Source organism: Kocuria sp. CPCC 205231, assembly GCF_040980965.1.
Lineage (GTDB): Bacteria > Actinomycetota > Actinomycetes > Actinomycetales > Micrococcaceae > Kocuria > Kocuria rosea.
In genome coordinates this window covers 56121-113791 of sequence record NZ_JAVKPP010000009.1, presented here as the reverse complement: position 1 = coordinate 113791, position 57671 = coordinate 56121, and the positions used below count along the sequence as shown (strand labels likewise).

Annotated in this window: 49 protein-coding genes, 1 tRNA gene and 2 riboswitches (2 of these 52 cut by a window edge); of the genes, 31 read left to right on the top strand and 19 right to left on the bottom strand. The window is 72.5% G+C overall.

The window, feature by feature from the left end; genetic code table 11:
- A protein-coding gene (gene serC / locus RF640_RS11310; protein ID WP_109243244.1) for a phosphoserine transaminase crosses the window boundary here: on the bottom strand, window positions 1-919 show its 5' portion. 221 nt of this gene lie to the left of the window's left edge; the window shows 919 of its 1140 coding nt (coding positions 1-919); it begins with the start codon at window positions 917-919; its stop codon lies off the left edge, out of view.
- Window positions 920-1153: 234 nt separating this feature from the next.
- Between serC and RF640_RS11305 the strand changes: the two genes are divergently transcribed.
- The 4 genes from RF640_RS11305 to RF640_RS11290 all read left to right on the top strand — a co-directional run bounded on the left by RF640_RS11305 (window position 1154) and on the right by RF640_RS11290 (window position 4603).
- Entirely contained in the window at window positions 1154-1840 is a 687-nt protein-coding gene (locus tag RF640_RS11305) for a metal-dependent transcriptional regulator (RefSeq protein WP_109222516.1), read from the top strand.
- Between the two features lie 318 nt (window positions 1841-2158).
- Window positions 2159-2348: riboswitch (cyclic di-AMP (ydaO/yuaA leader) on the top strand.
- Between the two features lie 5 nt (window positions 2349-2353).
- Window positions 2354-3019, top strand: coding sequence for a C40 family peptidase (locus RF640_RS11300; RefSeq protein ID WP_368827881.1), 666 nt, complete (start codon window positions 2354-2356; stop codon window positions 3017-3019).
- A gap of 280 nt (window positions 3020-3299) precedes the next feature.
- Window positions 3300-4205, top strand: a complete 906-nt coding sequence (locus RF640_RS11295; RefSeq protein WP_368827879.1) for a C40 family peptidase — start codon at window positions 3300-3302, stop codon at window positions 4203-4205.
- Window positions 4206-4336: 131 nt separating this feature from the next.
- Window positions 4337-4603 (top strand): hypothetical protein, encoded by a 267-nt coding sequence (locus RF640_RS11290; protein WP_017832735.1) that lies wholly within the window; start codon window positions 4337-4339, stop codon window positions 4601-4603.
- On the opposite strand, the gene RF640_RS11285 is transcribed toward RF640_RS11290, so the two are convergent.
- The gene (locus tag RF640_RS11285) at window positions 4521-5912 is read right to left on the bottom strand and encodes a DUF4031 domain-containing protein (RefSeq protein WP_348651668.1); all 1392 of its coding nucleotides are present in this window, start codon (window positions 5910-5912) and stop codon (window positions 4521-4523) included. The genes RF640_RS11290 and RF640_RS11285 overlap by 83 nt on opposite strands.
- Window positions 5913-5974: 62 nt before the next feature.
- Here RF640_RS11285 and RF640_RS11280 point away from each other — a divergent pair.
- Window positions 5975-6047: transfer RNA gene (locus RF640_RS11280), tRNA-Arg, on the top strand.
- Window positions 6048-6142: 95 nt separating this feature from the next.
- On the opposite strand, the gene RF640_RS11275 is transcribed toward RF640_RS11280, so the two are convergent.
- Window positions 6143-6817 carry a hypothetical protein gene (locus tag RF640_RS11275; protein WP_017832733.1) on the bottom strand — a complete coding sequence of 225 codons (675 nt, stop codon included), beginning with the start codon at window positions 6815-6817 and terminating at the stop codon, window positions 6143-6145.
- A gap of 151 nt (window positions 6818-6968) precedes the next feature.
- On the opposite strand from RF640_RS11275, the gene RF640_RS11270 reads away from it, so the two are divergent.
- Both RF640_RS11270 and pcrA read left to right on the top strand, forming a co-directional pair.
- Complete coding sequence (locus tag RF640_RS11270; RefSeq protein ID WP_109222567.1) at window positions 6969-7697, top strand: integrase; 729 nt, start codon at window positions 6969-6971, stop codon at window positions 7695-7697.
- Window positions 7698-7752: 55 nt separating this feature from the next.
- Window positions 7753-10221, top strand: coding sequence for a DNA helicase PcrA (gene pcrA, locus RF640_RS11265; RefSeq protein ID WP_017832731.1), 2469 nt, complete (start codon window positions 7753-7755; stop codon window positions 10219-10221).
- Between the two features lie 181 nt (window positions 10222-10402).
- On the opposite strand, the gene RF640_RS11260 is transcribed toward pcrA, so the two are convergent.
- Together RF640_RS11260 and RF640_RS11255 are read right to left on the bottom strand one after the other, a co-directional pair.
- Window positions 10403-11851 (bottom strand): sugar porter family MFS transporter, encoded by a 1449-nt coding sequence (locus tag RF640_RS11260; protein ID WP_017832730.1) that lies wholly within the window; start codon window positions 11849-11851, stop codon window positions 10403-10405.
- A gap of 239 nt (window positions 11852-12090) precedes the next feature.
- A complete protein-coding gene (locus RF640_RS11255) occupies window positions 12091-12840 on the bottom strand; it encodes a hypothetical protein (RefSeq protein ID WP_035926927.1) in 750 nt (249 codons plus the stop codon).
- 262 nt (window positions 12841-13102) lie between these two features.
- Here RF640_RS11255 and sucC point away from each other — a divergent pair, with 262 nt between their 5' ends.
- Window positions 13103-14272 carry an ADP-forming succinate--CoA ligase subunit beta gene (sucC, locus tag RF640_RS11250; RefSeq protein WP_017832728.1) on the top strand — a complete coding sequence of 390 codons (1170 nt, stop codon included), beginning with the start codon at window positions 13103-13105 and terminating at the stop codon, window positions 14270-14272.
- Between the two features lie 39 nt (window positions 14273-14311).
- Complete coding sequence (gene sucD / locus RF640_RS11245) at window positions 14312-15229, top strand: succinate--CoA ligase subunit alpha (protein WP_031282624.1); 918 nt, start codon at window positions 14312-14314, stop codon at window positions 15227-15229.
- 98 nt (window positions 15230-15327) lie between these two features.
- Here sucD and RF640_RS11240 read toward each other — a convergent pair whose 3' ends face one another.
- Entirely contained in the window at window positions 15328-15720 is a 393-nt protein-coding gene (locus RF640_RS11240) for a tautomerase family protein (RefSeq protein ID WP_109222522.1), read from the bottom strand.
- Window positions 15721-15997: 277 nt separating this feature from the next.
- Here RF640_RS11240 and RF640_RS11235 point away from each other — a divergent pair, with 277 nt between their 5' ends.
- The 7 genes from RF640_RS11235 to RF640_RS11205 all read left to right on the top strand — a co-directional run bounded on the left by RF640_RS11235 (window position 15998) and on the right by RF640_RS11205 (window position 24463).
- Complete coding sequence (locus RF640_RS11235) at window positions 15998-16957, top strand: sugar phosphate isomerase/epimerase (RefSeq protein WP_017832725.1); 960 nt, start codon at window positions 15998-16000, stop codon at window positions 16955-16957.
- 34 nt (window positions 16958-16991) lie between these two features.
- On the top strand, window positions 16992-17918 hold the full coding sequence (locus tag RF640_RS11230; RefSeq protein WP_017832724.1) for a sugar phosphate isomerase/epimerase: 927 nt from the start codon (window positions 16992-16994) through the stop codon (window positions 17916-17918).
- Complete coding sequence (gene iolC, locus RF640_RS11225; RefSeq protein ID WP_017832723.1) at window positions 17915-18901, top strand: 5-dehydro-2-deoxygluconokinase; 987 nt, start codon at window positions 17915-17917, stop codon at window positions 18899-18901. Before RF640_RS11230 ends, iolC begins: the two co-directional genes overlap by 4 nt.
- Window positions 18898-19836, top strand: a complete 939-nt coding sequence (locus tag RF640_RS11220) for a hypothetical protein (protein WP_035926938.1) — start codon at window positions 18898-18900, stop codon at window positions 19834-19836. Before iolC ends, RF640_RS11220 begins: the two co-directional genes overlap by 4 nt.
- The gene (iolD, locus tag RF640_RS11215) at window positions 19833-21788 is read left to right on the top strand and encodes a 3D-(3,5/4)-trihydroxycyclohexane-1,2-dione acylhydrolase (decyclizing) (protein WP_176338002.1); all 1956 of its coding nucleotides are present in this window, start codon (window positions 19833-19835) and stop codon (window positions 21786-21788) included. The genes RF640_RS11220 and iolD overlap by 4 nt, the downstream gene beginning before the upstream one ends.
- 12 nt (window positions 21789-21800) lie before the next feature.
- Window positions 21801-23336, top strand: a complete 1536-nt coding sequence (locus tag RF640_RS11210) for a CoA-acylating methylmalonate-semialdehyde dehydrogenase (protein WP_368827873.1) — start codon at window positions 21801-21803, stop codon at window positions 23334-23336.
- 89 nt (window positions 23337-23425) lie between these two features.
- Complete coding sequence (locus RF640_RS11205; RefSeq protein ID WP_368827871.1) at window positions 23426-24463, top strand: Gfo/Idh/MocA family protein; 1038 nt, start codon at window positions 23426-23428, stop codon at window positions 24461-24463.
- Window positions 24464-24592: 129 nt separating this feature from the next.
- On the opposite strand, the gene RF640_RS11200 is transcribed toward RF640_RS11205, so the two are convergent.
- Window positions 24593-25597: a LacI family DNA-binding transcriptional regulator gene (locus RF640_RS11200; RefSeq protein ID WP_109222568.1), complete on the bottom strand. Its 1005-nt coding sequence runs from the start codon at window positions 25595-25597 to the stop codon at window positions 24593-24595.
- A gap of 195 nt (window positions 25598-25792) precedes the next feature.
- Here RF640_RS11200 and RF640_RS11195 point away from each other — a divergent pair, with 195 nt between their 5' ends.
- Entirely contained in the window at window positions 25793-26971 is a 1179-nt protein-coding gene (locus RF640_RS11195) for a Gfo/Idh/MocA family protein (protein WP_368827869.1), read from the top strand.
- Entirely contained in the window at window positions 26968-27975 is a 1008-nt protein-coding gene (locus RF640_RS11190; protein WP_368827867.1) for a sugar phosphate isomerase/epimerase family protein, read from the top strand. The genes RF640_RS11195 and RF640_RS11190 overlap by 4 nt, the downstream gene beginning before the upstream one ends.
- A 73-nt stretch (window positions 27976-28048) precedes the next feature.
- Here RF640_RS11190 and iolB read toward each other — a convergent pair whose 3' ends face one another.
- A complete protein-coding gene (gene iolB, locus RF640_RS11185; protein ID WP_109268826.1) occupies window positions 28049-28966 on the bottom strand; it encodes a 5-deoxy-glucuronate isomerase in 918 nt (305 codons plus the stop codon).
- Between the two features lie 65 nt (window positions 28967-29031).
- On the bottom strand, window positions 29032-29772 hold the full coding sequence (locus tag RF640_RS11180) for a GntR family transcriptional regulator (protein WP_035926954.1): 741 nt from the start codon (window positions 29770-29772) through the stop codon (window positions 29032-29034).
- A 278-nt stretch (window positions 29773-30050) separates the two neighbouring features.
- Here RF640_RS11180 and RF640_RS11175 point away from each other — a divergent pair, with 278 nt between their 5' ends.
- The 4 genes from RF640_RS11175 (at window position 30051) to RF640_RS11160 (ending at window position 34164) form a co-directional block, all read left to right on the top strand.
- Window positions 30051-30992, top strand: coding sequence for a substrate-binding domain-containing protein (locus RF640_RS11175; RefSeq protein ID WP_017832139.1), 942 nt, complete (start codon window positions 30051-30053; stop codon window positions 30990-30992).
- Between the two features lie 29 nt (window positions 30993-31021).
- The gene (locus RF640_RS11170) at window positions 31022-32122 is read left to right on the top strand and encodes an ABC transporter permease (protein WP_229587344.1); all 1101 of its coding nucleotides are present in this window, start codon (window positions 31022-31024) and stop codon (window positions 32120-32122) included.
- A 60-nt stretch (window positions 32123-32182) separates the two neighbouring features.
- Complete coding sequence (locus tag RF640_RS11165) at window positions 32183-33016, top strand: ATP-binding cassette domain-containing protein (RefSeq protein WP_217905830.1); 834 nt, start codon at window positions 32183-32185, stop codon at window positions 33014-33016.
- Between the two features lie 83 nt (window positions 33017-33099).
- Entirely contained in the window at window positions 33100-34164 is a 1065-nt protein-coding gene (locus tag RF640_RS11160; protein WP_017832142.1) for a Gfo/Idh/MocA family oxidoreductase, read from the top strand.
- Window positions 34165-34198: 34 nt separating this feature from the next.
- On the opposite strand, the gene purU is transcribed toward RF640_RS11160, so the two are convergent.
- The 5 genes from purU to RF640_RS11135 form a co-directional block, all read right to left on the bottom strand.
- Window positions 34199-35065 (bottom strand): formyltetrahydrofolate deformylase, encoded by an 867-nt coding sequence (gene purU / locus RF640_RS11155; protein WP_017832143.1) that lies wholly within the window; start codon window positions 35063-35065, stop codon window positions 34199-34201.
- Window positions 35066-35684: 619 nt separating this feature from the next.
- Window positions 35685-36830, bottom strand: coding sequence for a VIT1/CCC1 family protein (locus tag RF640_RS11150; protein WP_035926957.1), 1146 nt, complete (start codon window positions 36828-36830; stop codon window positions 35685-35687).
- Between the two features lie 252 nt (window positions 36831-37082).
- On the bottom strand, window positions 37083-38321 hold the full coding sequence (locus RF640_RS11145; RefSeq protein ID WP_035926960.1) for a benzoate/H(+) symporter BenE family transporter: 1239 nt from the start codon (window positions 38319-38321) through the stop codon (window positions 37083-37085).
- A 188-nt stretch (window positions 38322-38509) separates the two neighbouring features.
- Window positions 38510-39922, bottom strand: coding sequence for a hypothetical protein (locus RF640_RS11140; protein ID WP_035926964.1), 1413 nt, complete (start codon window positions 39920-39922; stop codon window positions 38510-38512).
- A 208-nt stretch (window positions 39923-40130) separates the two neighbouring features.
- A complete protein-coding gene (locus tag RF640_RS11135) occupies window positions 40131-43493 on the bottom strand; it encodes a DEAD/DEAH box helicase (protein ID WP_109222535.1) in 3363 nt (1120 codons plus the stop codon).
- Window positions 43494-43620: 127 nt separating this feature from the next.
- Between RF640_RS11135 and RF640_RS11130 the strand changes: the two genes are divergently transcribed.
- Entirely contained in the window at window positions 43621-46746 is a 3126-nt protein-coding gene (locus RF640_RS11130; RefSeq protein ID WP_368827863.1) for a hypothetical protein, read from the top strand.
- Between the two features lie 93 nt (window positions 46747-46839).
- On the opposite strand, the gene RF640_RS11125 is transcribed toward RF640_RS11130, so the two are convergent.
- From RF640_RS11125 to betT, 3 genes are all read right to left on the bottom strand, one after another.
- Complete coding sequence (locus RF640_RS11125) at window positions 46840-48426, bottom strand: GMC family oxidoreductase (protein WP_109222537.1); 1587 nt, start codon at window positions 48424-48426, stop codon at window positions 46840-46842.
- A 104-nt stretch (window positions 48427-48530) separates the two neighbouring features.
- Window positions 48531-50024, bottom strand: a complete 1494-nt coding sequence (locus RF640_RS11120) for an aldehyde dehydrogenase family protein (protein ID WP_109222538.1) — start codon at window positions 50022-50024, stop codon at window positions 48531-48533.
- Entirely contained in the window at window positions 50021-52162 is a 2142-nt protein-coding gene (gene betT, locus RF640_RS11115) for a choline BCCT transporter BetT (RefSeq protein ID WP_017832151.1), read from the bottom strand. Before betT ends, RF640_RS11120 begins: the two co-directional genes overlap by 4 nt.
- Window positions 52163-52338: 176 nt before the next feature.
- Here betT and RF640_RS11110 point away from each other — a divergent pair, with 176 nt between their 5' ends.
- The 5 genes from RF640_RS11110 to RF640_RS11090 all read left to right on the top strand — a co-directional run bounded on the left by RF640_RS11110 (window position 52339) and on the right by RF640_RS11090 (window position 54268).
- A complete protein-coding gene (locus RF640_RS11110; protein ID WP_109222540.1) occupies window positions 52339-52869 on the top strand; it encodes a TetR/AcrR family transcriptional regulator in 531 nt (176 codons plus the stop codon).
- A 3-nt stretch (window positions 52870-52872) separates the two neighbouring features.
- Window positions 52873-53220, top strand: a complete 348-nt coding sequence (locus RF640_RS11105; protein ID WP_109222541.1) for a multidrug efflux SMR transporter — start codon at window positions 52873-52875, stop codon at window positions 53218-53220.
- Window positions 53220-53543: a multidrug efflux SMR transporter gene (locus RF640_RS11100; protein ID WP_017832154.1), complete on the top strand. Its 324-nt coding sequence runs from the start codon at window positions 53220-53222 to the stop codon at window positions 53541-53543. The genes RF640_RS11105 and RF640_RS11100 overlap by 1 nt, the downstream gene beginning before the upstream one ends.
- 222 nt (window positions 53544-53765) lie before the next feature.
- Entirely contained in the window at window positions 53766-53972 is a 207-nt protein-coding gene (locus RF640_RS11095; protein WP_017832155.1) for a cold-shock protein, read from the top strand.
- A gap of 107 nt (window positions 53973-54079) precedes the next feature.
- Entirely contained in the window at window positions 54080-54268 is a 189-nt protein-coding gene (locus RF640_RS11090) for a hypothetical protein (RefSeq protein WP_017832156.1), read from the top strand.
- A gap of 102 nt (window positions 54269-54370) precedes the next feature.
- Here RF640_RS11090 and RF640_RS11085 read toward each other — a convergent pair whose 3' ends face one another.
- A complete protein-coding gene (locus RF640_RS11085; RefSeq protein WP_017832157.1) occupies window positions 54371-54667 on the bottom strand; it encodes a hypothetical protein in 297 nt (98 codons plus the stop codon).
- A gap of 417 nt (window positions 54668-55084) precedes the next feature.
- Window positions 55085-55210, top strand: a riboswitch (SAM riboswitch).
- Window positions 55211-55223: 13 nt separating this feature from the next.
- Between RF640_RS11085 and RF640_RS11080 the strand changes: the two genes are divergently transcribed.
- Together RF640_RS11080 and RF640_RS11075 are read left to right on the top strand one after the other, a co-directional pair.
- Complete coding sequence (locus RF640_RS11080) at window positions 55224-55451, top strand: hypothetical protein (protein WP_368827858.1); 228 nt, start codon at window positions 55224-55226, stop codon at window positions 55449-55451.
- Between the two features lie 11 nt (window positions 55452-55462).
- Window positions 55463-55846, top strand: a complete 384-nt coding sequence (locus RF640_RS11075) for a PIN domain-containing protein (protein ID WP_017832159.1) — start codon at window positions 55463-55465, stop codon at window positions 55844-55846.
- A gap of 3 nt (window positions 55847-55849) precedes the next feature.
- On the opposite strand, the gene RF640_RS11070 is transcribed toward RF640_RS11075, so the two are convergent.
- Entirely contained in the window at window positions 55850-57025 is a 1176-nt protein-coding gene (locus tag RF640_RS11070; protein WP_031282317.1) for a glycosyltransferase family 1 protein, read from the bottom strand.
- A gap of 115 nt (window positions 57026-57140) precedes the next feature.
- On the opposite strand from RF640_RS11070, the gene RF640_RS11065 reads away from it, so the two are divergent.
- Window positions 57141-57671: the 5' portion of a DUF6350 family protein gene (locus RF640_RS11065; protein WP_368827856.1), read on the top strand. Its footprint extends 1122 nt past the window's final position; only the first 531 of its 1653 coding nucleotides appear in the window; its start codon is at window positions 57141-57143; its stop codon lies beyond the right edge, outside the window.

The window sequence follows — 57671 nt, the reverse complement described above, 5'->3', positions numbered from 1 at the left end:
TGGAGCGGTCCTCGGGGCGTGCCACGAACGGGGACGCGAAGGACGAGGCCTCGGCCCACCCGTAGACCAGGTCCGAGGAGGCCTTCGTGCGGGCCGCGGCCCAGGTCATGCCGCCCTGGTCGTTGAGCCAGCGGACCTGCTCGTCGAGCATCACCAGCGTGGCCAGGGCCGGGGTGTTGTAGGTCTGGTTCTTCCGGGAGTTCTCCAGCGCCGTGGTCAGCCGCAGGAAGTCGGGGATCCACCGCCCGGAGGCGCCGATCCGCTCGATCCGCTCGATCGCCGCGGAGGAGAACGCGCCCAGCCACAGTCCGCCGTCCGAGCCGAAGTTCTTCTGCGGGGAGAAGTAGTAGACGTCCGCCGCGGCCACCTCCGCGGCCATCCCCCCGGCGGCCGAGGTCGCGTCCACCAGCACCAGCGCGTCGTCCGCGATCCCGGAGGGCCGGTGCACGGGCGCGGCGACACCGGTGGAGGTCTCGTTCTGGGGCCACGCGTAGACGTCCACGCCCTCCTCCGCCCGGGCCTCCGGGCGGGTGCCGGGGGCGGACTCCACGATCGAGGAGGGCTCCAGGAACGGGGCGCCGTCGGTGGCCTGGGCGAACTTCGCGCCGAACTCCCCGAACACCAGGTGCTGGGCCCTCCGCTCGACCAGCCCGAACGCGGCGGCGTCCCAGAACGCGGTGGCCCCGCCCAGGCCCAGGAGCACCTCGTGGCCGGAGGGCAGGCCGAGGAACTGCGCGAGGCCCTCCCGCACCGAGCCCACGAGCTCCTGCACCGGCGCCTGGCGGTGGGAGGTGCCGAGCAGGCCGGCCCCGGCGCGCGACACGGCCTCGACCTGTGCCGGGCGGATCTTGGAGGGGCCGGCGCCGAAGCGGCCGTCGGCGGGCAGCAGGTGCTGGGGGATGGTGACGTGTGCGGGCAACGGGCGCTCCCTCGTGGGTGACGTGCGGCGGGTGGTGCGCGACGGGCACGGCCGCCGCGGAGGCCGCTCGCGCCGTTCGCGACTCGGCCCATTCTGCCCCACCCGCGGACGGCGGGCCCCGCGGGCGCCTCCTCCCTCCGGGCGGCCGGAGGGCTCGCGCACTAAGCTCGTGCGGGAAGACCGGACCGGGCGGGATCCCCGGGCCGGGACGGCCGGACGAAGGATGACTGAGGCATGAGCGACCTGATCGACACCACGGAGATGTACCTGCGGACCGTCCTCGAGCTCGAGGAGGAGGGGATCACGCCGATGCGGGCGCGGATCGTCGAGCGCCTCGACCACTCCGGGCCCACGGTCTCGCAGACGGTGTCCAGGATGGAGCGGGACGGGCTGCTGACGGTGGGCCAGGACCGGTCGCTGCTGCTCACCCCTGCCGGCCGTGAGCGTGCGGTGCAGGTGATGCGCAAGCACCGGCTGGCGGAGCGGCTGCTCGCCGACGTCATCGGCCTGGACCTCGCCCAGGTGCACGACGAGGCGTGCCGGTGGGAGCACGTGATGAGCGAGCAGGTCGAGCGGCGGCTCGTGGACCTGCTGCACAGCCCCCGGTACTCGCCGTACGGCACGCCGATCCCCGGTCTGGCCGCCCTCGGGGTCGAGGAGAGCCCCGCAGCGGCGCACCCCTCCCTGCTCGACGCCGCCCGCCACGACCCGGACGGGTCGCACACCGTGGCGCTGCTGCCGGAGGTGGTCCAGGCGGACGCGGACCTCCTGGGCGTGCTGAGCGACGTGGGAGTGCTCACCGGGGCGGAGGTCATGGCCCGGGTGGACGGTCAGATCGTGCGCATCGAGGTGGCGGCCACGGGGCGGTCCGCGGAGATCGACCTGCGCACCGCCGCGGCCATCCGCGTCCTCGCTCCCTGAGGCGCCGCCGTCTCCCGGAGCGGGGCGGCGAACGGTTCTTCCCGGGTGTGGGGACGTTCACAAGCCACTTTCGGCCAGTCCGGCCCGAGCCGGACCCCGGAGGCGCGGCTTCCCTGGTGACAGGCGGATTCCCAGGGCGCTCGAAGACACTGCACAGCTCGTCACAGGTGCGAATTGATTCGACCTTTCCTCTCAATAGCTACTCATTGAGACCCGCGGCGTTGTCCGGCTGTTATCTGTCGTGATCAAAACGTGACACTTCCGTAATCTGTCATGTACTGTTCAACGCGTGCCGATCACTGGTCGGATCGGCGCCCTCGGAGCACATCGCCGAATTCTGCCGGTGCCCGTGGCCTCTACACAGAAACTGCTTGGCAGAAGCGGGGGAACCACTTTCGGTCCCGGTGATCCGGGTCCTTGGGGTTAAGTCGTCAGAGCGCGTGCGTTCTGCGGCCGGGTGTCTCCCACCCGAATCCGACAGCTCACCTCGTAGGCAAAGGGAGGAACTCAACCATGTCGCTTTTCACGCTGAACGCTGCCCGCCACCGTGCCGAGACCACCTCGCACGTCGTGCGCAACACCACCATCGCCGCCGCTGCCGGCGCCGCGATGATCGGCTCCGTCGCCCCGGCCCAGGCCTTCGCCCAGGCTCCCGTCGAGACCGGCGCGGCCTACTCGGCCCCGGCCTCCGCCTCGCTGGCCGAGTACTCCTCGTACACCTACCAGGCCCCGGTCGCCGCGCAGCCCGCCGCTCCCGCCTACGAGGCCCCGGCCCCGGCCCCGCAGCAGACCGCCGCCACCTCGAGCGTCACCCCGCAGTCCACCGCCACCAGCGAGATCGCCCCGGCCGCCGGCGGCGTCGTGGGCACCGCGATGTCCGCGCAGGGTGCGGGCTACGTCTACGGCGGCACCGCCTACGGCGCCTGGGACTGCTCCGGCTTCACCCAGTGGGTCTTCGCCCAGAACGGCATCGACCTGCCCCGGACCACCTGGTCCCAGTTCGCGGCGGGCACCCCCACCGCCACCCCGCAGCCCGGTGACCTCGTCTCGCAGAACGGCGGCGCCCACGTGGGCATCTACATCGGCGGCGGCAAGATGATCTCCGCCCTCAACCCGACCCAGGGCACCCAGGTCCACTCCGTCAACGCCATGCAGCTGGACGGCTACTACACCTTCTGATCCGGTCCGCCGCCCGCGACGACCCCGCTCGTCGCGGGCGGCACCCGATCACCCCCCCCCCCCCACGCCGCACGCCGAGAACCGCTCTCCCGGTTCCCGGCGGTGCCTGCTGTCCGACCGGACGGCGCCCCCCCTCCTCCGCTCGCCGGCCGTCGTTCCCGATCCCGGAACGCACCCCTGCCGGACACCGGCCCACCCCGCGCACTGCCCGGGGCGATCCGTGCTGTCACCCGCGCCCTCCGGCAGGCCCGGCTCCGAAAGAAAGTCGTCTGAACTCCTCATGACCCGTGATCTGACCTCCTCGAACGGCATCGGCTCGCTCTTCTCCGGCAAGGCCCGCACCGTGGCCGCCGTGGCCGCCTTCTCCGGGCTGGCCCTCGCCACCACCGTCTCCGTGCAGGCCGCTCCGGCCCAGGACGCCTCCGCCGACGCCCCGCTGTCCGCCGTGGCCGCGGCCACCCCCGCCGCGGCGCCCGCCGTGTCCCTCGAGCCCGTCGCCCACGTGCAGAAGGTCGAGTCCGACCGGAAGTCCGAGAAGAAGGTCGAGAAGAAGGCCGAGCGGCAGAAGGTCGAGACCCCGGTCGTCGCGGCTCCCGCCGTGGCCGCTCCGGCGCCGAAGGCCTCCGCCGCGCCCGCTCCGGTCGCCGCCCCGCAGCCGGCCGTGCAGGCGGCTCCGGCCCCGAAGCCCGCCGCCGCGCCCGCCCCGAAGCCGGCCCCGAAGCCCGCACCGGTCGCCGCCCCGAAGCCGGCCGTGCAGGCGGCTCCGGCCCCGAAGCCCGCCGCCGCGCCCGCCCCGAAGCCGGCCGTGCAGGCGGCTCCGGCCGCCCAGCGCACCGTCACCCCGCAGAGCTCGGCCTCCGGCAAGGGCGCGACCATCTCCTCCGCCGCCATGGGCCAGCTCGGCGTGGGCCAGGACTGCACCGCGCTCGTCACCAACGCGCTGCGCGCCACCGGCATCAACCACCACGGCTGGCCGGCCTCCTACCTGAGCCTCGGCACGCAGGTCTCCGCCGGCCAGGCGCAGCCGGGCGACCTCGTCTACTACGCCGACGGCGGCATGGGTGCGGCCCACATCGGCGTCTACATCGGTGGCGGCAAGGCCGTCCACGGCGGCTGGAACGGCGGCACGACCGTCATCGACAGCGTCAACGTGGGCTCCGGCCCCGTCTACGTCCGCGTGCGCTGACCGCACGCGAGAGCACCGCTTCGGGTGCGCGGTTCCTGGTCGGCCAGACGGGAACCGCGCACCCGCTGTCATCCCGGCGCCCACCGCGCCGGCCACCCCGGCGCCCCGGCGGCGGCCGATAGACTGGCCCCATGTCCACCGACTACAGCCGCAACGCCCGCACGAGCCTGGACCGCGAGTACGCCTACATGGCCTACGGCATGATCGGCGGCGCCGTGCCAGGCATCGTGGCCGGCTTCGTCGTCGCCGCGTTCGTGGGGCACGCCGCGATGTGGCTCTCGGTGTTCGGGGGCATCGGGATCGTGCTCGGCCTGATCACCGGGATCCTGCTCCACCGGAGGCGGCACGCTGCGGCCGTGACCGAGGACCGCCGGGAGCGCGGCGCAGCGCCGGAATGACGTGCTCCCGCAGCAGCGGGGCCAGGTCCGCGGGCAGCGCGCCGGGGGAGTCCTCGTCGACGGGCTGCCAGCGCAGCTCCTCGATCTCCGCGAGCGGCACCGGCCGCCCCGTGAGAGGTGCCGTGAACACGGTGCACCGCACCCACGTGCCCGCCTCGTTCGCGGCCGGCGCCACGAACACCCCGAGCGGGCGCAGCTGGGCGGCGTCCAGCCGCAGCCCGACCTCCTCCGCGGTCTCCCGCACGGCGGCGGCCGCCGGGGACTCGCCCGGGTCGAGCTTGCCGCCCACCAGCATGAAGCGCTCCGTGCCCCGCTTGCGCACCGTCAGCAGCGCCCCGTCGTCGTCCCGCAGGCACACGGCGGTGATGGTCAGCACCTCGGCGTCCGCCGGGGGAGCGTCCGGGGACACCTCGGCGGCCGCGCGCAGCCGGCCGATCTCCTCGTCGAGGTTGCGGGCCGCCGCCGGACCCCACCGGTCCTGCGCCGCGGCGGTCCGGAACAGCGGATACCGGCCCCGGAGGTCCTCCAGCACCTCCAGCCGGGCCCGGGCGAACTCCGGTCCGGGCACGTGCGCGTACTCCTTCCGCACGCCCGCCGCGTAGGCGGCGTACCCGTCCGGGTCCGCGCCGAGCACGGAGAGGTCGGCGTCCAGGAGCACCCGTCCGGCGGCGTCCCCCTCGGGGACCCGGTGCCCGAGGGTGAGCAGGACGAGCCGCTCGACCTCCGCCACGAGCGGCGCGGCGAAGCCGGCGGCGCCCAGCCGGGTGCGGGCCAGCTCCGCCGACTCCCGCTCGTCCGCCCCGGGGCGGCCCCGGTAGACGGCGTCGTGGAACCACGCGGCGAGGACCAGGGCGGCGGACCGGTCGGGATCGAGGTCGACGCCGGGCCGCAGCAGGTCGACGGCCTCGAGCACCGCCAGCAGGTGGGCGGGACCGTGGTAGTGCCGGTGCGGCTCGCTCCACCGGTCCACGAGCTCCTCGCCCAGCGCCGGGTGCCCCGGGAAGCGGGCGGCCCACCGCCGCAGCAGGACCCGGGCGATCCGGTCCGGGCGCGCCCGCGCCGGGACGCGCAGCCCGCTGCGCACGAGCAGGCGCGTGAGCTGCCGCCCGTCGACCGGCACCGCGCCCGCGGCCACCGCCCGCCGGTACAGGCTCTCCGGCACGTCGTAGTGGTCCCGGTCGAAGGCGCGCCGGGCCACGCCCAGCCGGTCCGCGAAGTCGTGCAGCTCCTCGTAGGAGGTGTCGGAGACCAGGTGCGAGAAGTGCGTCCCGTGGGCGGGCCAGAGCGGCGGATCGATGTAGACGGGCATGCGACCGATCCTAACGGGGCCGGTTAGCGGGGGTCCGGGGGACCCCCTAGACTGTTCGCGTCGCCCTCGTAGCTCAGGGGATAGAGCACGGCTCTCCTAAAGCCGGTGTCGTTGGTTCGAATCCAATCGGGGGCACGCACGGACGCCCCGGACCGCACGGTCCGGGGCGTCCTTCTGTCCGGAACGGAACCGGCGGGGCCGGGCGGCCTCCGCGCGACCGGGAGCCGGGCTCACCCCCGCTGTCCGGAACGCGGGTCCTGCCGCGGGGCGCCGGCGGTCCTCGACCGGCGCCGCAGGGCCTCCACGGCCACGGCCCCGGTCACGGCGAGCAGCAGCACGAGCAGCACCCAGCGGGCGATCACCAGCACGGACGCCGTGGTCACGGCGGCGCCGTCCCCGGGGTCCGCGAGAGCGGCGTCGATGGCCGCGTTGCCGGCCAGGGACACGGACGCGAAGCCGAGCACCACCGCCGAGCGCAGCCACCGCCGGGCTCGGGACTGCGTGTTGACCGCCACGAACAGCAGCCACGCCAGCCCCACGAACAGCGGCGCCAGCAGCCCGGAGGAGCCGTGCACCGCCTCGTACTGGGCGAGTCCCTCCTCGCCCAGCGCCGCGGCGAGCCGCTGGGCGTGCGCCTGGTCGAAACCGCCCGGCATCCACTCGGGCAGGGTCAGCCCGCCGGCCGCGGCGGCGCCGAACCGGGGGAGGACCCCGGCGTGCACCCAGAGCCACAGGAGCGCCGAGACGGACATGGCCACGCCCACCACGAGGCCCGAGCTCGACCTCGTGGGCTCGGGGCGGAGCTCACCGGGAGCCGCCTCGTGCAGGCGGGTGCCCCGGGCCGGTCCCGGGGGTGCCGCGGTGCCGCCGTGCTTGCGTGCCTTCTGTGCGCGTGTCAGTCCCATGCCCCCATTATCCGGCGCGCGCGCCCGCCGCCCAACGCCGGGACCGCGGGGTAGGCTGGGGCCACCCGCACCGGCCCTGACGGGCCGCACGGGGGGCGGACCGGCCGACGACGACCGGGCGCTCGACGAGGACGACACGGAGGTGCCGGTCATGGAACTGTCCATCGGACTCCCGGACGGCCTGCTCATGCGGCTGACCGAGGGCAACGTGCTGACGCTGTTCGAGAAGGACCACGAGACGGTGCGCCGCACGGTGGACTGCTCCGTCCTCGGAGGCGCCCCCATCGCCGACATGGTGTGGTCGCACAAGCTCTCGGCCGTGATCGTGGCGGTGCCCTCCCTGCACCGGCTCTTCCGCTGGGACCCGTACACCGACGTGCTGTACGAGTTCGCCGGCACGGGCGAGTCCGGGCGGCGGGACGGGAAGGCGGCGCAGGCGAAGTTCGCCGCGACCGTCTCCATCACCGAGGACGGCAACGGCACGCTGTGGCTCATCGACCGGGACTCCTCGTCCCTGCGCTGCATCGAGATCGACACCGACAAGCCCGACGGCTCCCCGCAGGTCTGCACCGTGGTCGGCCGGGCGGGCGCGGGGTTCGCGGACGGGCCCGCGGACGTGGCCCAGCTGGACCACCCCGAGGACCTGCAGATCCTCTACGACGGCTCCATCGTGATCGCCGACACCGGCAACGACGCCATCCGGCACCTCGACCCGGCCAGCCGGGAGCTCGACACCGTCTACGGCGGAGGGACCGAGGGCTCCGTCGAGTTCGACGACGACATCGAGCTGAAGCGGCCCGTCCGGGTCACGGTCGCCGACTCGGAGCTGTGGGTCGAGGACGACAACGGCCGGCACCGGCTCGAACTGCACTTCGTCTGAGGGCCGTTCCCCGGCCGGCCCGGCTGTCACCGGGCCTCGGTAGACTGGGTCCACGATGGACTACCTCTTCGACAACCCGCTCCTGCCCTCCGCCTCCGTGGCCCGCCCCGGCACCGACGCCCGTCCGAGGCGGGGCACCGTCTCCGCCGAGGCCCTGGTGGAGGGGCTCAACGACCCGCAGCGGGCAGCCGTGGAGCACTCCGGCTCACCGCTGCTGATCGTCGCCGGCGCCGGCTCCGGAAAGACCCGGGTGCTGACCCACCGGATCGCGCACCTGCTGGCCACCGGGCGCGCCCACCAGGGCGAGATCCTGGCGATCACGTTCACGAACAAGGCCGCCGCCGAGATGCGCGAGCGCGTGGTGGAGCTGGTGGGGGACTCCGCGAGGTCGATGTCGATCTCCACCTTCCACTCCTTCTGCGTGCGCGTGCTGCGGCGGGAGGCCGCCAGCGTGGGCCTGAAGTCGACCTTCTCCATCTACGACTCCGCCGACTCCCTGCGGCTGCTCACCCTCGTGGCCAAGCAGCACGACCTCGATCCGAAGCGCTTCGCCCCCAAGAGCATCCAGCACCGGATCTCCGCGCTGAAGAACGAGCTCGTCGACGACGAGACGTACCTGTCCCGGGTCTCCGAGACCGACCCCTTCGAGAGCGCCGTGGCCCAGGTCTACCGCGGCTACACGGAGCGGCTGCGCGCGGCCAACGCCATGGACTTCGACGACCTCATCGCCCAGACCGTGCACATGCTCCGGGCGTTCCCGCAGGTCGCCGAGTACTACCGGCGGCGGTACCGGCACGTGCTCATCGACGAGTACCAGGACACCAACCACGCGCAGTACGCGCTGGTCCGGGAGCTCGTCGGGACGGGGGCGGACGCCGGGACCGGGCCGGGGGCGAGCCCCGTGCCGCCCGCCGAGCTGACCGTCGTGGGGGACTCGGACCAGTCGATCTACGCGTTCCGCGGGGCCGACATCCGCAACATCGTCGACTTCGAGCAGGACTACCCCCAGGCCCGCACCATCCTGCTGGAGCAGAACTACCGGTCCACCCAGAACATCCTCACCGCGGCCAACGCGGTGATCGCCAAGAACAAGGGCCGCCGGGACAAGCGGCTGTGGACGGCCTCCGGCAGCGGCGAGAAGATCACCGGCTACGCCGCCGAGAACGAGCACGAGGAGGCCCGCTTCATCGCCGAGGAGATCGACCGTCTCCAGGACGAGGACGGGTACCGCCCCGGCGACGTCGCCGTGTTCTACCGCACCAACGCGCAGTCCCGCTCTCTCGAGGAGATCCTCATGCGCGTGGGCCTGCCCTACAAGGTGGTGGGCGGCACCCGCTTCTACGAGCGCAAGGAGATCAAGGACGCCCTGTCCTACCTGCGCGCGATCGTGAACCCGGACGACGACATCAACGTCCGCCGGATCGTCAACGAGCCCAAGCGCGGCATCGGCGACCGCGCGGAGGGCGCCGCCGCGGCCCTCGCCGAGCGCGAGCGGGTCTCCTTCATGGCCGCGCTGCGCCGCGCCGACGAGGCGCCCGGCATGGCCACCCGCTCCCTGAACGCGGTCAAGGCCTTCGTCCAGCTCATGGACGACCTCGCCTCGGTCGCCGAGGGCTCGGGGGCCGCCACGGTCCTCGAGGCCGTCCTGGAGCAGTCCGGATACCTCGCCGCGCTGCGCCAGTCGCAGGACCCCCAGGACGAGTCCCGGGTCGAGAACCTCGCGGAGCTCGTGGCCGTGGTCCGCGAGTTCGAGCGGGACCACCCCGAGGCCGGGCTGCCCGAGTTCCTCGAGCACGTCTCCCTCGTGGCCGACGCCGACCAGATCCCGAACCGGCCCGCCGCCGGCACCGAGGGCGGACCGAGCGCCGAACAGATCGCGGCGGAGGTCGCCGAGGCCCGCGCCCAGGGCGTGGTCACGCTCATGACCCTGCACACCGCCAAGGGCCTCGAGTTCCCCGTGGTCTTCCTGACCGGCATGGAGCACGGGCTGTTCCCGCACCAGCGCTCCCTCACGGACGAGAAGGAGATGGAGGAGGAGCGGCGGCTCGCCTACGTGGGGCTCACCCGGGCCCGCGAGCGCCTCTACCTCACCCGCTCCGAGTTCCGCTCCATGTGGGGGCAGTCCCAGTACAACCCGGCCAGCCCGTTCCTCGACGAGATCCCGGCGGAGCTCCTCGACTGGAAGCGCGAGGGGTCCTCGGCCCCGGCGTCCTGGGGTTCCTCGCTGCACGGCGGCTCCGGGCAGCGGGACCCGATGCGGGGCTCCTACTGGGGCGCCGCCGCGGCGTCGAACGCGGCCTTCGAGCGGATGGCACCGTCCCGGGCCACCACGGCCGGACGGGTCCAGCCCAACAAGGAGATTCCCAGTCTCGCGGTCGGCGACACCGTGGACCACACGGCGTTCGGGAAGGGCACCGTGGTGTCCCTCGAGGGCGCCGGCGACAAGACCGTGGCGAAGGTGCGCTTCGGGGCCGACGAGAAGCGGCTGCTGCTGCGCTACGCGCCGCTGACGAAGGTCGGCTGAGCCGACCCGGTTCCGCCCGCCCCCGCGGTGGTCGTACCGGTGGTCCCGCCTCCGGTCCCGTGCCGGAGCGGGGGCGGGACGTGCGAAGAGCCTCCGGCCGGAGCGTGGTCAGGGACCACGTCCGGCCGGAGGCTCTCCTCGGGTCAGGGCGTCCCCGCCGCTGACCTCTCGGGCTTGTTCCCTAGGAGGACTTCGCCTTCACCGTGTAGATCGCGCCGGTCGAGACGTCCTCCTCGAGCGCCTCGAGGGTGCGTCCCCGCGTCTCCGGGACCTGGGTGTAGACGAAGATCAGGGACAGCACGCCGAACCCGGCGAAGAGGAAGAACGTCCCGGTGATCCCGACCGCGTCGACCAGGGAGGGGAAGTAGAGCGCGAGGACGCCGTTGGCCACCCAGAGCATGAAGACGGACACGCCGATCCCGAAGCCGCGCATGTGCAGGGGGAACACCTCGGAGAGGTACACCCAGACCGCGACGTTGAGGAAGGTCTGCATGGAGCCGACGAAGGCCACCACGAGGGCCAGGATCACCCAGGGCCGCAGCGGGTTGTCCACCGTCATCGTCATCGCGGCGATCCCGATCAGCAGGTGGCACGTGGTGGTGAGGCTCAGACCGATCATGAAGGTCTTGCGCCGGTCGAGCCGGTCCATCATGTACAGCGCGATGAAGCCGCCGACCACGGCGATCACCCCGGGGGCGATGTTGGCGATGAGGGCCGCGCCGGCCTCGAAGCCCGATTCGATCAGCACGATCTGCCCGTAGTACATGATCGAGTTGATGCCGGTGAACTGCTGGACGATGCCGAGGCCGATGCCGACGAGCAGGATGCGGAGCAGGTGCTTGTTGGTCAGGATCGCGCCCAGCCCGATCCGGTTCTCGGCGCGCTCCTCCTCGGTGATGTGCTCGACCTCGCCGAGCTCGGCGATCGCACGGTCCTCGGAGCGCACCGTCTTGAGCACCTCGAGGGCCTCCGCGTGCCGGCCCTTCTCGACGAGCCAGCGCGGGGACTCCGGCATCCGGAGCATGCCGATGAACAGCGCCACGGCCGGCAGCGCGCAGATCGCGAACATGATCCGCCAGACGCCGGTGACGTCGCTGAAGACGTTGCCGATGATCGCGTTGATCACGAACGCGGAGAGCTGGCCGATCACGATGGCCACCTCGTTGCGTCCGGCGATCGAGCCGCGGATCTCGTACGGGGCCATCTCCGCGAGGAAGACGGGCACCACCGCCGAGGCGCCGCCCACCGCCAGGCCGAGCAGGACGCGCCCGAGCACGAGGATCTCGTAGTTGGGGGTGAGCACGACGACCAGGGTCCCGACGAAGAACAGGACGGCCAGCAGGAGGATGGTCTTCCGGCGTCCCCAGGCGTCCGAGAGTCGTCCGCCGGACAGTGCGCCGACGGCGGCGGCGAAGACGAGCGAGCTGGTGACCACGCCCTCGGTGAACGGGGTGAGGCCGAGCTCCTCCGACATCGGGCGGAGCGCGCCGTTGATCACGCCGGTGTCGTAGCCGAAGAGCAGGCCGCCGAAGCAGGCGACGACGGAGATGAGACCGAGGCGCTTGCGATGCGGCCCGGACGTGAGGGGAGGCAGCGTGGCTGCTGCTTCCCGGGGTGAGGAGGTGGCCATCGGGAGTTCCTTTGCTCGGACGCAACCGGTGCGCTCTGCACGGTGCTGACGGGTCGGACGGGTCACTCCGTGCGTGACGCACGTCTCAGTGGTCCTGATGTCATTATGTTAGGACATATGGCCGGGGTGGGGAACCCCGGCGGGCAGATTCTTGTGATCGCCGCAACATTTCTCCGCCACGGTCCTGCCCGGGTCGGAGCCGGAGGGGCGCACGGCGACAGGGGCCCCGGCCGACGCCGCTAGACGAACAGCAGCACCGCCACGGCCGCGGGGGCCGTCCAGCGCAGCGACCTGCCGGTGAGGTTGTGCACCACGCCCAGCAGCGTGCAGCAGACCACGGCCGTGGCGACGGAGGCCCAGCCGCCCAGGACCAGCCCGGGCAGGGCGAGCAGGAGCCCGAGGACGAGCCCGCCCACCGGGGCGACCCGTGCCCAGGGGGCCGGCCGGCGCAGCTCCGCGGCCCGCTGCACGCACGTCAGGACCAGTGCGAGGAGCAGGGCCCGCCCCACGTGGTAGGCGGCGAAGCCCACCATGCCGAGCCACGCGCCCGCGCCGTACTCCGCGTAGAGGTCCAGGTAGAGCTGGATCGGCTGCACGCGCCACTCGCCCACGAGGAAGACGGGCAGGATCACCCCGAGCAGGACGGCCAGCACGAAGACGACGAGGGCCGTGGTGGTCCGCCGGTGGTCGACCGCGGAGGAGGGGGCGGGGTCCGAGGGCGCAGGGACCGCGGGGTCCGCCGCCCGGTGGCGCAGCCACGCCACGAGGCCCCGCTGGATCGCGAGCCACGCCGCGCCGAGGGTCAGCCAGGTGACGACCTGCCAGCCCAGCGGGTAGACGTCGGGGATCCCGCCGGTGAAGGTGAGCACCGTGCCGTCGACCACGGCCTCCAGTCCGAGGGCCACGAACGCGAAGGTCGCGATCGAGACGAGGAAGCCGGCATCGGCAGGGGCGAACGCCCGGTTCTCGGGGGAGTCGACAGAGCTCATGGGGCCAGTCAATCAAGAATCGCCGGGCCGCACGCGCGCGCCCCCGGTTGTGGCCGCAGTTTCAGCATGCACTACAGTCTCGTACAGGGAGTGCACCGGTACGTCCCGCGCCCGGAACGGCTCCGCGGAACGGCCCGGACGCATCCTGCCGGCCCCGGCCGGGAGGATGCTGAGTGCTCCGTTCACCACCAGGTCGGAGGACGACCCGCACACTGCCCGGGTCGCCGCCGCCCACGACTTCGACGAAGAAGGGCATTCACCCGTGGACCTGTTCGAATACCAGGCACGCGACCTGTTCGAGAAGCACGGCGTCCCCGTGCTCCAGGGCATCGTCGCGACCACCCCCGAAGAAGCAAGGGCCGCCGCCGAGAAGATCGGCGGGGTCACCGTCGTGAAGGCGCAGGTCAAGGTCGGAGGCCGCGGCAAGGCCGGCGGCGTCAAGGTCGCCAAGACCGCCGACGAGGCCTACGAGTACGCCCAGCAGATCCTCGGCATGGACATCAAGGGCCACACCGTCCACCGCGTCATGATCGCCCAGGGCGCGGACATCGCGGAGGAGTACTACTTCTCGATCCTGCTGGACCGTGCCAACCGCTCCTACCTGGCCATGTGCTCCGTCGAGGGCGGCGTGGAGATCGAGCAGCTCGCCGTCGAGCGGCCCGAGGCCCTCGCCCGCGTCGAGGTCGTCCCGACCGAGGGCATCACCGAGGCCAAGGCCCAGGAGATCGTCCGCGAGGCGAAGTTCGACGACGAGACCGCCGCGAAGGTGGTCCCCGTGCTCGTGAAGCTGTGGGACGTCTTCAAGAAGGAGGACGCCACGCTCGTCGAGGTCAACCCGCTGGTGAAGACTGGCGACGGGCAGGTCATCGCTCTCGACGGCAAGGTCACCCTCGACGAGAACGCGGAGTTCCGCCAGCCGGAGCACGCCTCCCTCGCCGACAAGTCCAGCGCCGACCCCCTCGAGGAGAAGGCCAAGGAGCACGACCTCAACTACGTCAAGCTCGACGGCGAGGTCGGCATCATCGGCAACGGCGCGGGCCTGGTGATGTCCACCCTGGACGTCGTCGCCTACGCCGGCGAGAAGCACGGCAACGTCAAGCCGGCCAACTTCCTGGACATCGGCGGCGGGGCCTCGGCCGAGGTCATGGCCGCGGGCCTGGACGTGATCCTCAACGACCCGCAGGTGAAGTCCGTGTTCGTCAACGTCTTCGGCGGCATCACCGCGTGCGACGCCGTGGCCAACGGCATCGTGAAGGCCCTCGAGATCCTCGGGGACGAGGAGGACAAGCCGCTCGTGGTCCGCCTGGACGGCAACAACGTCGAGGAGGGCCGGCGCATCCTGGCCGGCGCCAACCACCCGCTCGTCACCCTCGCCGAGACCATGGACGAGGGCGCGGACAAGGCCGCCGAGCTCGCCCACGCCGCCAACTGATCCGCCGACCGGACGAACACTTCTAAGGAACGAACAGCAATGTCAATCTTTTTGAACAAGGACTCCAAGGTCATCGTTCAGGGCATCACCGGCGGCGAGGGCACCAAGCACACCGGCCGCATGCTCGCGGCGGGGACGCAGGTCATGGGCGGCGTCAACGCCCGCAAGGCCGGCACCACCGTGGCCCACCAGGACAAGGACGGCAACAGCGTCGAGCTGCCGGTCTTCGGCACCGTCGCCGAGGCCGTCGAGAAGACCGGCGCGGACGTGTCGATCGTCTTCGTGCCGCCGGCCTTCACGAAGGACGCTGTGATCGAGGCCATCGACGCCTCGGTCCCGCTGGTGGTCGTCATCACCGAGGGCATCCCGGTGCAGGACTCCGCCGAGTTCTGGGCCTACGCGAAGTCGAGGACCGGTGCGGACGGCAAGCAGACCACCCGCATCATCGGTCCGAACTGCCCCGGCATCATCACCCCGGGCGAGTCGCTCGTCGGCATCACCCCGGCGAACATCACCGGCAAGGGCAAGATCGGCCTGGTCTCCAAGTCCGGCACCCTGACCTACCAGATGATGTACGAGCTGCGCGACATCGGTTTCACCACCGCCATCGGCATCGGCGGCGACCCGGTCATCGGCACCACCCACATCGACGCCCTCGAGGCGTTCGAGGCGGACCCCGAGACCGAGGCCATCGTGATGATCGGCGAGATCGGCGGCGACGCCGAGGAGCGCGCCGCGGACTTCATCAAGGCGAACGTCTCCAAGCCGGTCGTCGGCTACGTCGCCGGCTTCACCGCTCCCGAGGGCAAGACCATGGGCCACGCCGGCGCCATCGTCTCCGGCTCCTCGGGCACGGCGCAGGCCAAGAAGGAGGCCCTCGAGGCCGCGGGCGTGAAGGTCGGCAAGACCCCGTCCGAGACCGCCCAGCTGATGCGGGAGATCTTCGAGACGAAGTGATCCGGCGGGCTCCGGCCCGTCGACCCAGCACCCGGGGAAGGCCCCGTCCGCGAACACCGTGGACGGGGCCTTTCCCGTGCGCCGAGCCGGCCGAGGAGTCAGAGCCGGCCTTCGAGGAACTGCGCGACGCCCTCGCCGAAGGACCAGTCCTCGCGGGTGTTCTCGGTGACGGAGACGATGAGGTCCTGCGGGTCCAGCCCGGTGCGGGCGCGGAGGCGGTCGGCCAGGGCCCGGTACATGGCCTGCTTCTGGGCCTCGCTGCGGCCCTGCTGGACCACCTGGACGATGACGAGGTCGTCGGTGCGGGTGAAGCCGAGGCCGGTGTCCTCGGCGATGATCTGGCCGGGCCGGTGCTCGGTGATGATCTGGTAGCGGTCGCGGGGCGGGGCCGCGAAGGTGTCGAGCATGACGTCCTGGACGGTGTCGGCGAGCTCGCGGAGCTGTTCGGGGGTTCGACGGTCTTCGGTGACGTCGATGCGCACGAGGGGCACGGGTGGGTCCTTCCGGTGGATGGCACGTGGTGGACGACTGTTCCACCGTGCTCGAAAGTATGTCAAGACATTACGACAAAGAAAAGACCTGATGGGCGTCCCTTGCCCCCTCCGGTGGCCCCGAATCGGGTCTCGGGGATCGCCGGGCGCGCAGTTAGACGGTATGTCTTTACAAACTGACCTGATGTCGTATTCTGGTTGTGATCCGGACCACTGATCGGCCGGGCGCACGGGATCCGCACCGTGACGCCGGTCCAGCACCAGAAAGCAGGGCACCATGGCGCAGCAGAGCGCGACCTCCACGACCGCCGGCGCGGCGGCACAGCAGCAGAACCCCGTCCTCATCGGCACCGCCCCCGACTCCTGGGGCGTGTGGTTCGCCGACGACCCGAAGCAGACCCCCTGGGAGCGCTTCCTCGACGAGGTCGCCGAGGCGGGCTACTCCTGGATCGAGCTGGGTCCCTACGGCTACCTGCCCACGGACCCCGCCCGGCTCGCCGACGAGCTCGCCCAGCGCAACCTGAAGGTCTCGGCGGGCACCGTCTTCACGGCGTTCCATCGCGGCGCCGGCCAGTGGCAGGAGGCGTGGGAGCCCGCGCGGAAGGTCGCCGAGCTGACCGCCGCGATGGGTGGCGAGCACATCGTGGTGATCCCGGCCATGTGGCGGGACGACGTGACGGGCCAGGCGCTCGAGAACGAGCACCTGAGCACCGAGCAGTGGAACGCGCTGTGCGAGGGCCACGACCGGCTGGGGAAGGTGCTGCGCGAGGACTTCGGTCTGCAGCAGCAGTTCCACTCCCACGCCGACTCCCACGTGTGCGGCCAGCCCGACATCGAGACCTTCCTGCAGCGCACCGACCCCGAGCTAGTCACCCTCTGCCTGGACACCGGCCACGCCGAGTACGGGGGAGCGTCCTCCGTGGACCTCATCCGCCGCTACCCCGAGCGGATCGGCTACCTGCACCTGAAGCAGATCGACCCCGTGGTCCTCGAACGCGTGCGCCGGGAGAACCTGACCTGGGCCGCGGCCAACCTCGCCGGTGTCATGGTCGAGCCGCCCGCCGGCCTGCCGGACCTCGCGGAGGTCATCGCGGAGGTGGAGAAGCTGGAGCGGCCGGTCTTCGGCATCGTCGAGCAGGACATGTACCCCGTCTCCTCCTTCGATGTCCCGCTGCCCATCGCCACCCGCACGCGCTCCTACCTGCTGGGCTGCGGCTCCCGCACCCGCGTCCGCTGACCCGTCCGCGCACCACAGACCTGGAGATCCGCCCATGAAGATCGCCCTCGATCCCACCCCGTTCCATTCCACCCACTCCCTGCTCGAGTTCCCGCAGCTCGCCGCGGACCTGGGCTACGACCACCTGCAGCTCACGCCGCACGCCGACTTCCTGCCCTTCTTCGGCCACCCCAAGGCCGACGACCGGCTCGTCGCGGACCTGCGGGCGGCCTGCCGTGCCGCCGGGGTGCAGATCGCCTCCGTGCTGCCCGTGCTGCGCTGGTCCTCCCCGGACCCCGACGCCCGTGAGGCCGCCGTGCGGTACTGGAAGCGCGCCGTCCGGATGACGGTGGACCTCGGGGTGCAGCAGATGAACACCGAGTTCTCCGGCCGGCCCGAGCTCTCCGAGGAGTCCGAGCGCGCGTTCTACCGCTCCATGGAGGAGCTCCTGCCGCTCGTCGAGGCGGAGGGCGTGCACATCGCGATCGACCCGCACCCCGACGACTTCGTGGAGCAGGGCCTGGCGGCGTGGCGGGTGATCCGGGGCGTGAACTCCCCGAACCTCGGCTTCGCCTACGTGGCCCCGCACACCTTCCACATGGAGGACGCACCCCTGGACATCATGGCCGCGGTGGGCGACCGCCTGCGCGTGGTGCACGTGGCGGACACGATGGACCACCACCGCTCGCACGGGCTGCGCTACATCACCAACCCTCCGGGCAACGCGGCCCGGGTGCACCAGCACCTGAAGATCGGGGACGGTGACGTCGACTGGGACGAGTTCTTCGGCGGGCTGGCCGCCAACGGCTTCCTCGACCGGGCGGACTCCGTGATGGTCTCCTCGGTCTTCGCCGAGGACGAGAGCGCGATGGAGGTCTCCCGCTACCAGCTGGCCCAGATGACCGAGCGCGCCGAGGCGGCCCGGAAGGCCGCCGCCCGCACCCCGCAGCACACCGAGCAGAGGACGGAGGCCCACGCGTGAGCTACGACGTCGTGACCCTGGGACGCATCAGCGTCGACATCTACCCCGACGACGTGGGCGTCGGACTCGAGGACGTGACCACGTTCCGCAAGTACCTCGGCGGTTCGCCCTCCAACGTGGCGGTCGCCGCGGCCCGCCACGGCGAGTCCACCGCGGTGATCACCCGCACCGGCGACGACCCGTTCGCCACCTTCCTGCACCGCGAGCTCACCCGCTACGGCGTGGACGACCGGTTCGTGAGCGCCGTGCCGGGGCTGCAGACCCCCGCCACGTTCTGCGCGATCCGCCCGCCCGAGGACTTCCCGCTGTACTTCTACGGACGCTTCCCCACGGCCCCGGACCTGCAGATCCGGCCCGAGGAGATCGACACCGAGGTCGTGGCCGACACGCGGATCCTGTGGTCCACCGTCACGGGCCTGTGCCAGGAGCCGTCCCGGGCGGCCCACTTCGCCGCCCACGAGGCCCGTCCCCGTGAGCAGCTGCGGGCCGACCAGCACACGATCCTGGACCTCGACTACCGGCCCATGTTCTGGGAGTCCGAGGAGGACGCCCGCGCGCAGGTCCACGAGCTGCTCGGCCACGTGACCATCGCCATCGGCAACGACAAGGAGTGCGCGGTGGCCGTGGGGGAGGGCACCCCCGACGAGCAGGCCGACCGGTTGCTGGAGGCCGGCGTGCGGATCGCCGTCGTCAAGCTCGGCCCCGAGGGGGTCATGGCCAAGACCCGCGACGAGCGCGTGGTCTCGGCCCCCGTCCCGGTGGAGACCGTCAACGGCCTCGGCGCCGGCGACTCCTTCGGCGGGGCCTTCTGCCACGGCATCAACCAGGGCTGGAGCCTCGAGCAGGTCCTCGACTACGCCAACGCCTCCGGCGCGATCGTGGCCTCGAAGATCTCCTGCTCCGACGCCATGCCCACCCCCGCCGAGGTCTTCCAGCTGCTGCGCGAGCGCGGCCGCGCCGTACCCGAAGGAGCCACCCGATGACCACGACCACCCCCCTCGAGCTCGACACGGCGGACCCCCGCCGCTACGAGCACCTGACCCGGGTCCGGCTGGAGGACCCGCGCGCCGTCCAGCGCGCCGCCGACTCCCGCCGTCGTCACCCCGGACCCGTGCACGGGCGGCAGAACTTCGTCGTCGCCGCGGACCACGCGGCCCGCGGCGCCCTGCGGGTGCGCGGCGAGGCCGACGCCATGGCCGACCGGCGCAGCCTGCTCGACCGGCTGCAGATCGCCCTGGCGGACCCCCAGGTGGACGGCGTGCTCGCCTCCCCGGACGTGCTGGACGACCTGCTGCTGCTCGGGGCGCTCGAGGGCAAGCTCGTCTTCGGCTCCATGAACCGCGGCGGACTGCCGGGCCTCGTCAACGAGATCGACGACCGCTTCACGGGGCACACCGCCGAGGCCCTGGACCGGATCGGCGCCGACGGCGGCAAGATGCTCACCCGCATCTGCTTCGAGGACCCGCACACCACCTCCGTGCTGGAGAACACCGCCAGGGCGGTGGACTCCCTGGCCGCCCTGGGGCTCATCGCGATGGTGGAGCCGTTCATCTCCCGGATCACCGGCACCGGCATCGTCAACGACCTCTCCGCCGACGCCGTGATCCAGTCCGTGGCGATCGCCCAGGGGCTCGGGGGAACCTCCGCGCACACGTGGATGAAGCTGCCCGTGGTCGAGGACATGGAGCGCGTCATGGCGGCCACCACCCTGCCCACGGTCCTGCTGGGCGGTGACCCGAGCGGCCGGCCCGACGAGGTCTTCGCGACCTGGGAGGCCGCCCTCGCGCTGCCCGGCGTGCAGGGCCTGACCGTCGGCCGCACCCTCCTCTACCCCGAGGACGGCGACGTCGCCGGCGCCGTGGCCACCGCCGCGTCCCTGCTCAAGGGGCACACCGTCGAGGAAGGAGCCGCCCGATGAGCACCCGCACCCTCTCCGTCTCCCAGGCGCTCGTGGAGTTCCTGGCCAACCAGTGGACCGTCGACCGGATCGGTGCCGAGGAGTACCGGCAGCGCACGATCCCGGGCATGTTCGGCATCTTCGGCCACGGCAACGTGGCCGGGGTGGGGCAGGCCCTGAAGCAGTACCAGGCCCAGGACCCCGCCCTGATGCCCTACTACCAGGGCCGCAACGAGCAGGCCCAGGTGCACCAGGCCGTCGGCTACGCCCGGCACACCCGGCGCCGGGCCACCTTCGCGGTGTCCACCTCGATCGGCCCCGGCGCCACCAACATGGTGACCGGCGCCGCCCTGGCCACCACGAACCGGCTGCCCGCGCTGCTGTTCCCCTCGGACCAGTTCGCCTCCCGGCGCCCGGACCCGGTGCTCCAGCAGCTCGAGCGCCCCGACGCCAACGACATCACCGTCAACGACGTCTTCCGGCCGGTGTCCCGCTACTTCGACCGCGTCTGGCGGCCGGAGCAGCTCTTCTCGGCGCTGCTCAACGGCATGCGGGTGCTCACGGACCCGGCCGAGACCGGCGCCGTGACGATCGCGCTCCCGCAGGACGTGCAGGCCGAGCCGCTGGAGGTGCCCGAGGAGTTCCTCGCCCCCCGGGAGTGGCGGATCCGCCGGCCGGCGCCCGAGGAGGAGGACGTCCGCGCGGCCGTCGCGGCGATCCGTGCGGCCGAGCGGCCCGTGGTCATCGCCGGCGGCGGGGTGCACTACTCCTTCGCCACCGAGGCGCTGGCCGAGTTCGCCGAGACCACCGGGATCCCCGTGACCTACACCCAGGCGGGCGTGGGGGTCATGGACTGGGACCACCCGCTGTGCCTCGGGGCCGTCGGCTCCACCGGCTCCACGGCCTCCAACGCCGTGGTCGCCGACGCCGACCTGGTGATCGGCATCGGCACCCGGTACGAGGACTTCACCACCGCGTCCCGCACCGCGTTCCAGCACCCGGACGTGCGCTTCGTCAACATCAACGTCGCGGCGTTCGACGCCTACAAGCAGGGCACCGCCGTGCCGGTCGTCGCCGACGCCCGCAAGACGCTCGTCGCGCTGACGCAGGCGCTGGGCGGGTACCGGGTCGGTGCGGACCTCGCGGCGACCGTCGAAGCCGAGAAGCAGCGCTGGGACGCGACCGTGGACGCGGCGTTCTCCGAGCGGCACCTGCCGCTGCCCAGCCAGAACGAGATCATCGGGGCCGTCAACGAGGCCATGGACGACCGGGACGTCGTCGTGTGCGCGGCGGGCTCGCTGCCCGGTGACCTGCACAAGATGTGGCGGGTCAAGGACGCCTTCGGCTACCACGTCGAGTACGCGTTCTCCTGCATGGGCTACGAGATCGCCGGCGGGCTCGGGGTCAAGCGGGCCGCCGTGGCCGAGGCCCAGCGGGCCGGGACGCCGCAGGACGCGCGCGACGTCGTCGTCATGGTCGGGGACGGCTCCTACCTGATGATGCACACCGAGCTCGTCACGGCCGTGGCCGAGGGGCTCAAGCTCGTGGTGGTGCTGATCCAGAACCACGGCTACGCCTCGATCGGCGCGCTCTCGGAGCAGCTGGGGTCCCAGCGCTTCGGCACGAAGTACCGCTACCTCGACGGGCAGCGGCACAGCTTCGACGACGGCTCGACGCTGCCGATCGACCTCGCCACGAACGCCGAGTCCCTCGGCGTGCGCGTGCTGCGGGTCGAGCCCGGCGAGGGCGTGATCGACCGGCTGCAGCGGTGCGTGGCCGAGGCCAAGGCCGTGCCCGAGGGCTCCGGTCCCGTGCTCGTGCACGTGGAGTCGGACCCGCTGATCGACGCGCCCAGCTCCGAGTCCTGGTGGGACGTGCCCGTCACGGGCACCGCCACCCTCGAGTCCACGAACGAGGCCTACGAGGTCTACCAGCAGCACAAGGCCCGGCAGCGTCCGCTGCTGGGGAACTGAAGGAGGAGTCCCATGACCCAGCAGATCGACAGGACCGACCAGCAGATCCAGCACGTCGAGCACTTCATCGCCGGGGCCCGCACGCCCGGCACCGGTGACCGCACCCAGGAGATCTACAACCCCGCCACCGGGCAGGTGTCCGGCATCCTGCACCTGGCCACCGACGAGGACCTGCAGACCACGGTGGCCGCGGCGCGGAAGGCCGCCGACTCGTGGGGCGACGTGTCCCTGGCCAAGCGCACCGCCGTGCTGTTCAAGTTCCGCGAGCTCGTGGCCGCCCACACCGACGACCTCGCCGCCCTGATCACCGCCGAGCACGGCAAGGTGCTCTCCGACGCCAAGGGCGAGGTGGGCCGCGGCCTCGAGGTCGTCGAGTTCGCCTGCGGGATCGCCGAGCAGCTCAAGGGGGAGTACTCCGACCAGTTCTCCACCGGCATCGACGTCTACTCCTTCCGCCAGCCCCTCGGCGTGGTCGCGGGCATCACCCCGTTCAACTTCCCCGTCATGGTGCCGCTGTGGATGGCCCCGGTGGCGATCGCCACCGGCAACGCCTTCATCCTCAAGCCTTCCGAGCGGGACCCCTCCCCGGCCCTGCTGATCGCCGAGCTGTGGCAGCGGGCCGGACTGCCGGACGGGGTGTTCCAGGTGCTGCACGGCGGCAAGGAGGCCGTGGACGGGCTGCTGACCCACCCGGACGTGGACGGCATCTCGTTCGTGGGCTCCACCCCGATCGCGCAGTACGTGCACGAGACCGCGACCAAGCACGGCAAGCGCGTCCAGGCCCTCGGCGGGGCGAAGAACCACGCGATCGTGCTGCCGGACGCCGACATGGACTCCGCGGCCGACAACCTCACCGCGGCCGCCTTCGGCTCCGCCGGGGAGCGCTGCATGGCCGTGTCCGTGGCCGTGGCCGTCGGCGAGGCCGCGGACCTGCTCGTGGACAAGCTGACCGAGCGGGCCAAGGACATCACCGTGGGCAACGGCATGGACGCCTCCTCCGACATGGGCCCCGTCATCACCCCCGCGTCCCGGGACCGGGTGCGCCGGATCGTCACCGCCGCCGAGCAGGACGGCGCCGCCGTCGTCGTGGACGGCCGCGACCTGATCGTGAAGGACCACGAGGACGGCTTCTTCGTGGGCCCCACCGTCCTGGACAGGGTCCGGAAGGACATGCAGGCCTACGAGGAGGAGATCTTCGGGCCCGTCCTCGTGGTGCTGCGCGTGGACACCCTGGAGGAGGGCATCGAGGTCATCAACGCCAACCCGTACGGCAACGGCACTGCGATCTTCACCTCCTCCGGCGCCTACGCCCGCCAGTTCAAGCGGCAGGTGACCGTGGGCATGATCGGCGTCAACGTCCCGATCCCCGTGCCCGTCGCCTGGCACTCCTTCGGCGGCTGGAAGGCCTCGCTGTTCGGCGACCACCACATCTACGGGCCCGACGGCGTGCGCTTCTACACCCGCGGCAAGGCCGTCACCGAGCGGTGGCCCGAGCCGCACCACGCCTCGGGGGCGTCCTTCGCCTTCCCGTCCTCGTCCGACCACTGACCCGCACGCCACCCCGCTCCCGCCGGTCCCCGGACCGGCGGGAGCGCCCCGCACATCCCGCCCCGCAGGGGCGGCGGAAGGAGAACACCATGAACACCCCGCTGCGCGTAGCCGTCGTCGGAGCCGGCCGCATGGGCGCCGACCACATCGAGCGCATCCACCGCCGGATCAACGGCGCCGAGATCGCCGCCGTCGTCGACATCGACCGGGCCCGGGTCGAGGCCGCCATCGCCCACATCCCCGGCGCGGTGGCCCACACCGACTTCCAGGAGGTGCTCGACCGGGACGACATCGACGCCGCCCTCATCGCCACTCCCGGGTTCCTGCACGAGCAGGTGCTGCTGTCCGCGATCGAGCACGGGCTGCCCACGCTGTGCGAGAAGCCGCTGACCCCGGACGCGGAGTCCTCCTGGCGCGTGGTCGAGGCCGAGGTCGCCGCCGGCCGGCAGCTGATCCAGGTCGGCTTCATGCGCCGCTTCGACGCGGGCTATCTAGCCCTGCGCCGGATGATCGAGGAGCAGACCTACGGGGAGCTGCTGACCCTGCACCACCAGCACCGCAACCCGACCACCCCGCCCGGGTTCACCAACGAGATGATCATCAACGACTCCGTGGTGCACGAGTTCGACGCCGTGCGCTTCTTCACCGGGGAGGAGATCACCTCGGTCCAGGTCCGGATCGGGCGCTCCACCCGCAACGCCCCGGAGGGCCAGAAGGACCCGCAGCTGGTGCTCATGGAGACCGAGTCCGGGATCCTCGCCCAGGTCGAGGCCTACGTCAACGCGCAGTTCGGCTACCAGGTCGCCACGCAGGCGTCCTTCGAGACCGGCGTGGTGGGCATCGGCGGCGACACCGAACCCTACGTCCGCACGGCCGGCACCTGGGGCGGCAGCGTCACCCCGGGCTTCGAGGAGCGCTTCGTCGAGGCCTACGACCGCGAGATCCAGGCGTGGGTCGACGCCGCCGCGCGCGGGCAGATCGGCGGGCCCTCCGCATGGGACGGCTACGCCACGGCCGCGTGCTGCGAGGCCGGCGTCCGGGCGCAGGCCAGCGGGGAGATCGTGCCCGTGCGGATGCAGCCGAAGCCGGAGCTCTACAGCACGGCACCGGTGGCCGCCCGCGCCTGAGCGGCACCGGTGGCCGCCCGCGCCTGAGCGGCAGCGGGGGCCGGCGTCAGGGCGCGGCGGGGCGAGGGCCCCGCCGCGCCCTGACCCGTTTCCCCGGCGCGGCGGCGGGGCGCTCGCGGGGCCCCGCCGTCACCCGGTCGCGCGGGGTGCCGCCGTGGAGCCGCGGACGACCAGCTCCGGCTCGAGCAGGACCGCCGCCCCCGTGTCCGGGCCCCCGCCGATCCGGGCCACCAGCCGCTCGGCGGCCACCGCGCCGATCTCCGCGTTGCGGCTGTCGACGGTGGTCAGCCGCAGGAGATGGGTGGAGGCGATGGGGGAGTCGTCGTAGCCGACCACCGAGAGCTCCTGCGGCACGCGCAGCCCGCGCTCACCGGCCGCCGCGAGCGCCCCCATGGCCATGGTGTCGTTGGCGGCGAAGACCGCCGTGGTCTCCGGGACGGCGTCGAGCAGGCGCACCGCGGCGGCGTAGCCGTCCTCCTCCGTGGTGGCACCGTGCCCGGCGACGGTGCGGGGCTCGAGGCCGGCCGCGGCCATCGCCGCCGCGAAGCCCTCCGCCCGCAGCCGGGCCGCTCCGCCGCCGCCCGTGAGGTGGCCGATGCCGCGGTGGCCGAGGCCGATCAGGTGCTCCGTCGCCAGGCGCGCGCCGAGCCGGTCGTCGTTGGCGACGACCTCGGCACCCGGCACCACGCCCTCCCGGTGGCCGGCCACCACGACGGGCAGTCCCTCGGGCACGCGCATGGCCCCGGTCGGCTCGGTGGCGATCACCAGCCCGTCGACGCGCATCGACAGGAAGCCGTCCAGCGGGTGCGCCTCCACGTGCGCGTTGAGCGTGTGGTCGGCGACCGCGATCCGCAGCCCGTGCGGCGCCAGGCCCTCCTGCAGACCGCGCAGCAGCTCCACGAACCACAGGTTCCGCCAGTCGTCGATGACCACCCCGATGGTGCGCGTCGTCGCCCCGGCCAGCGCCGCGGCGGCCTGGCTGGGGCGGTAGCCCAGCCGCTCCACCGCCTCCAGGACGGCGGTCCGCCGGGCCTCGGAGACGCTGGGGGAGCCGCGCAGGACGAGGGACACCAAGGACTTGGAGACGCCCGCGCTCCGGGCGACGTCGTAGATGGTGGGCGGTCGAGTGTTCACCACAGCATTGTCCCCGATCGCTCTCCCGAATTTGTCCTGACAAATCTCTTGACCCGGTCCGCAGAAGATCCTACGCTCGTTGGAGCGCTCCAATCGTGACCGGTGCCACAGGGCCCGGAGCGACGGCCGCTCTTCGTGCGTGTTCGTCCCCTTTCCCGAACCGTCCCCGTCCCGTCCCCAGTCCAGGAGAGAAACATGACCGACAGCATCGGCATCGCCGTCATCGGCGCCGGCATGGCAGGCCAGGCCCACGCGGCCGCCTACCGCGTGGCCCCCACGCTCTACGACCCCGTCCTGCCCCCGCTGCGCTACGTGGCCGTCGGCGACGTCAACGAGACCCTCGGTGGCCACGTGGCCCGCCGCTACGGCTATGAGAAGGCCGTCAGCTCCTGGGAGGCGGTCGCGGAGGACCCGGAGATCGACGTGGTCAGCGTCGTCATCGCGAACCGCTTCCACCGCCGGGCGGTCGAGGGCCTGCTGGAGGCGGGCAAGCACGTGCTGTGCGAGAAGCCGCTCAGCGACACCCTCGAGGACGCCCGCGCCATGGCCGCCGCCGCCGAGCAGGCGGAGTCCGTCGCCCGGATCGGCTTCACCTTCCGGCGCACCCCCGGCATCGCCGCGATCCGCGACCTGATCCAGGACGGCACCCTGGGGAAGGTGCTGCACTTCAGCGGCCGGTACTGGACCGACTACGGGTTCAACCCCAAGGCCCCGATGAGCTGGCGCTACAAGGGCGGCCCCGGCTCCGGGGCGCTGGCCGACGTCGGCAGCCACCTGGCCTACGTCGCGGAGTTCCTCTGCGGCGACATCGCCTCCGTGTCCGGCGGACGCCTGGCCACCACCATCACCGAACGCCCCCTGCCCCTGGGCGCGGTGACCGGCCACCACCTGGTGGAGGTCAGCGACGTCCACGAGCCGGTCGAGAACGACGACTACGCCGCCTACTCCGCCGAGTTCGCCTCCGGCGCCGGCAGCCTCGAGGTCTCCCGGGTGGCGGCCGGGCACCCCAACACCCTGACCTTCGAGGTGTTCTGCGAGAAGGGCGCGGCCCGGTTCAACCAGCTGCGCCCGGCCGAGATCGAGCTGTTCCTCCACGAGGGGCCCGAGGCCACCAACGGCTACCGCACCGTCAACCTCGGCCCCGGCCACCCCTACCTGTCGCAGGGACTGGCCATGGACGCCCCCGGCGTCGGCTTCGGCCAGAACGACGCCTTCGGCTACCAAGCCCGCGCCTTCCTCGAGGAGGTCGCAGGTCTCGACGAGTCCGTTTTACTGCCGCGCAACGCCTCCTTCGCGGACGGCGTGCACAACATGGAGATCCTGCAGGCGGCCGTGGAGTCGGCCACCAACAACGGAAAGAAGGTCGTCCTGTGAAGCTCGGCGTCTACAACGCGATCCTGCACGACCGCCCGCTCCCGGAGGCCCTGAAGGTCATCGCCGACCTCGGCCTGACCGGCATCGAGATCAACACCGGTGGATTCCTGCCGGCCGTCCACGTCCCGGACATGGACCAGATCCTCGAGAGCGACGCCGCCCGCGACGACTATCTCGCGATCTTCGAGGGCACCGGCGTGTCGATGGCCGGGCTGAACTGCAACGGCAACCCGCTGCACCCCAAGCGTGCCATCGGGGAGAAGCACGCCGAGGACATCCGCCGCTCCATCCGGCTGGCCGAGCGGCTGGGCCAGACCCGGGTGGTCACCATGTCCGGGCTGCCCGGCGGGGAGCCCGGGGCCACCGTGCCCAACTGGATCGTCAACGCCTGGAACTCCGCCTCCCTGGACGTGCTGGACTACCAGTGGGGTCTCGTCGCCGATTTCTGGCGGGAGACCGACCGGATGGCCGCCGACCACGGCGTGAAGGTGGCCCTGGAGCTGCACCCGCAGAACGTCGTCTTCAACACCGCCGACGTCTACAAGCTCGTCGAGCTGACCGGTGCCACCCACGTGGGCGTGGAGCTCGACGCCTCGCACCTGTTCTGGCAGCAGATGGACCCGGTCGCCGTGGTCCGCGAGCTCGGCCCGCTGATCTTCCACGCGGCCGCGAAGGACGTGCGGATCAACAAGGACAACGCCGCGCTCTACGGTGTGCTGGACAACAGCTTCCGCCGCCTCTCCCCCGAGGAGGACCGCACCAACCTCGGCGGGGACGAGTGGGCCAACGAGTGGCCGAAGGACTCCGCGTGGGACTTCGTGGCGCTGGGCCGCGGCCACGACACCGCCTACTGGGCCGAGTTCCTCACCGCGCTGCACGAGGTCGACCCGGACATGGCGGTCAACATCGAGCACGAGGACGTCTCCCTGGGCCGGATCGAGGGCCTCGAGATCGCCGCCGGCGTCTTGAAGGACGCCGCCGCGTCCGTCGGCGCCCTGCGCTGATCCGTTCGCCGGTGCAGGAAGGGCCCGCCCCCTCGGGGACGGGCCCTTGGCGCACGGACGGTGCCGGGGGTGCTCAGCGGCCGAAGGGCAGCCGGGGGTCGACGGCCGACTCGTCCCAGGTCCGGCGGATCCAGCCGTGGTGGGGGTCGTCGCTGATCAGCCACTCCCGCACCCGGCCCGGCCCGGCCATGACGTTGAGGTAGTACAGGTCGTAGCCGGGGGTCGCCATGGCGGGCCCGTGCCAGCCGTAGGGCACCAGGACGACGTCGCCGGAGCGCACCTCGGCGCTGACGTCGATGGGGCGGTCGTCCGAGGCGTAGACCCGCTGGTAGCCCATCGGGTCGGTGCCGCCGGACTCCGGGGCGGGCATGCCCTCGGCGAGCTGCGTCTCGAAGTAGTAGATCTCCTCCAGGGCGGTCTCCCCGTCCTTCTCCTCGTCGTGCTTGTGCGGCGGGTAGGAGGACCAGTTGCCGGCCGGGGTGAGCACCTCGCACACGATGAACCGGTCGGCCTCCAGCGCGGCGGGCGTGCCGAAGTTGTGCACCTGGCGCGAGCAGTTCCCCGCCCCGCGCAGCTCCACCGGGATCTCCTCGCGGGTCACGAGCCGCGTCGGGTGCTCCGCGCGGGCGGGCGCCGAGGCCACGGCCACCCGGCCGCCGGTGGCGGTGGACACGGTCAGGTCCCGGCGGATCCCGGTGTAGAGGACGTCGGTGGGGCCGGCGAAGACCGACGGCCGGCCGGCGAGGTCGTAGCTCTCACCATTCGTCTCGGCGGTGAAGCTCCCCGCCAGGGGCACCACGATTCGCTCCTCCTCGGCGGCGTCCAGGCGGATCCGTCCGCCCGGGCAGAGGTCGGCCACGCGCAGGCCCGTGTGGGCCCAGCCGGGGACCTCGGCGGCGGAGTCGTGGCCGCCCAGGGAGACGAACCAGCCGTCCTGGGCGGCGGAGTCCTTGGGGTGGACCCATTCGGGGCGGGAACTGTCGGTGTGCATGGGTCGGTGTGCCTTCCGGTGTCGTCGTCGTGCGGTGGTCTCGGGCCGCGGCGGTGGTCCGGCGCTCAGCGCTGGACGAGAGTCAGCTCGAAGGTGTACTTGTCGGCCCGGTACACGTGCCGGCCGGTCTCCACCTGCCGGCCGAGGTCGTCCATGGCGGTGCGGTGCATGCTGACCAGCGCGGCGCCGGGCTCGACGCCCAGCTGCTCCGCCTGGAACGCGTCGGCCGAGACGGCGCCCACCCGCTGGTGGGCCAGCTGGAAGTTGACGCCCTGGCCGCGCATCAGGGAGTACAGCCCTTCCTGCTCGAGCTGCTCGCGCGTGAGCTCGCACAGCGCGCAGGGGATCCAGTTCTCCATGAGGGCCAGCGGCTCGCCGTCCGTGCCGCGCAGGCGCACGAGGTAGTAGACCTCGTCGCCCGGCGCGATGCCCAGCAGCAGCGCCACCTCGTCGTCGGCAGGGATCCGCGCGAAGTCCAGCACGTCCGTGCTGGGACTGCCTCCGCTGCGCTGGAGGTCCTCGTGCAGGCTGGTCAGCTCGAGCGAGCGGCGCACCTGGCTGCCCACCACCTGGGTGCCCACACCGCGCTTGCGCACCAGCAGCCCGGCGCGCACGAGCTGGTCCATGGCCTTGCGCATGGTGGGCCGGGACAGGTTGAGCCGGTTGGCGAGGTCGATCTCGTTGTCCAGCTTGGTTCCCGGGGGCAGCTCACCGCTGCGGATCGCGTCCTCGAGCCCCTGCGCCACCTGGTGGTAGAGGGGCACGGGGGAGGTCTTGTCGACCGTGAGACGGAGTGGGCCGGACATGGTGGACCTCCAAGGAGTGGAACCGAGCGGGCGGGACCGCCGACTTCCTCCATTGTGAAGGGCGAGATGTGAATATGTCCATACATTCTATTGACATCTGTGATCCGGGTCACCCAGGATGATCCCCAAGCGGACGGCCGAGGCGGCGCCCGGAGGCGCGAGGCCCCGCATCGACACGAGGAGAACATCCCATGACTGCACGACGTCCTTCCCCCGAGAACCTGCGGCCCAGGGCACCCCGGCGTCTCCTGGCGGCCGCCGCCCTGCTGGTCCCCGCCATGGCGCTCGCCGGCTGCTCGTCCGAGGGCGGCCGGGAGACCACCGCCGCGGGCGAGGGCGGCGGCGGCCAGGCGGCCCAGACCGAGCAGATCAAGATCGCCATGATCACGCACGCCGCCCCGGGCGACACGTTCTGGGACCGGATCCGCGCGGGCGCCGAGGAGGCCTCGGCGAAGGACAACGTGGAGTTCCTCTACGCCTCCGATCCCGAGGGCGGGCGCCAGGCCCAGCTCGTGCAGCAGTACATCGACCAGGGCGTCGACGGGATCGCCGTGACCCTGGCCAAGCCCGACGCCCTGCGGGACGTGCTGGCCCAGGCCGAGGAGGCCGGCATCCCGGTGGTGACCCTCAACGCCGGCGAGAACGAGTTCGAGGACCTCGGCGCGTTCGCGCACTTCGGGTCCGACGAGCAGCTGGCCGGGCAGACGGCGGGGGAGCGGCTCAAGGAGGAGGGCCTGCAGCACCCGATCTGCGTGATCCAGGAGCAGGGCCACGTGGGCCTCGAGGCCCGGTGCGCCGGCGTCAAGGAGGCGCTGCCGGAGACGGAGATCCTCTACGTGCAGGGCACGGACATGACCCAGGTGTCCTCGACCGCCACGGCCAAGCTGCAGGCCTCGACGGAGGCCGACTCGATCATCGGGCTCGGCGCGCCCTACACGATGACCCTGCTCGAGGCGAAGGAGTCGGCCGGCAGCGACGCGACCGTCGCGTCCTTCGACATGAACGGCGACCTCGCCCAGGCCGTCGTCGACGGGGACGTGCTGTTCACCATCGACCAGCAGCCGTGGCTGCAGGGCTACCTGTCCGTGGACTCCCTGTGGCAGAACCACCGGGGCGCCTTCAAGATCGGCGGCGGCCAGGCGACGCTCACGGGTCCCGCCGTCGTGGACTCGTCGAACGCCGAGGACGTCCTCGAGTACGCGAACGAGGGCATCCGCTGAGCGGGCCCGGGAACCAGGAGCAGAAGGCCATGACCTCCACCCGTACACCGGCCGCTGCACCGGCGCCGGACCGCGGCTCCTCCGGAGCCCCCTCCACGCCCGCCGCCGCGGCCCCGGCCGACGAGCGCATCCAGACCAAGGGCCTGCTGGGCACCTTCCTGGCCCGCCCCGAGATCGGGGCGCTGGTCGGGGCGATCGTGGTGGCGCTGTTCTTCGCCGTCGCCGCCCCCTCGATCACCCAGGCACAGTCCATCTCCACCGTGCTCTACGGAGCCTCGACCATCGGGATCATGGTGGTGGGGGTGTCCCTGCTGATGATCGGCGGGGAGTTCGACCTCTCCACCGGGGTGGCCGTGATCACCTCCGCGCTGGCCGCCTCGATGTTCAGCTGGTTCTTCGCCGTCAACGTCTGGGTCGGGGTGGGCATCGCCCTGCTGACCTCGCTGGCGATCGGGCTGATCAACGGCTGGCTGCTGATGCGCACCAAGCTGCCCTCCTTCATCGTGACCCTGTCGACGTTCCTCATGCTCACCGGGCTCAACCTGGCTCTGACCCGGCTCATCGGCGGCTCGGTCTCCTCGCCCTCGATCAGCACCATGGACGGCTTCGACTCCGCCAAGGCGATCTTCGCCTCCTCGGTGACCATCGCCGGGGTGAACGTGCGGATCACGGTGTTCTACTGGATCGCCCTGGTGGCGGTCGCCACGTTCATCCTGCTCAAGACGAGGATCGGCAACTGGATCTTCGCGGTGGGCGGGGACGAGAACGCCGCCCGCGCCGTGGGCGTGCCGGTGGCGAAGACCAAGATCGGTCTGTTCATGGGCGTGGGCCTGTGCGGCTGGCTGCTGGGCATGCACAACCTCTTCGCCTTCGACTCCGTGCAGTCCGGGGAGGGCGTCGGCAACGAGTTCCTCTACATCATCGGCGCCGTGATCGGCGGGTGCCTGCTCACCGGCGGCTTCGGCTCCGCGATCGGCGGCGCTCTGGGCGCGCTGATCTTCGGCATCGCCTCCCGCGGCATCGTCTACGCCGAGTGGAACCCGGACTGGTTCAAGTTCTTCCTGGGCCTGATGCTACTGCTGGCCACCATCGTGAACATGTACGTGCGCAAGCGCGTCGAGAGGAAGTAGGTGACCACCGTGTCGACGCAGAACACGCCCACGGGCACCACCACCGACACCGCCGCGCCCCTGGTGGAGCTCGCGGACGTCGGCAAGCGCTACGGCAACATCATCGCCCTGCGCGAGGTCACCATGACCGTCGACGCCGGGAAGGTCACCTGCGTGCTCGGCGACAACGGGGCCGGCAAGTCCACCCTGATCAAGATCATCGCCGGACTGCACCAGCACACCGACGGGACCCTGCGGGTCGGCGGGGAGGAGACCACCTTCACCTCGCCCCGGCAGGCCCTCGACGCCGGGATCGCCACCGTGTACCAGGACCTCGCCGTGGTCCCGCTGATGCCGGTGTGGCGCAACTTCTTCCTGGGCTCCGAGCTCACCACCGGGTTCGGGCCGTTCAAGCGCCTGGACGTGGCGAGGATGAAGGAGACCACCAAGCAGGAGCTCGCCGACATGGGCATCGACCTGCGCGACGTGGACCAGCCCATCGGCACCCTCTCGGGTGGGGAGCGCCAGTGCGTGGCCATCGCCCGCGCGGTGCACTTCGGGGCGAAGGTGCTGATCCTGGACGAGCCCACCGCAGCCCTGGGCGTGAAGCAGTCCGGGGTGGTGCTGCGCTACATCCTCCAGGCCAAGGAACGCGGCCTGGGCGTGGTGTTCATCACCCACAACCCGCACCACGCCTACCCCGTGGGGGACCGGTTCCTGCTGCTCAAGCGCGGGCGGTCCATCGGCTACTACGAGAAGAAGGACATCCTGCTCGGGGACCTCACCGCCCAGATGGCCGGCGGCGCCGAGCTGGAGGAGCTCACCCACGAGCTCGAGCAGCTCGGCGGGCACACCTCGCAGATGCAGCAGGTCCAGGCCGACATGGCCGAGTCCCAGGCCCGCCCCCGCGCCTGACCGGACCCCGACCCCGCGCCCGGAGAACTCCGGGCGCGGGGTCGGTCCCACCGCACCCCTCCCCGTCGAAAGGACTCCCCGCCATGACCGTCCGGATCGGACTGATCGGCGCCGGCCGCATCGGCGCCATGCACGCCGCCCACCTCGCCGCCCTGCGCGGTCCCGGGGGTGAGCCGGCGGTGCGGCTGAGCATCGTGGACGCCGTGCCCGAGCAGGCGGCCGCCGTGGCCGGCCGGACGGGGGCGGTGCCGCAGCCCACGGTCGAGTCGCTGCTCGAGGACGGGGTGGACGGCCTCGTCGTGGCGACCGGCACGGCCACGCACCCGGAGCTGATCCGGACGGGCCTGGCCGCGGGGCTGCCGGTCTTCTGCGAGAAGCCGGTGGCGCTGTCCGTGGCGGAGGCGCTGCCCCTGCTCGACGAGATCGAGCGCGTGCAGGGCGTGGTCCAGATCGGTCACCAGCGCCGCTTCGACCCCGGCTACGTCCGGGCCCGGGAGCTGTACGCCGCGGGCGAGCTGGGCTGGCTGCACACCGTGCGCGCGATGACCGGTGACATGACCCCGCCGCCGGTCGAGTTCCTCGCGACCTCGGGCGGGCTGTTCCGGGACTGCTCCGTGCACGACGTCGACGTCCTCCGCTGGATCACCGGCCGCGAGGTCGTCGAGGTGTACGCCCGCGGGTCCAACCGCGGGGACCCCCGGATCGGCGAGGTGGGCGATGTCGACACCGCGCTGGCCGTGCTCACCCTCGACGACGGCACGGTGGCCACCGTGGCCGCGACCCGCTACAACGGCGCGGGCCACGACGTGCGGCTCGAGCTGCAGGGCTCGAAGGGCTCGGTGGCCGTGGGGATGGACGAGCACATGGCGATGCGCTCGGCCGAGCCCGGGGTCGGGTTCCCGGCCGGGCCCCCGCACACCACGTTCCACGAGCGCTTCGCCGAGGCCTACCGCCGCGAGATGGCGGCCTTCGTGCGGGTGGTGCGCGGGGAGATCGCCAGCCCCTGCACGGCCCGCGACGCCGTGGCCGCCTCCCGGGTGGCCGACGCCGCGCAGCACTCGCTCGAGACGGGCGCCCCGGTCCGGGTGGAGCCTCTCGGGGCGTCCGACGGCTCGGCGCCGCCGGTCCGCCGGCCCGCCCGCGCATGAGCGCGCCCGGCCGCCCCGGGGCGCGGGGGCCGGGTCAGACCAGGACGATGGTGCGGTTGCCGGAGAGCACCACGCGGCCCTCGGCGTGCCACTTCACGGCGCGGGACAGCGCCTGCATCTCGGCGTCGCGGCCCACCGCCACGAGGTCCGCCGGGGTGTGGGCGTGGTCCACGGGCATGACGCGCTGGGCGATGATCGGGCCCTCGTCGAGGTCCGCCGTCACGTAGTGGGCGGTGGCCCCCACCATCTTCACGCCCCGGGCGTAGGCCTGGTGGTAGGGCTTGGCGCCCTTGAACGAGGGCAGGAAGGAGTGGTGGATGTTGATGCACTTCCCCGACAGCTCCCGCGTCAGCTCGTCGGAGAGCACCTGCATGTAGCGGGCCAGCACGACCAGCTCGACGTCGTAGCGGTCCACGAGCTCGAGCAGCCGGCCCTCGGCCTGCGGCTTGGTCGCTGCCGTGACGGGGATGTGGTGGAAGGGGACCTCGTGCCACTCCACGAGGCTCTTGTGGTCGAGGTGGTTGGAGACCACGGCCACGATCTCGATGGGCAGCTCGCCGATCCTGGTGCGGTGCAGCAGGTCCGTGAGGCAGTGGGAGAAGCGGGACACCATGACGAGCACCCGGGTCCGGCGCTGCACGGAGACCAGCCGGAACCGCATGTCGTGCTGCTCCGCGACCGGGGCGAAGCCCTCGGTCAGGGACTCCACGGTGGCGGTGCCGGCCTCGCTGACGGTGTGGCAGCGGATGAAGAACTCGTCGGTGAAACGGTCCGAGAAGTGCTTCACGTCGAAGATGTCGCAGCCCTGCTGCGTCAGGTTGGACGTGATGGCGCTCACGAGCCCGTGGGCCTCGGGGCAGTGGACGGTCAGGACGTGTTCGACGGTCCCCTGGGCGGGCATGGGCGGGCTCCTCGGCGCTGATGACGGGTGCGCCGCGCGGTCCGGTCTCGACGACGGCGGGCGCGGCCCTACGATCCTAGCCCCAGCGGGCAGGGCGCCGGGACGGCGTGCGGAGCGGGACGACCGGGGCGGAGGTGGTGCGGTGTAGACCGATGGCCGCGGGAACGGGCGGTAGGAGTCCGCCCGGCGCGGGGAGAGATGCGCCTCCCATGGAGGACCCGCGGCCATCGGCAGGCGTTGAACGCCTCAACAGAGGAGAGCCGTGGGCTGAGCGGCTTTCAGAACACGGATGCCGCAGACGGTGCACCCCCCAGTGCGTCCGAATCGGTCCGATCCGTGCAATTTCCCCCATTGCTGTGGTTCTCACCACGATCGCAACCTTATCCGACGCGGTGCCGCGTCCGCACCCGGTTTCCGCGGGGAATTCGCGGGGCGGGCCCTGAGCCGCCGGCCGCCCCCGGAACGTGGGCCCGTCGGCGGGGCGCGGGGGCGGCGGAATCGGCAGGGAATCCGCTCCGACCAGGGGTTTCGCGGACGGCTGCGGAGCCGGGGGCTCCGCCGGCCGCCCGGGATGTCCCCTCAAGTGAGGACAGCCTCGGTTTGCCTTCGTGACGACCGGTCAGGCGACGCTCGTGTTGAAGAGCAGGCCGAGGAGATACGTGGCCAGGGCGGCGCCGTAGCCGATGGCCAGCTGGCGCAGCCCGCGCTTCCAGGGTGAGGCCCCGGAGAGCAGCCCGACCAGGCCGCCCGTCACCAGCAGGGCGAGCCCCACGAGGACGAGGGCCACGAGCATCGCGGGGACCCCGGTGAGGCCCGCCAGGTACGGCAGGATCGGGATGATCGCGCCGGAGGCGAAGAAGCAGAAGCTCGACGCCGCGGCCCCCAGGTCGGTGCCGAGGGCCACGGTGGAGTGCGGCGCCGGCTCGTCCTCGACGGTGTCGCGGAACGACCGGGAGGGATCGCAGTCGCACTCGAAGAAGCCCAGCCGCTCCGCCGCACGGTGCTCGGCGGCCTCCTCGCTCATGCCCCTCGCCCGGTAGATCAGCACGAGCTCGTTGGCGTCCAGGTCCAGGTTCGGCGCCACGTGCAGCGTCACCTGGGTCGGCTGGGAGGCGTCGAGCAGCTCGCGCTGCGAGCGCACGGACACGAACTCCCCGGCCCCCATGGACAGCGCTCCCGCGAGCAGGCCGGCGATGCCCGCGAAGAGCACCATCCCGGGGGAGGTGCCGGTGGCGCCCACGCCCATGACCAGCGCGAGGTTGGACACGAGGCCGTCGTTGGCGCCGAAGACCGCTGCCCGGAAGTTGCCGGAGAGCTTGTGCCGGCCCTCGGTGGCGAGGGCGCGGATGATCTCCTCGTGCACCGCCTCGTCGGCCGCCATGGCGTCGGACGCGTCCTCCTCCCGGTCGTAGGGGGAGCGGCTCTCGGCGCGCTGGATCAGGGCCAGGACGAAGACGGAGCCGAAGTGCGTGGCGAGGAAGATCAGCAGCCGGGAGTACAGGGACGGCCGGGCCTCGGCCTCCGCGTGGGGGCCGAGCAGCCGGACCCAGTGCTCGGCGTGGCGCTGCTCGGCCTCGGCGACCTGGTGCAGGATCTCCTGCTCCCGGCCGGTGCTGCGGGCGGCGAGGAGGCTGTAGATCCGCGCCTCGGCGCGCTCCTCCGCGAGGTACTTGCGCCAGCGGCGGATCTGTCCGCGCTCGGGCCGGGCCGGGCGGGCGGGGTCTCCCCGGGGCGTGGGGGCGTGGGCGTCGGGTGCGGGTGTCATGCGGCCTTCCTCGGGCCCGGCGCGGCCCGGGGCGGCACGGGGCGCGCGGGGTCCGACCGGGGTGCGGTGTCGTCCGGAAGGTCTCGTTCGCCCGCGGGCACGGGTGGGCTGCCGGGACTCCTCGTCGAGACCGGGATGGCGACAGACCGACGGGTGCACGGCACCCGGGAACTACTCCCCTTCGCTTCCCGACGAGTGTAGACCCGGGGCGCCGGCCCCGGGATTCGGTGCGCCGAAGCCGCGCGGGAGTGCTCAGCGGGTGGCGGCCGCCGCGGGGCGGCGCAGGATCGCGTACGACCCGATGCCCGCGAGCATGCCCCAGAACGGGGAGACGATGCCGTAGGGGGCGATGCCGGAGACCGTGACCACCAGGGTGATGAGCGCCGCCTCGATGACGGCCGGCTGGTGCCGGCCGGGGTGCATGCTGTCGAAGAAGGACCCCTGCAGGGCGCCCAGCAGGGCCACCCCCGCGAGGGCCGTGATCATCCCCGGGGGGATCGCCGCGAACGCGGCGACGAGGGTGTCCGCGAACAGGCCGAAGAGGACGTAGAAGACCCCGCACGAGATGCCGGCCACGTAGCGGCGGCCGAGGTCCGGGTGGGACTCGGGGCTGGTCGCGATGCCCGCGGTGACGGCCGCGAGGTTCAGGGCGTGGCTGCCGAAGGGCGCGAAGGCGACCGACGCGACGCCCGAGGCGCCGAGCAGCAGGCGGTCGCGGGCGGCGTAGCCCGCCGTGTGCATCATGGCCAGGCCCGGGGCGTTCTGCCCGGCCGCGGTCACGATCAGCAGCGGGATGCTGATCCCGGCGATCGCCTCCCACGAGAACGTGGGCACGGTCAGCACCGGCTGGGTGAGGGACAGGTCCAGGGCCACGGGCTCGATCCGGCCGCGGACGAGAGCCGTCAGCACGCCCAGGCCCAGCGCGGCGAAGACGGCGTAGCGGGGGAAGAACCGCCGGCCCAGGAGGTAGCCGAGGACGAGGGCGCCCGCCACCCACGGGTTCTCGACGACGGCCGCCGCCACCTTGATGGCGAAGGGGAAGAGCACGCCGGCCAGGACGGCAGCGGTGATGGGCTTCGGCACGGCGGCCAGCATCCGGCCGATCAGCCCCGTCACGCCCAGGACCAGGCCCAGGACGCCCGTGACCACGTAGGCGCCCACCGCGTCGGAGAAGGAGTAGCTGCCGAGCGAGGTGATGAGCAGCGCCGCCCCCGGGATGGACCACGCCACCATGACGGGCTGGCGCGTCCACAGGCTCATGAGGGCGCACGTGACGCCGGAGCCGACCGAGACGGCCCACAGCCAGGAGGAGGTGAGCTCCGGGCTGAGCCCGCCCGCCCGGGCGGCCTCGAGGACCACGAGCACGGGCCCCGAGTAGGAGACGACGACGGCCACGAAACCCGCCAGGGCCGCCGACGCCGACCAGTCCCGCCGGAGGCCGCGGGCAGGCTGCCCGTCCTGCCGGATGGTGATCGGCACGTGGCGGCTCATGGGGTGCTCCTGGGTGGCGAGGTCGGATGACGGCGTCCGGCCGCAGGACCGGACGGCGGCGTCAGGACCGGACGGCGCCACCCGGTGGCGGAACAGCGGACCGTGCCAGCCTAGGACGCCGCTCACCCGGGGATAAATATCGATCCTGCATGATTCTTCGCCCCCGGCATATGAGTGGGCGGGCGGGGTCAGGAGTCGACGGTGTCCGGGGCCGCCGGGGTGCGCCACTGCCGGCGCTCGGGGGCGATGACCGAGGCCTCGTCGCGGGTCTCCGCGGGGAAGGAGCCCACGCCCCAGTGGAAGCGGTACGGATCGGCGCAGCCCCAGCCGAAGCGCAGGCCCTCGACGAGCTTCTGCGCCGCCTCCGGGAAGTCAAGCGGGGCCGTGGTCCACGGCTGGTCCCAGCCCGTGGGCTCGTTCCACTCGTCCTCGTGGAAGAAGGTGGCGTCCACGGGCCAGGCCGCGTGCGCGAGCTGGCCGCCCGAGAGCACGGCGCACTCCACGCCGTGCGGGCCGACCCCGGCCCACGCGACGGGCGCCTCCGACCGGTCGTCGTCGCGCTCGTACTCCACGACGAGGAAGTCGTTCCAGGGCAGCCGGGCGAGCACCGTGGCGATGAGCCGGCGCAGGTCCTCCCACACGTCCTCGCCGGCCACCGGGGCCGCCGCGTCCGGCAGGACCACGCCGATGCCGGCGCGGCCCAGCATCTCCTGGGCCTCCGGGGTGGCCAGGTCGGACCAGGTCCTCGTGTCGGCGAAGCCGTCCCCCGCGGGCTCCCCGGCCGGCTGGCGGGCGGAGGCGAAGCGCATGGCCTCCTCCCATGAGCCGAAGAAGCGGCGGACGCCGTCGAAGTAGGGGCGGCGGGTGCTGCCCGCCTCCTGCTCGACGACCCACCGGCCGTAGCGGGCGGTGGTCGGGTGGTGGCCGGTGCTGCGGCAGTGGGAGAGGAACGCCGTCACGGCGGTCGCGTACTCCTCCTCCGTGAAGACGTGCTCGAGGGCGGGCTCCGCGCCGGCCTGCAGCCCGATCCGCTCGAGCGCCACGTCCCACCGCCCGCCGCCCAGGCGCTGGGAGACGGTGCGCTCGGGAACGGGCCAGTGGTGGGCGAGCACGCACAGGAAGTCGGACTCCGTGCACAGGCCCAGCCGTGCGATCTCGTAGCTGTGCGCGCTGAGCGGGCGGCAGGAGGCCTTCTCGGCGCAGTGCTGCTGGGCGGCCCCGATCAGACCCAGGGTCCGCCGGGTGAGCGAGCCGTCGGCGTCGGACGCCGCGAGCAGCCCCGTGACGTCGCGGACCAGGGCAGTGCTCAGGTTCAGCGCCGCGTAGTCGGGGGCCGGGGCCAGGCCGAGGTGCTGGGCCATGACCAGCCACACGCCGGCGCCGACCGCGCCGTCGTTGAGGTCCGGGGCGGAGGCGTCCCGCGGGAAGCGCTCGCCCAGGTGGGCGATCGCCGCGTCCAGCAGGGCGGTCGACTCCTCGGGGAACAGCAGCTGGAAGCGCATCCGCACCTGGCCGCGGGTCATCCCGCGGTCGGCCATCGCGTGGATCAGGGAGCCATAGCGCTGCACGAAGGCTGCGAGACCCGCCACGGCATGAGGCATGGAGGATCCTCCGGTCGGATGGTCAGATGGTCGGATCGGCTCGGGGAAGGCGCCCGGGCCGAGGGGGCCGCGCCGCCGTACGACACCACGCCGCCGCACGACACCACGCACTTCCGATGCTAGTGCCTGCTCCCCGGTCGTCGCGCGTGCGGGGGAATGTGACCCCCTGATGACGCGTCCAGCAACGGCCGGTGGACGAACCCGCAGGTCACGGCGTGAGCAGGCCCCGGATGTCCTCGGCGGTGAGGGCGCTGGAGAACATCCTGTCGTCGTCCAGCACGGCGGTGAACAGCCTGGCCTTGCGCTCCTTGAGCTCCATGACCTTCTCCTCGATCGTGTCCCGGGCCACGAGCCGGTAGACCATGACCTTCTTCTGCTGACCGATCCGGTGGGTCCGGTCCACGGCCTGCTCCTCGGTGGCGGGGTTCCACCACGGGTCCAGGAGGAAGCAGTAGTCCGCCTGGGTGAGGTTGAGCCCGAAGCCGCCGGCCTTGAGGCTGACCAGGAACACGGGGACCTGCCCGGACGTGAACCGCTCGAGCACCCTGGCCCGGTCCGTCGTGGAGCCGTCGAGGTAGGCGTAGGGGATCCGCAGCTCGTCCAGGCGGGCCGCAGCCTTCTTGAGGAAGCTCGTGAACTGGCTGAACACCAGGGGCCGGTGGCCCTCCGCCACGATCTCGGGCAGGTGCTCGAAGAGCAGGTCGAGCTTGCTCGAGGAGACGTCCGCCGTGGGGTCCACGAGGGACGCGTCGAGGCTGAGCAGGCGCAGGGTGGTCAGGGACTGGAAGATCGTGAACCGGTTGCGGTCGAGGTCGCGCAGCAGGCCCAGGACCTTCTGCCGCTCGCGCTGCAGGCGCGTGTCGTAGATGCGGCGGTGCGCGGGGGAGAGCTCCACCTCGATGGTCTGCTCGAGCTTGGGGGGCAGCTCCAGGTCCACGGACTCCTTGGTGCGGCGGAGCATGAGGGGCTTGACGCGGCGGCGCAGCCGGGCGAGGGCGGCGGCGTCCTCCCCGCGCTCGATGGGGCGCTGGTAGGTCTCCGTGAACTTCCGCCGGGACGGGAACAGGCCGGGCGCCGTCAGGGACAGGAGCGCCCACAGCTCCACGAGGCTGTTCTCGAGGGGGGTGCCCGTGATCGCCAGCTTGAACGGGGCGTCCAGGTCCTTCGCGGCCCGGTGCGCCTTGGTCCGCGGGTTCTTCACGAACTGCGCCTCGTCGAGGAGCACCCCCGCCCAGGACATCCCCCGGTAGGCGGCCTCGTCCAGGCGCAGCAGGGTGTAGGAGGTCACCACCACACGGGCGCCGGCGGCGGCGTCCACGAGATCGGTGCCGGCCTTGGCCTGGGTGTCGGTCACGCCCACGACCGGCAGGGACGGGGCGAAGCGGCGGATCTCCGCCGTCCAGTTGGGCACCACGGAGGTCGGGGCGACCACCAGGAACGGGGGGAGGTCCGGGTCGCGCTCGACGGCGCGGCAGATCAGGGCGATGGCCTGCACGGTCTTGCCCAGACCCATGTCGTCGGCGAGGATCCCGCCCAGGCCGTGGTCCCACAGCACGCTCAGCCACGAGTAGCCGTCGCGCTGGTACGGCCGCAGCTCGGCGTGCAGGGTCGCGGGCACGGGGGGCGCCTCGAGGGTCTCGAGCTCGAGCAGGGAGCGCACCCCCTCCCGCCAGGCCTCGGCCTGGTCGGTGTCCGTCGCGACGTCCTCGAAGTCCTGCCACAGCCCGGCCTGGTGCCGGTGGATGCGCAGCGGCCCCTCGGGGCTCTCCTGCAGCGAGCGGGCCTCGGCGATCAGCTCGCGCAGCCGGTCGAACTCGGGGCGGTCCAGGGAGAACCAGGACCCGTCCGGGGCCAGCATCACGTCCTGGCCGAGGTCGAGGGCGCGGAAGACGTCGGCGAAGGAGATGTAGAACTCGCCCACCTTGACCGTGACCCCGAGGTCGAACCAGTCGCGGCGCTCGGTGGCGGCGGTGCTGACGGTGATGGTGGGCGGGTCGGCGATCTGCTGGTAGGCCATGCGCCCGCCGGTGTGCTCGATCCGCAGGTCCGGGACCTTCTCGAGAGCGGGCAGCCACTCCCGCACGAGCACCAGCGCGTCCTGCGCCACGTAGCTCGAGCGGCGGAAGTCCACCCCCGGCGCCCGGTGCCGGACGGCGGCGGTGACCGCCGTCTCCCAGGACGACTCGCGGTGCACGGGCTCGTCGGCGAGCGGGTCCTCGGGGCGGAAGGGCAGCAGGATCCGGTCGCGGCCCTTCTGGTACTCCCACTCCCAGCGGGCGCGGATCGTGAGCTCCTGGTGCTCCAGGGTGAGCACCAGCTCCGGGTCCGCGACCTGCGGCAGCTCGATGGACCCGTCCCCGGTGTCCACGTCCATGCTGCGGTGCAGGCGCGGGAAGTAGCGGTCGAAGAACTCCTCGACCTCGTCCTCGGGGATCCGCAGACCGCCCGCCGTGTCCAGGAACCGCCGCTGCTCGCGGGTGAGCCGGGTGGCCAGGGGCACGAGGCGCAGCGGGAAGACGTTGAGGTCCTCGGTGTCGGCGACGTCCTGCGGGTCCCCGTCCGGGGCGAACAGCCCGTGCCCGGGGTCCCCGATGATCCGGGCGGTGCCCAGGGCGATCCGGCGGCCGCCGCTGTCCACCGTGGGCCGCAGCTCGAGGTCCTTCCCGGGCCCGCGCAGCACGTCCACGTGGAAGCGTCCGGGCTCCTCGACCGTCACGGGCAGCCCGTGCTCCCGGCCGACCAGGGTGATCCCGGCGGTCTCCGCCCGGGCGAGGATGCCCCACAGGAGGGGGGAGGCGTAGGAGTCGAGCCGGATCCAGTGCCGGTCGTGCACCGCGTAGGGGGAGCGGGTGGCGCTCAGCGCCCGGAGCTCGTCGAACCAGTCGACCTGGGCGGGGCTCAGCGACCACCGGCCGGCGTCGGCGGTGACGCTCTCCCAGTCCAGCCCGCCCTTGATCCACCCGCCCCGCCGGCCCCGGCGCACCGGGCGGACGTAGAGGTGCCACGGCGAGCCCGCCCGGCCCGTGCCGTGCACGTAGCGGTACGGCTCCCGGCGCAGGTCGAACTCCAGGGCCACCCCCTCGGGCTCCTCCGCGGGCGGTTCCGCGGCGTCCGGCCCGCCCAGTATCTCGGTCAGGGCGTCCTTCCAGTCGGGCGCCCCGCCGCGTCGCCCGGGCGCGGTGCCCGCCCGGGGGGCGGCACCCTCGGGGGCCGCGGCGCCGGCCGGGGACGACGGCGCCGCGGTCCCGCCCTGCTGGTGGGCCCGGACCGCGGTCTCGAAGTTGTGGCGCAGCACGGTGGCCACGGCGTGCTTGCAGAACCCGCCGGCCGGGCAGCTGCACCAGGCCGGTCCCGGGGCGCCGCCGGCCCCGACCCGCACGGAGACCGAGTACACCGACCCGGAGCCCTCGACCTCGGCGGAGAGGCTGCCGGACCCCTCGGCGCCCGGGGACCAGCGCACGGCGCGCACACGTCCGGTGCGGAAGTACTCCTGGCCGCGGCGGAAGACGGCGGGCCCGGAGGCGGCGACGAGCCGCCGGGAGTCCACGAGGGGACCGGGAGGGGAGTGCATCGTCCCACCGTATCGGGCCGGGGCGCCGGGCGCCGCGCGTGCGGAGCGGCCCCGCGGGCTCTCTATAATCGAGGCGACCCCTCGAACGACGACAGCGGCCCCACGTGCGGCCGCGGACGGAGGACTCGTGCCCGACACTGCTGGGCTCCGCCTCGGAGACCATGCCATTGCCGACAGTGCCGAGGAGCTCGCCTACCTCCGCTGGAACGACGCGGTCTGCGCGGCGTTCTTCGGCCCGGACCGGGCGGGAGAGCTGATCTACCTCGACCTCGACGACAAGACGCTCGCCGCGATCGGCGAGGAGCGCGGCCTCGACGGGCCCTCGACCCTGCGGGCGCTCGCCGACTCGGTGACGCCTCTGCTGGTGACCGAGGACGGGCGGCGCTCGGTGTTCGACGTCTTCAACCGGCTCAACGGCCAGTGGTACCGCGCCACCCGCCGCAGCCTGGACTCCATCGCGGAGATCCCGCCGCCGCCCGTCGTCGCGCTGCTCGCCCTGTTCGCGCTCGCCGGGCGGCACATGTCGACCCTGGCCGCGCGCACGGGCAACAAGTCCGTCTCCACGTTCTTCCTGCCCCTGACCGTGCTCCTGCAGGCCGGCCCGGAGAACGCGAAGGCCCTCGAGTCCTCCTTCAAGAAGGACACCGAGGCGTACTGGGACGCGCTGCGCTACTGGCTCGAGCTGCGCAACGGCGAGATCGGGCTGCCCACGGCGTACGCGGTGAACCAGCGGCCGGTCGGGCTCGCGCTGTCCCAGACGATGTTCGGCGAGGCCGAGCGGCGCCAGCTGCACCGCATGTTCGAGGACCTGGGGATGACCACCGCGCAGGGGCTCTCCGCCGCCGAGCTCGGGGTCTACCTCGACTTCTGGCTCGACATGGCCGAGACGAAGGCGTCCAAGGCCATGAAGCAGGTCTGGGCGAACCCCCTCACCCGCGAGCCCGGTCTCGAGATCGCGCTGGCGGAGCTCGCGGTCTGGGAGCAGTCCCGCGAGCAGGCCCGCGCCGAGGTCCGCGCGAACGGCCGGGGGCCCGGCCGCAGCGCCGTGAAGTCCTGCTCGCTGTCCCTCACGGACAGCACCGACTACGTGGGCAACCCCGTGTTCGAGCTCGGCTTCGTGGTGCCCAAGCGCTTCCTCTCCGGCCGGGAGGTGGAGCTCGAGACCACGGCGGGGCCCCGCACCGTGTTCCTGTCCTTCATCGGGGACGCCTTCCTGGGGGTCTCCGCCTACACCGCGCGGATGGACCCGGGGACGCTGCTGGGCGGGACCCTGCAGCTCAGCGCCGGGGACGTGCGCTTCGAGCGCCACCCGCGCCCCGTCGTCATCTTCGCGAAGGACGGGTTCTCGGACACCTTCATCTCCGTGGACCACATCCCCGCGGCCTGGCCGTGCCGGATCATGGTCCGGGACGAGCCGGAGTGGATCGCCCAGATCAAGCGGATCCTCGACGACTCCGCCTCCCCGGACTACCGCTTCGTGGAGGCCGGCAGCCACGGCCTCGCCGAGGGGTGGGTGATGTTCGACGACGTGCAGGTGCTGCGCGCGGGCAACCCGGAGCTGACCGCGAACGACAACTTCTCCGGCCTGGTGCCCCGTCTCGTGCCCGCCGTGACCCTCTCCGGCGGGCTGCGGATCCCCGGCGATGTGGTGCGCTGGTCCGCGCTGCGCCCGCCGCAGGTGACCATCACCTCGGACACGGACGCGCCCCTCACCGTGGAGTGCGAGTGGCGCAACCCGCACTCCTTCAAGCTGGAGAAGGCCAAGCTCGTGGAGGGGCGCGTGCCCCCGTTCCAGATCTCGCTGCACGGCACGCCGATGGCGCGGGCGGACCGGACCCTCAAGCCCAACGACTACACCCTCGTCCTCAAGGCGGGGCGCACGGTCCGGCAGCGCCGTGAGTTCAAGCTCCGGGACTCGTCCTTCCACCTGACCCAGCGCTCCCTCGGCTACGAGGGCGAGATGGTGCACGTCGAGGAGGAGCCCCTGTGGCCCGTCACCGCGGGCATCGTGGCGGAGCTGCCCGAGCGGTACGTGCAGGGCGCGTTCGACAACCTGCCCGCACGGGAGGCGGCCGGGGACCACGAGGTCCCCGGCGCCCCGGGCTGGCACTCCTCGGAGGGGCAGCTGCTGCTCGAGCGCACCAACGCGCTGCCCGAGCCGGAGGGGCGCTCCTGCCTGGCCACCGGCCGGCACCGCATCGTGCTGCCGGCCATGGAGCCCAAGGCGAAGGCGCCGTGGATCTTCGGGCAGTGCGCCCAGTGCGGGCTGCAGAAGCGCTATCCGGGCCGGCTCACGAAGCCCTCCGCGCTCACCTCCACCGGCTCCGTGGAGGCGCTGCGCTTCATCGGCCCGGACGAGGGGGAGTACCCGACGTCCTGGGCGCCGTTCCGTGACGCCCTCACGTTCCTGGGCGGCGGGAAGCGCTCGAGCCTGTCCATCGTGGCCCGCCAGCTCGAGGACTCCGAGCGGTTCGAGGAGTGGTTCGTGGGCCACCTGCAGGCCCTCGGCTTCCTCGAGGTGGTCCGCGACGAGCACTGGACCGTGCGGCGCTGGCAGGTCTGCGGGCCCTCCCTCACCCAGCTCGTGGACGGCTCCGTGCTGCTCACGGGCGGCTGGACGCCGGAGAAGGAGGCCGTGGTCGCGGAGGCTGCCGCGGCCCAGGACGCGTCCGTGGTGGTGCTCTCCCCGGAGGACCACGGGACCACCCTGCTGCAGGACGTGGACCTCGGGACGCTGCAGGAGGCGCTGCCGGTGGGGCTGTGCGACGTCGTCTTCGACGCCGGGCCCGCGATGCTGGAGACCCTGCCCCCGCTGTCCGAGGTCGAGGAGCAGCTGCGGCGCGCGGAGATGCAGTACAACGGGGTGGCCGAGCGCTTCGTCCCCGAGGACGCCACGTGGGAGCTCACCGAGGACCGGAACCGCCCGGGGCTGTACCGGATCAACCACCACCACCGGACCCGGTACGCGTTCCGCACCCCGGCCGACGTCGAGTCCGGCCACGCCCGGTTCGTGGCCTCGGGCATCGGCAAGCACTTCGCGGCCCGGCAGGCGGGGGTGCCGATCGTCTCCTACGACCCCGAGCTGGAGCTGCTCTCCGTGCCCATCGGCGCGGAGCTGGCCGGGCTCTACGCCCGCGCCGCCGTCCTGTGCTCCGGGCTGCTGCCCGCCAAGGTGGACGAGGACTTCTCGCTCAACTACGGGGACGTCACGCCCGAGTTCGCCCAGACCCTGGTGGACAAGCTCATGAGCTGAGCGGGCGGCCGGTACGGACGGGCCCCGGGTCGGTGTGCGACCCGGGGCCCGTCCGCGCCCGGTCCGGCGGCGGGGGTGCTGCGGGGGAGGCGCTCAGGCGTCCGCGGTGATCAGCTCCGCCGCGCGCTCCCCGATCATGTAGACGGTGATGTTGGGGTTCACCGTGGTCAGCTCCGGCATCACCGAGGCGTCGGCCACGCGCAGGCCCGCCACCCCCTTGACCCGCAGCTGCGGGTCGAGCGGGGACATCGGGTCGTCGGCCGGTCCCATCCGGCAGGACCCGGCCGGGTGGTAGACGGTGTTGTGGGTGCGCCGGACGTAGTCGGCGATCTCCTCGTCGGTCTGCACGTCCGGGCCCGGGAACAGCTCCGCACCGGCCCACTCGGCCAGCGCCGACTGGGCGACGATCTCCCGGGCCCTGCGGATCCCGGCGGTCATGATGCGCAGGTCGTAGCCCTCGGGGTCGGTGAAGTAGCGGGGGTCGACCCGGGGCTTGTCCCGGAAGTCCCGCGAGCGCAGGCGCACCGTGCCGCGGGAGCGCGCGTGGGTGACGTTCGGGGTGAGGCAGAAGGCGTTGTCCGAGGTGGGGTAGCCCTGCCGGTAGGTGTGCAGGTCGAAGTTGACCGAGCCGTAGTGCATCATCAGGTCCGGCCGGTCGGTGTCCGGGTCCACCTGGGTGAAAATCCCGGCCTCCCACCACTGGGTGGACTCGGTGACCATGGGCCGGCGGGCCTCCCACTGGAGCACGCCCTCGGGGTGGTCCTGCAGGTGCTCGCCGACGCCGGGGGCGTCCACGAGCACGTCCACGCCGACCTCGCGCAGGTGCTCGGCGGGTCCGATCCCGGAGAGCATCAGCAGCTTGGGGGTGTCGATGGCGCCGGCGGAGACGACCACCTCGCGGCGGGCGCGCACGGTCCGGGACGTGCCGAAGGCGTTGTCCACCACCTCGACGCCGGTCGCCCGGCCGTCCTCGACGACCACGCGCTTGGCCTGGGTCGAGTGCAGGACCGTGAGGTTGTCCCGGTCGGCGGCCGGGTGCAGGTAGGACACGGACGAGGACGCCCGGGTGCCGTCGGCGCGGCGGTTGACCTGGAAGAAGTTCGCGCCGTTGACCACGGTCTTGCCGGTGTTGAAGGTGGTGCGCGGGATCCCCGCCTGCTCGCAGGCCTCGAGCAGGGCGACGCCGCAGGGGTCGTCGTCCGGGATCTGCATCAGGTGCACGGGCCCGTCGTGGCCGTGGTGGGCGCCCTCGTCGTCGTTGGTCTCGAGCTTCTGGTAGAGCCGGAAGGCGGTCTCGGCGTTCCAGCCCTCGGCGCCGTGGACCTCCTCCCACTCGTCCAGGTCCTCGGCCGGGGCCCAGAACGCGATGCACGAGTTGTGCGACGAGCAGCCGCCCAGCACCTTGGCGCGGGCCATGCGCATGTGCGAGTTGCCGTTCTCCTGCTCCTCGACGGGGTAGTCCCAGTCGTAGCCGGACTCCAGCAGCTCCATCCACCGGCTGAGGGTCAGCACCTCGTCGATGTCCCGGTCGTGCGGTCCGGCCTCGATCAGCCCGACGCTCACGGACGGGTCCTCGGACAGGCGGGCGGCGACGACGGCGCCGGCGGAGCCGCCGCCGACCACCAGGTAGTCGAACTCCTGCGGGGTCTCGGGCGCTGGGGTGGTGCTGGGCGTGGTCATGTCTCTCCTCGGGAAGGTCTCGGGACGTTTTCGCGGCGTGGCAGTTCTAGGGGCGCGCCGGCGTCGTCGTCGTGCGGGCGACGACGACGCCGGGCGGGCGCGGGTCAGGGTGCGGCGAACCAGCCGGTCACGGCGGGGGCCGTGTTCTGGTAGACGTGCTTGAGCTCCTGGTACTCGCCCAGGCCGGTGGGGCCGAGCTCGCGCCCGACGCCCGACTGCTTCATCCCGCCCCACTCCGCCTGCGGCAGGTAGGGGTGGAAGTCGTTGATCCAGATCGTGCCGTGGCGCAGCCGGCTCGCCACGCGGTGGGCGCGGCCGGCGTCCGCGGTCCACACGGCCCCGGCGAGGCCGTAGATCGTGTCGTTGCCGATCTCGACGGCCTCGTCCTCGGTGCGGAAGGTCTCGACCGTGACGGTGGGGCCGAAGGCCTCGTCGTGCACGCAGTCCATCTCGCGGGTGCAGCGGTCGATCACGGTGGGCGGGTAGAAGAAGCCCCGTCCGAGGTCCAGCGACCCGTCGGCGGACGTCCCGGTGGAGTGCTCGCCGCCGGTGCGGACGCGCGCCCCCTGCTCGCGGGCGCGCTCCACGTACGCGTGCACCTTCTCGCGCTGGGCCGCCGAGATGAGGGGCCCGGTCTCGGCCTGGTCGTCGAAGGGGCCGCCGAGGCGGATCCGCTCGGCCCGGCGGACGAGCTCGTCGACGAAGCGCTCGGCGATCGGCTCCTCGACCACCAGGCGCGCCCCGGCCGAGCAGACCTGCCCGGAGTGCACGAACGCGGCGTTGAGGGCGTTGTCCACGGCGGCGTCGAAGTCGGCGTCCGCGAAGACCACGTTGGGGTTCTTGCCGCCGAGCTCCAGGGCGACCTTCTTCACGGTGGGCGCGGCGGCGGCCGCGATCCGCCGGCCGGTCAGCACGCCGCCGGTGAAGGAGACGAGGTCCACGTCGGGGGAGGAGGACAGCGGCGCGCCCGCCTCGGCGCCGGCGCCCAGCACGAGGTTGGCCACGCCGTCGGGCAGGCCGACCTCCTGGAGGACCTGCATCATCAGGATCGCCGTGTGCGGGGTGAGCTCGGCGGGCTTGAGCACGAAGGTGCACCCGGCGGCGATCGCCGGGGCGATCTTCCACGCGGCCTGGAGCAGCGGGTAGTTCCAGGGCGTGATCATCCCGCACACGCCCACGGGCTCGGTGACGACCTTCGAGACCACGGTGGGGTCCCCGGCGTCGACGACGCGCCCGGCCTGCTCCGCGGCGGCCTTGCCGAAGTACGTGAAGCACGCGGCGATGTCGTCCATGTCGATCTCGGACTCGACCAGCCGCTTGCCGGTGTCGAGGGACTCGGCGCGGGCGAACTCGTCCTTGCGCTCGCGCAGCCGGGCGGCGACCCGCAGCAGCAGGTCCCCGCGCTCCGGCGCCGGCACGGACGACCAGCGGCCGTCGTCGAAGGCGCGGCGGGCCGCGGCGATCGCGCGCTCGGTGTCCTGCGCGGTCGCCTCGGCGACGGTGCCGACCTCGGCGCCGTCGGCGGGACAGACGATGGTGCGGGTGCCGCCCTCGGCGGCGGCCTGCCACTGGCCGTCGATGAACAAGGTGCTGCTCACGGGTGTGCCTCCTTCGCCGCGGGGATCTGCCCCGTCGGCACGTCGTGGATGTCGGTGGACCAGTCGGGGTGGCCCTGCTCGCCGTCCTGGATGACGGACGGCCCGTCGTGGATGCTCAGGAAGGCAAGGTGCGCCTCCCAGCTGTCGAGGACGTCGTTGATGACCTGCTCGTGGCTCCAGTCCATGACGTCCGTGCCCTGGGAGCCGGTCTCGTTGAAGACCTCCAGGCGGTAGTACAGGTCGGAGTCCGGGTTGGTGCGGAACCCGCCGAAGGCCGGCACGGGTGTGGCCACCGGATAGATCTGGTAGCAGAAGTCCCGGTCCTCGCCCATCCGCACGGTCAGCGTGTGCTCGGACAGGTCCTGGTAGCCGACCACCGAGCTGGTGAGCTCGGCGTCGAGGCCCTGGGCCCGGAACTCCTCGACGACCTCCGCGAGGGCGGGGACGAGCGCCTCGTCCTCGTAGCGGCGCACGGCCTTCGGGCCCGGGAACGAGCCGGTCCGGGAGAGCCGCCGGCGCCAGTGGCTGTCCGGGCCGGGGATGCGGGACGCGGCCGCGGAGCGGCGGGTGGAGCTGCGCCCCTCGCGCTGGGAGCGCTCGGCGCGCAGGGCCTTCCAGAACCCGATCATGACCAGGTACATCACGATCGAGAAGGGCAGGCCGATGATCAGCGTGGCGGCCTGCAGGGTCGGCACCCCGCCCACCAGCAGCATCGCCAGGGTCAGCAGCCCGGTGGCGGCGGCCCAGAAGATGCGCAGCCACTTGGGCCCGTCCTGGGTGGGGTCCTGGATCGTCGAGGTGAACGTCGACATCACGAGCGCGCCCGAGTCGGCGCTCGTGACGTAGAACAGCAGCCCGGCCAGCGAGGCGAGCGCGATGAGCACCGGCGCGCCCGGGTACTGCTCGAGCAGCGAGTAGAACGCCCGCTCGGGGGTGTTCATGGCGGCCTGGCCGAAGGCGTCGTCGCCGCCCGTGACGATCGCCAGGGCGCTGTTGCCGAAGACCGAGACCAGGATGAGGATGAACAGGAACGGCACGGTCAGGGTCGCGATCACGAACTCGCGCAGGGTGCGGCCCCGGGAGATCCGCGCCAGGAACAGGCCGACGAACGGCGCCCAGGCGATCCACCAGGCCCAGAAGAAGAGGGTCCACCCCGCCATCCACTCCGCCGCACCGGTGTAGGCGAACGTCTCCATGGTCATCCCCGGCAGCGAGGAGACGTAGTCGCCGAGGTTCTGCACCGTGGCGTCGAGCAGGAACGAGGTCCGGCCGGCCACGAGCACCCAGACGATCAGCGCCACGGCCATGAGCACGTTGAGCTCGGAGAGCCTGCGGATGCCCTTGTCCACGCCCGAGACGCACGAGGCGGTGGCCATCACCACGGCCACGACGATCAGCCCGATCTGCGCCGCGGTCCCCTCCTCGATCCCGAAGAGCAGGTAGAGGCCGTAGTTGAGCTGCACCACGCCGATGCCCAGCGAGGTGGCCACGCCGAAGATCGTGCCGAGCAGCGCCGCGATGTCCACGACGTCCCCCGTGCGCCCCTGCACCCGCTTGCCGATCAGCGGGTAGAGGGCCGAACGGATGCTCAGGGGCATGTTCCACCGGTAGGCGAAGTAGCCGAAGGCCATGCCCATCAGCGCGTACATCGCCCAGCCCGTGACGCCGTAGTGGAACAGCGTCCACACCACGGCCATGCGGGTGGCCTCGGCCGTCCCGCCCTCCCCGGCGGGCGGGCCGTAGTACTGGGTGACGGGCTCGGCCACGGAGAAGAACAGCAGGTCGATGCCGATGCCGGCGGCGAAGAGCATCGCGGTCCAGGTGAACAGGTTGTACTGCGGCTTCGAGTGGTCGGGGCCCATCTTGATGGTCCCCTCGCGGGAGAACGCCACGACCAGGACGAAGACCGTCACCACCGTGGCGGTGAGGACGTAGAACCAGCCCATGTTGGTCGCGATCCAGCCGACCACGGCGCTGATCACCGCGGAGGCCTGGTCGGGGGCGAGGATCGCCCACAGGGAGAACAGGACGATGGTGATGCCCGAGCCGGCGAAGACCGTCCGGTTCACGGCCGGCCGGGAGCGCCCGGCGGGTGGGGTGCCGCTCTCGGGCGGTGACTGGTGCAGGGCGGAAGTCATGGGACGAGTCCTCCTGGAAGTGGTGATCCGGGTCGGGGAGCACCTGCCGGGTCCAGCGCGGACCGGGCAGGGGCGGGACGTCGTCGTGCCCGCGGACCGGTGCGGCGGCCGAAACCCGCGCCCCGGGGATGCTCAACATCGTGTCACCACCCTTCCGGTTGGTAAAGTCCTTTCTCATGAGCACCTCCTCCCGCGAGCGCATCCTCGACGGCGCCCTCGAGCTGATCCGGGGCGGCGGCACGGTCTCCCTGGCGTCGGCCGCGCGGCAGGCGGGTCTGACCAAGCCCGGGGTGATGTACCACTTCCCCACCAAGGAGGCGCTGATGCTCGCCCTGGTGGACCGGGTGATGGACGGCTGGGACGCGCAGATGGCCCGCCGCCTGACCGGCCCCCCGGAGCAGGTGCCCGCGGCGGAACGGCTGCGCGCCTACCTCGACTGGTGCCTGTCCGGGGAGGTCGACGAGACCGACCTCGTGATGCTCACCGACCAGCGGCTGCGCGCCACGCTCAAGGAGCGCTGGGTCGCGCGGGTGGAGCCGTGGGTGCACCTGCCGGCGGACCTGCCCGCCGAGCGCCGGAGCCGGCTGCTGGCCGTGCGGCTGCTCGCCGACGGCGTGTGGTTCGCCGACGCCGCGGGCGTCTTCGCCCCCGACCCGCAGGAGCGGGCCCGGGTCAGGGCGGTCGCCGACGAGCTCCTGGCGGGCTGAGCCGTGCTGCGCCGGCTGCTGCTGCTCGCCGCCGTGCTCGCCGAGGTGGCGGCCACGCTGTCGCTGAAGGCGGCTCTGGGCGAGCCCGCCTGGTACGCGCTCGTCGTCGCCGGCTACCTCGCCGCGTTCACCCTCCTGGCGGCCGTGCTGCGCCGCGGCATGCCGGTGGGGGTCGCCTACGGCGTGTGGGCCGCCCTCGGGGTGATGCTCACCGCCCTGGCGGCGGCCGTGGTCTACGGTGAGCGGCTGAGCCCGGCCGTGCTGGCCGGGATCGTGCTGGTCGTGGCCGGCGTGCTCTGCGTGGAGCTCGGCTCCCGCCGCCCCGCCCCCGAGACCGAGGAGGCGGCCTGATGGCCTGGCTCTTCCTCAGTGTCTCGATCCTCACCGAGGTCGCCGGAACCCTGTCCCTGCGGATGGCCGCCCGGGGCCGCCGCCGCTGGTACGCCGCCGTGGCCGTCGGCTACCTGGTGGCGTTCACCTGCCTGAGCCTCGTCCTGGCCGAGGGCATGGCGCTGGGCGTCGCCTACGGCATCTGGTCGGCCTCCGGCGTGGCGCTGACGGCGCTGGCCGGCCGGGTCCTGTTCCGCGAGCCGTTCACCTGGGTGACGGCGGCCGGGGTGGCCCTCATCGCCGGCGGAGTGCTCCTCATCGAGCTCGGCGCCCCGCCGGTCTGAGCGGTCCCCGGTGCCGGGCCGGGTCCGGCGCCCCGTCCCGGGTGGTGCGGCGCCGGATCTCGTGTAGAGTAGTCCGCAGTTGTTGAGGTTCGTTTTTGTCTTTCAAGCAGTTCGGCCCACTCGGGTGCAGCAGTTTTTCTGAGAAGACGTTTTCCATGCATCACAACTGTTTTGTTTCTCGAACGTCGGGAAACGTTCATCTCATGAAGGATCAGGTCTCCCATGACTACCGGTATCGTCAAGTGGTTCAACGCTGACAAGGGCTTTGGCTTCATCACCCCCGAGGACGGCTCCAAGGACGTCTTCGCCCACTTCTCCGCGATCAACTCGAACGGCTTCCGCTCGCTGAACGAGAACGACCGCGTCGAGTTCGAGACCCAGGACGGCCCCAAGGGCCCCCAGGCTGCGAACATCAACGTCATCTCCTAAGGATCTTCCGCGGGCTCCGGCCCGTTGATCCTCCAGAACCGTCGTCGGGCTGCGCCCGGCGGCGGTTCTGTCGTCGTACCCGCCGAGCAGCACCGGGAGGAAGCGCCGTGACCGTTCCCGATCCGCTCCCCGCCGCGGAGGAGCCGGAGGACCCCTTCGTGGTGAACCGGGTCTCCGACGCCGAGCTGGACGTCTCCGTGCCGTTCGAGGTCGAGGCCTCCGAGTGGGGATTCGACGGCTCCGCCGACGAGGCCGGCGGCGGGTGGGGCTCGGCGGGGGACTACGGCCTCGAGTGAGCACCCCGCGGGTCCCACCGGCGCTCCGGACGTCACCGTCCTCCCGCACGACGGAGGCCGCAGCCCGACGGGCTGCGGCCTCCGTGCGCTCCTGTCCGCCGGCTATGCCGACAGCGGGAGGGACGAGGGGTGGAGCTTGAAGAACGGGTGCCGTCCGGTCGCCGCGAGGGCTCCGGGAACGAGGAGCTGGCGGTACTTGGCGCACCATTGCGCCGTACCCTCCGTGTGCTCCGCCGCGGCGGCCAGGTCGTCGGCCTCGGGGCTCAGGTACTCCTGCACGTCCCCGTCGGTCGACGTGAGACGGACGAGGTGGAGATCGGGGAGGGCGGTGACGGTCACGTCGATCCACTCCTCGCGCTGGTCGGTGGTGATGGCTGTTCTTTCTTCGGACATGGTCATGTTTTCTCCTGACGTTCTTGCAGGCATCCGATGGCGTTGCCCGCCGCTTCGTCATCCGATCCACCCGGGAACATCGGGTTGGCGCGCAGCGGGTCGGAGCCCCTCCACGGTTCCGCCGGGGATCGTCGATCTCCGGCCGAGGGCGTGGACGCCGCATCTCGAGAAGCAGGTTCAGGCTACCCCGCGGCACCGACACCTCGACAAGCGAGTCGTGAGTTGTGTCACTGAAACGTAATGCGCGGGGCCGTCGCCTGCGCCGTCCCCGGTACTACGGGACCCATTCCAGCGCAACGATGTGTCGTCGAGATGTCCGGGCGGTGACACCCCGGGGAAGGCCTGTGCACAGGAGGGGGCACCGGATCCGGCCGGGTCGCCGCACGCGGACACGGTTCGGCCGATGTGGTTCAATGGGGAGAGCTTCAAGAGACCCGGTCGGCAAGCTCCGACTTGACCGGGCACCAACCCCATGTTCACGGGTGGTTCGGATGACGAAGCGGCTCGCATCGCCGCAGCAGCGGTACCCGGTGCGAGCAAGAGCGCACGAAGGATCCCGGTCATGTCCGACCCCCGCAACTCCGCCGCCCGCACGGGCGCGTTCCCCCAGCCCTCCCACGCCGTCCCGGCCACCGGGGTCGGGACCCGCCGCGACCCCGCGCCGAGCGTCCCGGCGATCAGCGTCTCCGCCATGAGCGTCGAGGACTACGCCCGCGTGGTGCAGGTCCGCACCGAGTTCGTGGACTTCCTGCTGGCTCCGGCCCGCGGGGAGCTCGCCGCCGCGGCCTGAGGCCCGCCGCCGTGGACCTCCTCCTGGACCGTTCCGTGCTGCTGGGGGTGCGCACCCCGGAGCGCTGCCCCGAGCTGGCCGAGGTCCTGCGCCGGCACGGACACCGGCGGCTGTTCCTGCCCGCCACGGTGCTCGGGGAGCTGCTCGCCGAGCGGCCCGACGAGACGCTGTGGGCGGAGCAGCTCGAGCTGCGCTTCCCGGGCCGGGTCCTCCCCGCGGACGCCGCCGTGGCCCGGGCGTGGGGAGCGCTGGCCGCGACGGGGGCGGCCGATCCGCTCGCCGGGCTCACCGCGGCCACGGCCCTGGTCCACGGGCTGACCGTGCTGACCGCGGAGCCGGGGCGGTACGCCGGCACCGGGGCGCCCGTGCTGGACGCGTCCCCCGCCCGCCGGTAGCCCTCAGACGGCCCGGCGGTGCCGGCGGCTGCGCCCCTGCCCCTGCGCCGAGAGCGCCACGGCGCGCTCGTAGTGCTCGAGCAGCTGCCCGACCAGCACGTCCCACGTCCGGCCCTGGACCGCCGCGTGCGCCGCGACGCCGAACGCGGCCCGCTTCGCCTCGTCGCCCAGGAGATCCGCCACGTGCCCGCGCAGCGCCCCGAGGTCGCCCGGGGGATAGAGCCAGCCGGTGCGGGACCGGTCCACGAGGTCGAGGGGACCGCCCCGGCCGGTCGCGACCACCGGCACCCCCGAGGCCATGGCCTCCTGGATCGTCTGGCAGAACGTCTCGAACTCGCCGGGGTGGACGAACACGTCGAAGGACGCCATGATGCGCGCCAGGTCGGCACCGCTGCGGCGCCCGGTGAAGTGGGCCTGCGGGAGCCGGCGGCGCAGGGCGTCCTCCTCCGGGCCCGAGCCCACGACCACCAGGCGGGTGCCGGGCAGGTCCGCGACCGCGGAGAGGTCCTCGACCTGCTTCTCCGGGGCGATCCGGCCCACGTAGCCGACGATCCGCCGGCCGCCGCCGACCTCCTCCCGCCACCGCTCGTCCCGGTGCCGGGGGGAGAAGCGGGTGGTGTCCACCCCGCGCCGCCACAGGTGCACGTCCTGGACGCCGTGCTCGGTGAGCTGCCGGACCGCCGCGGTGGACGGCGCGAGCGTGAGCGTGGCGAGGTTGTGCATGGAGCGCACGTGCCCCCACAGGAGCTGCTCGAGGAACGGGGCCCCGTACTTGGCCGCGTAGCCGGGCACGTCGGTCTGGTAGACCGCCACGCACGGCACCCCGAGCTGCTGGGCCGCCAGGATCGCCCGGCGGCCCAGCACGAACGGGGAGGCCACGTGGACCACGTCCGGCCGGAAGCGCTCCAGCTGCCGCCGCACCCGGGCCACGGTCCCGCCGGCCACCCGCACGGCGGGGTAGCCGGTGAGCGGAACGGCGGGCAGCCGGTGCACCGGCACCCCGTCGAGGTCCTCGACGACCTGCTCCGCCGGGCGCCCGAGCGGCGCGGGGTCGTAGGAGGGCGCCACGACCACGACGTCGTGCCCGCCGGCGACCAGCTGCTCGACGACCCGCAGCACCGAGTGGGTGACTCCGTTGAGGTGGGGGAGGAACTGCTCGGCGACCACGGCGACTCTCATGCTCCCGAGCCTGCCGGGGCCGGGCGACCGGACGGCGAGCGGGGCGTGGCCCGCCGGTGAAGGCGCCGTGAAGCCTCGGCCGGGGTGCCGCCCGGGCGTGGGAGGATGGTCGGTGATGAACTCCCAAGGCCTGTCCTCCCCCGCTGCACGCCCGGACCGCCGGGGTGTGCCCATGCCGCTGTGGCTGCAGGGCGTGCTGGAACTCGGCTCCGTGGCCGTGGTGTCCTACCTGCTGGTCCTGCTGACCGTCCTCATGGTGTGGCTCGCCGACGGCTTCGACACCCTCGGCCTGACCGGAGGGTTCGTGCTCTCCGGTCACGTGTGGCTGCTCGCCCACCTCACCCCGCTCCAGGTGGCCCTGGACCCGGGCGCAGGACTGCCCGCGACCACCGGGACGCTCAACCTCGTCCCGCTCGGGCTCACCCTGGTGCCGTTCGCCCTCTCCTGGCACGCCGGGAGACGGCTGGCCCGCGCCTGCTGGGAGGGCCAGTTCTGGCAGCCGTACCTCAGCGGCCTGGCCGCCTACTCCGCGTTCGGCGCCGCCGCCGCGCTGCTCTTCACCGGAGGGGAGGTCTCGGCGAGCCCGGCCGCGGCCGCCGTCTTCCCGCTCGTCCCCGTGGCCCTGGGCGGCTTCGTGGGCGCGTAC

Coding starts and splice junctions, on each gene's coding strand:
- RF640_RS11305 (WP_109222516.1), top strand. CDS start 1,154: ATGAGCGACCTGATCGACACCACGGAGATGTACCTGCGGACCGTCCTC.
- RF640_RS11300 (WP_368827881.1), top strand. CDS start 2,354: ATGTCGCTTTTCACGCTGAACGCTGCCCGCCACCGTGCCGAGACCACC.
- RF640_RS11295 (WP_368827879.1), top strand. CDS start 3,300: ATGACCCGTGATCTGACCTCCTCGAACGGCATCGGCTCGCTCTTCTCC.
- RF640_RS11290 (WP_017832735.1), top strand. CDS start 4,337: ATGTCCACCGACTACAGCCGCAACGCCCGCACGAGCCTGGACCGCGAG.
- RF640_RS11285 (WP_348651668.1), bottom strand. CDS start 5,912: ATGCCCGTCTACATCGATCCGCCGCTCTGGCCCGCCCACGGGACGCAC.
- RF640_RS11275 (WP_017832733.1), bottom strand. CDS start 6,817: ATGGGACTGACACGCGCACAGAAGGCACGCAAGCACGGCGGCACCGCG.
- RF640_RS11270 (WP_109222567.1), top strand. CDS start 6,969: ATGGAACTGTCCATCGGACTCCCGGACGGCCTGCTCATGCGGCTGACC.
- pcrA (WP_017832731.1), top strand. CDS start 7,753: ATGGACTACCTCTTCGACAACCCGCTCCTGCCCTCCGCCTCCGTGGCC.
- RF640_RS11260 (WP_017832730.1), bottom strand. CDS start 11,851: ATGGCCACCTCCTCACCCCGGGAAGCAGCAGCCACGCTGCCTCCCCTC.
- RF640_RS11255 (WP_035926927.1), bottom strand. CDS start 12,840: ATGAGCTCTGTCGACTCCCCCGAGAACCGGGCGTTCGCCCCTGCCGAT.
- sucD (WP_031282624.1), top strand. CDS start 14,312: ATGTCAATCTTTTTGAACAAGGACTCCAAGGTCATCGTTCAGGGCATC.
- RF640_RS11235 (WP_017832725.1), top strand. CDS start 15,998: ATGGCGCAGCAGAGCGCGACCTCCACGACCGCCGGCGCGGCGGCACAG.
- RF640_RS11230 (WP_017832724.1), top strand. CDS start 16,992: ATGAAGATCGCCCTCGATCCCACCCCGTTCCATTCCACCCACTCCCTG.
- RF640_RS11220 (WP_035926938.1), top strand. CDS start 18,898: ATGACCACGACCACCCCCCTCGAGCTCGACACGGCGGACCCCCGCCGC.
- iolD (WP_176338002.1), top strand. CDS start 19,833: ATGAGCACCCGCACCCTCTCCGTCTCCCAGGCGCTCGTGGAGTTCCTG.
- RF640_RS11210 (WP_368827873.1), top strand. CDS start 21,801: ATGACCCAGCAGATCGACAGGACCGACCAGCAGATCCAGCACGTCGAG.
- RF640_RS11205 (WP_368827871.1), top strand. CDS start 23,426: ATGAACACCCCGCTGCGCGTAGCCGTCGTCGGAGCCGGCCGCATGGGC.
- RF640_RS11195 (WP_368827869.1), top strand. CDS start 25,793: ATGACCGACAGCATCGGCATCGCCGTCATCGGCGCCGGCATGGCAGGC.
- iolB (WP_109268826.1), bottom strand. CDS start 28,966: ATGCACACCGACAGTTCCCGCCCCGAATGGGTCCACCCCAAGGACTCC.
- RF640_RS11180 (WP_035926954.1), bottom strand. CDS start 29,772: ATGTCCGGCCCACTCCGTCTCACGGTCGACAAGACCTCCCCCGTGCCC.
- RF640_RS11175 (WP_017832139.1), top strand. CDS start 30,051: ATGGCGCTCGCCGGCTGCTCGTCCGAGGGCGGCCGGGAGACCACCGCC.
- RF640_RS11170 (WP_229587344.1), top strand. CDS start 31,022: ATGACCTCCACCCGTACACCGGCCGCTGCACCGGCGCCGGACCGCGGC.
- RF640_RS11160 (WP_017832142.1), top strand. CDS start 33,100: ATGACCGTCCGGATCGGACTGATCGGCGCCGGCCGCATCGGCGCCATG.
- purU (WP_017832143.1), bottom strand. CDS start 35,065: ATGCCCGCCCAGGGGACCGTCGAACACGTCCTGACCGTCCACTGCCCC.
- RF640_RS11150 (WP_035926957.1), bottom strand. CDS start 36,830: ATGACACCCGCACCCGACGCCCACGCCCCCACGCCCCGGGGAGACCCC.
- RF640_RS11145 (WP_035926960.1), bottom strand. CDS start 38,321: ATGAGCCGCCACGTGCCGATCACCATCCGGCAGGACGGGCAGCCTGCC.
- RF640_RS11140 (WP_035926964.1), bottom strand. CDS start 39,922: ATGCCTCATGCCGTGGCGGGTCTCGCAGCCTTCGTGCAGCGCTATGGC.
- RF640_RS11135 (WP_109222535.1), bottom strand. CDS start 43,493: ATGCACTCCCCTCCCGGTCCCCTCGTGGACTCCCGGCGGCTCGTCGCC.
- RF640_RS11125 (WP_109222537.1), bottom strand. CDS start 48,426: ATGACCACGCCCAGCACCACCCCAGCGCCCGAGACCCCGCAGGAGTTC.
- betT (WP_017832151.1), bottom strand. CDS start 52,162: ATGACTTCCGCCCTGCACCAGTCACCGCCCGAGAGCGGCACCCCACCC.
- RF640_RS11110 (WP_109222540.1), top strand. CDS start 52,339: ATGAGCACCTCCTCCCGCGAGCGCATCCTCGACGGCGCCCTCGAGCTG.
- RF640_RS11100 (WP_017832154.1), top strand. CDS start 53,220: ATGGCCTGGCTCTTCCTCAGTGTCTCGATCCTCACCGAGGTCGCCGGA.
- RF640_RS11095 (WP_017832155.1), top strand. CDS start 53,766: ATGACTACCGGTATCGTCAAGTGGTTCAACGCTGACAAGGGCTTTGGC.
- RF640_RS11085 (WP_017832157.1), bottom strand. CDS start 54,667: ATGACCATGTCCGAAGAAAGAACAGCCATCACCACCGACCAGCGCGAG.
- RF640_RS11080 (WP_368827858.1), top strand. CDS start 55,224: ATGTCCGACCCCCGCAACTCCGCCGCCCGCACGGGCGCGTTCCCCCAG.
- RF640_RS11070 (WP_031282317.1), bottom strand. CDS start 57,025: ATGAGAGTCGCCGTGGTCGCCGAGCAGTTCCTCCCCCACCTCAACGGA.